Source organism: Neobacillus rhizosphaerae (assembly GCF_937468385.1).
In the GTDB taxonomy this organism is placed as follows: domain Bacteria; phylum Bacillota; class Bacilli; order Bacillales; family Cytobacillaceae; genus Neobacillus; species Neobacillus rhizosphaerae.
Window position 1 is genome coordinate 57,672 of sequence record NZ_CALBWS010000003.1, and the last position, 57,671, is coordinate 115,342.

Below are 57,671 nucleotides of genomic sequence, written 5' to 3' on the forward strand. Positions count from 1 at the left end.
CTTGATAAATCGGGATATTGAAGGGATATCCGCACTTAAGGTTGCCCAGAAACCCATATTACTAAAAATAACAACTAAGAATGCTGAAAATGCAGCCCCGCCGGTAACCGGGGACTCCACCCAGCTCCAAACGTCCCTTCCTGCAGATGCTGCCTGATCTGTTAATGAAACATACATCCATAAGGAGATGATAAGAATGATAGGTGCAGCCATATCTGCAAATCGTTCAATTGATTTAATCCCTAATGCCGTATTAATTAATTGAACAGCAGCGAAAATGAGGTAGCAGACGAACCAATTATCAAAGCCAAATAAAATATTTAAGATACCGTTCATCGCTGTTGCCCCAAAATAAGTATTAATTCCAAACCACATCGATGCCGTAATACCCCGGGTTATCGATGGGATATGGGTACCAATCGTTCCAAAGGGGGCTCTCATATAAACAGGAAAGGACAACCCATGTTCAATCCCAATATCAGCAATTAAGGAAATGAAAAAACCAATGGCGAGACTTCCAATTACAGTTGCGAGTATTACCCAAGGTAAAGAAATAGTCATGACCCCAGCACCGCCAATGGCAAATGTGGCCAGAACGACCACCATCCCTACCCACATAAAGGAGAAACCTAGTTTTGTGATTTTTCGATCCTTGTGCTTGATGGGTAATAAATCTGGTGATTTTAAGTGGCTTGTTTTCATATGAACACTCCATTTCGGTTAAATTAAATAGAATTTAACAATCCAAAATTCAAACAACCTACCTCATCATTCGTTTTAATATGGGCAATTGCTCTGGCGCAGCCGAGCAATCGCAGGAGTAGTTCAATAATGATTGTGAGCGGAGCCACAATTATTCTTTACTTGATAGATAATGTTTCACCTTGGTTTAGTGGTGTATTCATACTATATTTTGCTCTCTTCAAATATTGTCCTGAACCTGGTTTACCCACAAACTGTTTGTCGCGAACCACATATTCGCCGCGCACTAAAACTGAAACAGGCTCACCCGTAACCTTCATTCCTTCAAACGCATTATAATCAACGGCCATGTGATGGGTTTCGGCGGAAATAACCCGTTCAACATTCGGATCAAAAATAACAAGATCAGCATCCGCACCAACAGTAATTGTTCCTTTTTTCGGGAAAAGTCCAAAGAGTTTAGCAGCTCTTGTTGAGGTAAGGTCAACAAACTGGTTCAGACTTATGCGTCCCTTCTTCACGCCCTCAGAAAATAACATCGATAAGCGGTCTTCAATAATCGGGCCACCATTTGGGATTTTCGTAAAATCATCCCGACCTAAATCTTTTTGACCTTTAAAGTCAAACGAGCATTGATCGGAGCCTATTGTTTGCAGCTGACCGCTCTTTAACGCGTTCCAAAGGGCTTCTTGGTTCCACTTTTCACGGAGCGGTGGCGACCACACGTATTTAGCCCCTTCAAAATTCGGTTTCTCTAAATAGCTTTGATCAAGGACCAGATATTGCGGACATGTTTCGCCCCAGACATCAAAACCTTTGTTGCGGGCCTCAGCAATTTTTTGGACCGCATCTTCACAGGAAACATGAACAACATATAGCTGTGAATTAGCCAACCCAGCAAACCTGGCAGCACGGCCTGTTGCTTCACCCTCTAATTCTGACGGTCTAGTTAATGCATGATAAATTGGTTCTGTTTTTCCCTCTGCGAGCGCTTTTTTTGTTAGGTAATCAATGACATCGCCGTTCTCAGCATGGACCATGACCAATGCACCAAGGTCTTTCGCTGTGACCAGGGTTTGGAATAAGGTTTCATCATCTGCTTGAAAAACATTCTTATAGGCCATAAATACTTTGAACGAGGTAATTCCTTCCTCAGCAATCACCTGTGGCAGTTCATTTAGGACATCATCATTGATTTCTGAGATCATCAAGTGAAAACCATAATCAATTACAGCTTTATCCCTAGATTTATCATGCCATGTTTGAATCGCATTCTTTAGCGGTTCACCCTTATTTGTTAAGCAAAAATCAATAACCGTGGTGGTTCCGCCGAATGCAGCAGCCATCGTTCCGGTTTCAAAATCATCTTTAGTGACCGTCCCGCCAAAAGGCATATCCAAATGGGTGTGAGGGTCAATTCCTCCTGGAAATACAAGACAACCATTGGCATCAATAATTTCCGCTCCAATGGCCGAAAGGTTCGAGCCAATTTGAGTGATTTTTCCATCTTCGATTAAAAGTTCAGCTTGAAAGGTGTCAGATGCGGTGACAATTATTCCGTTTTTAATAATTTTTTTCATCCGTTAGTCCTCCTAAACTATTACTTAATAACGTCTGCTTTGCACTCTACAGCTACACTTAAGGCAGTTTGGCGTTCATTCCAGGTCATTGGCGGCATTTCTCTTGGTGCTTCGACCATATCAATGGCCCCATAGACCGGACAAACAATCGAACATAAATTACAGCCGACACAGTCTTCTTCCCTTACTTTCAGATAGCTCTTTCCATTAGGGTCTGTAAGCATATCAATACATTGATGAGAGGTATCCTCACAGGCAATATGACATTTATTGCAGTTGATACAAACTTCAGTATTGATTTTTGCTATAATATTATAATTGAGGTCGAGGTTGCCCCAATCTGAATATCTTGGAACTGATTTTCCAATGATTTCTGAAACTGAGGCAATTCCTTTACTATCTAAGTAGTTGCTGAGGCCTTCAATCATGTCCTCAACAATTCGAAATCCATGGTGCATAGCCGCTGTACATACCTGTACACCGGTTGCACCCATTAACATAAATTCAACAGCATCTTGCCAGTTGGAGATGCCGCCTATTCCTGAGATTGGTACGTTTATATGTGGATGCCGTGCACATTCTGCAACCATATTTAAGGCAATCGGCTTAACAGCAGGTCCACAATAGCCACCATGTGCCCCTTTTCCTGCCACGTGTGGAATCGTATTCCATGAATCAAGATCCACTCCCATTAGGCTATTTATTGTATTAATCATACTAATAGCATCTGCACCGCCATTACAGGCTGCTTCGGCAGTTGCGGTAATATCGGTAATATTTGGCGTTAACTTTACAATGACAGGTGTTTTCGCTACTTCTTTTACCCAAAAGGTTTGCCGTTCCACTAACCCTGGAACCTGTCCTGAAGCAGACCCCATTCCACGTTCAGCCATGCCATGTGGACAGCCGAAGTTTAACTCAAGGCCATCAACTCCGACATCCTCAACTCGTTTGACGATTTCATGCCACTTTTCCTGCTTAGGCTCGACCATCAGTGAGGCGATAATAGCATGATTCGGGAATTTCTTTTTTGTTTCATAGATTTCCCTTAAATTGACATCTAATGGACGGTCAGTAATAAGCTCAATATTATTAAAACCAGCAACCCTTTGTCCGTTAAAGCTAATGGCAGCAAACCTCGATGAAACATTTAAAATCGGATCACCTAATGTTTTCCATACTGCACCACCCCAACCAGCCTCAAAGGCCCTCTGGACCTGATAGCCTGAATTAGTAGGAGGTGCTGACGCCAGCCAGAACGGATTAGGAGATTGAATTCCTGCAAGATTAATACGTAAATCAGCCATCTCATTTCCCCCTTTGTCATTCTTAGATTAATAGAGTCAATTTGCTGCCCCAACTGCCGAATACTGCTTATGAATGGCATAAGCTACATCTTTACCTTGTTGAGCAGCAGTTACGACCATTGCGTCTCCCTTTCCTTTACCAAATACAACATCACCACAAGCAAATATTTTTGGATGGGAGGTTCGGAAAGTTTCTGGTTCAACTTTTACGACACCGCCATCATGATGAAGACCAAACGCCTCGATAAGCTCCAAGTGCCTTGTTTGTCCGATTGCTTTAACTACCGCATCCACAGGAATCACATATTCGGATCCATCGATCTCAACCGGTCTGCGGCGACCATCTTTTTCAGGCTCACCGAGCATCATTTTGATACACTCAATTCCCGTTACCTGCCCACTATTATTGCCGATAATCCTTTTCGGTGCAGTTAACCAACGGAACTCTACACCATCTTGTTTAGCAAATTCATACTCAAAGTCATAAGCGGTCATTTCTTCTTCTGTTCTTCGATATAGGATTTTTACATTTTCAGCACCTAAACGAACTGAACAAGTCGCTCCATCGATGGCCGTATTTCCAGCGCCAATCACGACCACTCGCTTACCGACAAATTCCTTGGATAACTGACCACTTTTAGTTGCTTTGACAAATTCAATTGCATCATAGACTCCCTCTAAGTTCTCACCTTCAACACCGAGGTTTGGGACATGAGCCATTCCTACCGCCAAGACAATGTTATCGAAATCTTCAGTTATTTCCCCAACTGAGATATCCTTTCCGACCACCGTGTTGGTTCTAATCTTTACATTTAATTTTTCAACTTGTTCTACTTCCCAGAAAGAAATTTTTTGCGGTAAACGGAACGAAACAATCCCAAAAGTATTTAAACCACCGGCTCTGTCAGCTGCTTCAAAAATGGTCACATCATAACCTAATCTTGCTAGTTCCCGTGCTGTCGATAATCCAGCAGGGCCACCACCAATAACTGCAACTGTTTTACCATTGGAAACACCTGGTTGAAAGAGTGTTTGTTCATTTTTGATCGCCCAATCAGTGGCGAATCTTTGTAAATTGCCAATCATGATTGGTTTCGTTGAATGGTTTAAAACACAAGCTCCTTCACAGAGTTCCTCTGTTGGACAAACCCTGGCACAGCTTGCTCCGACCGGATTGGAGGACATGATTGTTTTTGCAGATCCAAGTAAGTTTCCTGAGGCAATTTTTTTAATAAAGGTAGGTATATCAATTCCTGTAGGACAGGCCTTAATACATGGAGCATCATAGCAATAGAGGCATCGATTTGATTCTTGAACAGCTTCTAGGCTGGTCAGTCCCTGCTCCACCTCTAGAAAGTTCTTTTCAAGTTCAGATAAGGAAATACGCTGCATTTTTTCATTCGCCAAAGAGAAATCCTCCTTTAATAAATAGTATATATGCAATTTCTAGGAATCTTCTTCGTCTATAACCCGTTATTCGTTAAAACAAAAATGAAAGCGCTTTAAAAAATACCCCTAGCTTAATGGTTTCAAAAAAAATACCAACTCCCAAAAGTTTATTTTTAATATTTTACAGAAAATTCCGTATCTTTCTTTAATTTTACAGACCTTAAATAGGCATTTCACCATACAACTTGTAAAATAATGCAAGGCTTTGATTATCCATTATGTAAAATGAAAATGGGTCTTGACCAGTATCTTCATCTGAACAAAATTGGTGTTCTTTCGCATTGAAGAAAACGGGCAGGAATGAACAGAGAGTGTTAAGGAAAAGGGATTCTTGTACACTTTTCTGAATTCTTTTTCAATTTAACATAAGAATATCAAAAAAATTGTAATAATATATCGAATTGTTAATTTTTCTTACATCATTTTTTTCTAGTTCAGAATAATCTATTCCAGTTGAAAGTACTTGACATAATAGAACTTCATAATTCTGAAGAGCAACTTAATTCAAATAAAACAGTAGGAAAAACTTTCGACATTTTTTAACAAATTGAAAACCAAAGTAAGGTTATAAAATAGAAAACTCCCTAACTTCAAAGTTATCCTAAAGAATCTTTCCTTTTAGACCAAAAAAGCGTATCATCAAATGATTTACTCAGAAATGGCATTTGACTTATTTATTGAACACTTTATTTTTGGACATACTGAGAGGTGTGAAAATAATTTGTAGGAGGAACCGAAATGCCTAACGATCATCATTTCAGTGACTTTATAAATGAGGTATCCATTCAAACAAAAATGGAAAATGTATGGGGTTATAAATGTGGATCATGGCAAAATTGTAACCAAGAAACAATTCAATCTTTTCTTGCCCAATGCCTCGATTATAATATCGACCCACATTTCTGCATAAGTTGGATCGAACAGCATATGGATCAAATACCAAACTGGACAGATGTATCGAAAACAGCACTTGGTTGGCTAAACCAGCACACATCAACAAGTTCGGCGATCTCGTTTTCAGTGCAGGATTTAAGTTGATTTTTAGGGAGGAGCAAACCTCCCTATTATGAATTAAGGCTCAATTATATCTAGTAAAATGCATTCTTTTCATTATTTTTCTTTCAACTGATATTGTTCTATTTTTCGATATAAATTTCTTACACTGACACCTAAAACATTCGCTGCTTTTGTTTTATTCCATTCCACCTCGGATAAAACTTTCTCGATATGCTCCTTTTCGAGCTGTTCTAGCGTGCATAATTGGTAAGTAGTTACGTCTTTCAAGTTGACCTTTTGAACATTGGCAAGCAATAAATCGTCCGCTTCAATCGTGTCTCCTTTACTGAGTAAGACGCCTCTTTCCAATAGATGATGTAGTTCTCTGACATTTCCAGGAAAATGGTATTTTTGTAAAGTTGCCATGGCTTCAGGTGATAAGGTTTTACCATTTTTAACAAAATGGTGAATCAATAATGTCAAATCCTCCTTCCGCTCTCTTAATGGTGGAATGGTTAATCTCACTACATTTAGTCGGTAGTACAAATCCTCACGGAAATTTCCGTTCGCCACTTCTTTTTCTAAATGACGATTTGTTGCACCTACTGTTCTCACGTGTACCTTTCTTTCTCTAACATCCCCCACTCTTCGAAACTCTCCTGTTTCAAGAAACCTTAACAGTTTAACCTGAAGGACCAGTGGCATCTCACCCAGTTCATCTAAAAATAAAGTGCCGCCATTCGCAGCTTCTACCAACCCTTTTTTATCCTGATTGGCTCCTGTAAAAGCTCCTTTCACATGTCCGAAAAGTTCACTTTCAAGTAGTTGCTCAGGGAGGGCACCAGAGTTAATAGCTACAAATGGTTCTTCAGCACGATTACTCCAATAATGAAGTGCTTTGGCAAATAACTCTTTCCCAGTGCCGCTCTCCCCTTCAATCAGGACGGGAACATCACTGTTTGCGACCCGTTCAGTAAGTTCCAGTAAGGCCTTAAAATGAGGGTTCTTCCCAATAATCTGAAATGAATTGTGTTGTTTAATTATCTTCCTCATACTATCATTTTTTTCAATCAGTGTTTTATTTTCAACTGCTTTCGTAATCGCTATTTCAAGCTCTGTCAGATTGTAAGGCTTTGCTAGGTAATCAAACGCCCCAAGTTTCATTGCTTCAATGGCCGTCTCTATTGTCCCATGTCCGGTAAGCATTAAGACTTGAATCTCCGGCTGAATTTTTTTTGTTTCCTTTAATAAAGTAATGCCATCCATTTTTGGTAAGCGGATATCATAGATAGCAATATCATAAAATTGGTTTTGTAATAAAGAAATAGCATCTTCTGCGTTTTCTGCAAAATCCACATCGTAGCCTTTTCTTTTTAAACGATTAACAAGAAGCTCAAGCAAGTCCTTTTCATCGTCTACAATTATTAATCTAGCTGCTCCCATTTGGTTCCCTCCTTTACATTCGTTTGAATCGGAATGCTTATTTCGACTGTAGTCCCCTTCTGAGATTCACTTAAATAACCCAAATCCTTTAATCCTTTAATCCCTTTTTCAAACCGGCAAGCTTTTCATAACGGCTATCACCTACTGTTAACCAATAACCATTTTATTTTCATGATTGTACTCCGGTATTTTTGATGTTTACACTATAACTATATAAGATAATTTTCGTTTCCCCTCAGAAAAAATAAGATGATTCTATGAACCTTTTATGAAAGTTTTTTGAATATTGCTTGCTTTTCCTTATTTATCATTTCATGAAACTATTTAAAAAGCCCTTGAATTAATAATTCAAGAGCTCATACTTTTGTCCTAGCTTTATATATTAAAACTACTTTTTACTACTCTTCAATTCATATGGTACATCTGCAGGCGCATTTCCTAGAGGCCAGTCATTAACTTTATCAGCAAAATCAGGCCGGTCTTTTGAAAGGATAAATCCTGCAAGATCTGCAGCTTGTTGATCAGTTAAACTGCCTTGTTTAATACCACCCATTTCGCCAAGTGGCATGTTTCTTTTGATGTAACCGGCCGCTGTTGAGATTCTTCCCATTCCAGCTCCGATATTAAAGGACTTGCTTCCCCAAAGTGCCGGGCCAGAAGTTGGTCCTGTCCCAGAGCCATCTGCACCATGACAAGTGGAACAAGATTGTTGATAAAGCTTTTCTCCATTCGCTAGATTCGGAGTCGGAAGATTTTGTAGTGAATTCTTAATTACCCAAGGGCGTTCTTTAATACCAATTGGTACATCGGTAGAAATATAGGTTAAGTATGCGACCATTGCCCGCATTTCATCGCTGTTTGCCTGAAGTGGTTTGCCATTCATACTTCTTTTAAAGCAGCCATTGATTCTGTCTTCAATCGTCATAACCGTTCCAGCGCGTGGGTTGTAAGCAGGATAAACGGCTGTAACACCTGTTAAAGGGGAGGTTGAATCCGTTCCTCCTGTACCGTGACAGCTTGAACAAGCCAAATTATCTCCTACATTGTTTGGAAGTGCCGTATTGGTTTCATTCATTAATTTAAATCCTAATTTAATTGATTCCCCTAGAGGCCCTTCTGGTACTTTTTCCATACTAGGTGGTTCATACGTTTTCATTGCAGTCTGTTCACCGGACGTTGCTTGGTTTTCCTTTGGCTTATCCGTGGCAGCTGGCTTATCGGAACCACAACCACTTAGTAATAATGCAGTGGCTAAAAGTGGTAGGCCATATCCTATTTTCATTTTTTTGAGCTTAAACATTTCTTTCACTCCCAGTTAAAAATTTTTATGCCTTCAATTATTTAATATGCAATTTCCATGCCAACTTTTAAAACTAGAGTAATAAAGAGTGTTTAAAATTATTCATAAAAAACTATCATGAGCCTAAGCTCCCAACCCTACTATGGAAATAAATTTAGAGGACAAGCCGTAGTCACCTAATAAAGGCGGTGAGAGCAGAGCTAGACTTCACATCTTTCGTCTAGTGAAATGGGTATTTCACTTTAACTGGTTAAAGTGATTCATTTTTGCGGCGCTCCGCCCCTTTTCCACAGAAAAAGCATGACAAAAAGTCATAGTGTGACACTTTGTCATGCATCTATTAAATAATGTTGCTTTAATTTATGCTTCGAGAAATTCCACGGTTTCTATATTGGCTGTTCGAATCCATGCAAAATAGTACCTTCATTCGACCACTCCAAAATAAAGTAATTGTCACGTTGTACCCCGTTGCAACCAATCAAAAGCTTTCTTTTTATAAGATATCTACCCAAATTTTCACTGCTGTTGAAAAGATGATGATCCCTAATACTACTTGTAATACTTTTGTATTTAATCTTTTGCCCATTTTAGCTCCTAGAGGAGAGGCAATTAGACTAGCAGCAACCATTATTAGAGAGGGTAAAATTTCCACCTGCCCTGTTGAAATCTTACCAACAGTAGCACCGATAGAAGAAATGAACGTGATAGCTAAAGAAGAAGCGATTGTCATCCTCGTTGGTATCTTTAATACAACAAGCATGATAGGGACTAATAAAAATGCCCCCCCTGCCCCTACAATTCCTGCTCCAATTCCAACAATTAATGCAAGGGTTGCGGCAAGCCACTTATTAAATTTCACCTGCTCTAGAGGTATATCATCAATTCCTTTTTTAGGAATAAACATCATGACTACGGCAAATAACGCAAGAATTCCATAAACTAGATTAATTCCCTTTTCCGACAAATGTGTAGAACCAAATCCACCTACAAAGCTTCCGATTAAAATACTTACGCCCATATAGCCAATTAAGGTTTTATTTAAAAATCCACCTTTTCGATATGCCCAGACGCCACCAATCGTCGCAAAGAAGACTTGTATTGCAGTAATTCCCGATACTTCATGCGCTGTAAAATGAGCAACACCAAGAGCAGCTGGGATAAGCAATAGCAAAGGGAAATTAATAATGGCACCACCGATTCCTAACATTCCTGAAATAAATGAGCCTATAAAACCAATTAAGAAAATGGTAATGACTAATGCAATATCCATCTTTTCCTCCTCTTTAAAAAAAGGGAACCTGTTCCTGTTTCAACAATTCTTTATTTACGAACTGCACAACGATTTGGGCCAATTTCCATTTCACGTTGCTTTTCAACGTCAGGATTCATTTTCCCCATATTTGTTTCACGAATTTCTTGATATGCATTTGGCTGTGGAGGTAAGTTTTCAGTAACCAACTTTCTAAACTCATTTTCATCTTCAATATTCAAGCCATGATTCTTTGCGAATAATGTAGCTAATCTTTCTGACACACTTCCATCTGCGTTTAATTCTTCAATAATCATAAAGTGAGCTGGTAACACCATAAGTTCATCTGATAATTCTCTGTAACGATTATACAGACTTTCTCTTAAATCAGCTACCCAATCCTCTGCCATACCTGCAAGATCCGGTCGTCCAATCGAGTCAATGAATAAGATATCTCCAGAAAGTAAAAATTTTTCATCGACTACAAAGGAGGTTGATCCAATGGTGTGTCCAGGAGAATACAGGGCATGAATGTTAATCGAAGTATCTCCAATTATTACATTATTACCGCCTTCTAAAGGCTGGTACTCGAATGTCACTTCTGTTGCATCCTTCGGAGGAAGCCAATAGGTCGCATTCGTTTTTTCAGCGATTACACGTCCTCCAGAAATGTGATCAGCATGCAAGTGTGTGTCAAATACATGGGTTATGTTCGCACCAATACTGTCTGCAAATTCCAGGTATATATCAGTCATACGTGTAGCATCAATAATGGCAGCCTCTCCTTTTGAAACGATCATGTAGGATAGACATCCCTTACCAATACGAACAAATTGATAAACTTCACCGCCACCTTTTAAATCCCCCACCTTAACGAGCTCTAAATGTTCACTCCAAGCTTTCATACCGCCTTGAAGATAAGAAACAGTTAAACCTTCCTCTGAAAGCAATTCTGCTACCATGACAGAAGAGCCTTCTTTAGCACAAACTACTAATACATCTTTATCAGTTGGGATATTATATAAAATTTCTTTCACACCATCTAACAATTCAAAATAAGGAATATTAAGATACTCAAAATTTTCACCTTCAATTTTCCAATCTTGAAAGTCGCTTTCGTTACGTACATCTAGAATAAATAATGATTCCTTATTAAAAACTTTTTTTGTTACTTCTTTTGAAGTCATAGCATATACAGTCATTCAACATTACCCCCTATGGTATATTATGTTTCAAAAAAAATGATTGTTGAAGTGTGGAGCATTTAATTCCCCTTTGATTACTTGTTAAAACTTTTGGTTTTTCCTGTCCACTCGCTCATGCCTGGAACAACATTAATGACTTTAGTAAAGCCCTTTTCTGTTAACTTTTGTGCAGCAAAATCACTTCTATTACCTGTACGGCATACCACAAAAATCTCATCTTCTGTTTTTAATTCAATTAAACGATCTTCCAATTCCCCTAATGGAATGGAAATGGCATTGGGGATGTGATTGAAAGCATATTCTACTGTTTCTCTTACATCAAGAACGACAAGGTTATCATTTGCATCTAACTTCTTTTCAAGCTCATCATTCGTTGTAACAACTGGATGTTTTCTTTCTGCAGCTTCCTCTCTAGATGATTTTCTTAAGTAGTGTTTTAACACTTCTCCATCGTCAATTGTTCCTAAATATTGATGCCCAGAACTCTGAGCCCAAGCTTTCATATCTGCTTTTGACCCTTTATCAGTTGCTAGAACTTCTAATACTTTACCAGCTTCTAACCCATTCATGGTCTTCTTCGTTTTTACAATTGGCATTGGGCAAGCTAAGCCTTTTGCATCTAAAACTAAATCCGTTTTTAATGATGTCATAATGAGCCTCCTGTATTACCTGTTAGGGTATTGAATTACTTGAAATAATTTCCTAACTCTTAATCTATTAAATAAACAAGTTTACATTACCTTCTTCAGCATCGGCTAAATAGGCAGCAACACCTGCATATTCAATATTCTCCATTAGTTCTTCTTGTTTAAGACCTAATAGATCCATCGTCATCGTACAAGCAACCAGCTTTATTTCTTGTTCTTGAGCCATTTCAATTAATTGTGGTAAAGGCATGGCATTGTGCTTTTTCATAATATCTTTAATCATTTTTGGTCCAAATCCAGCAAAATTCATTTTGGATAGCCCCATTTTATCTGCGCCTCTTGGCATCAATTTCGCAAACATTTTTTCGATAAAGCCTTTTTTAACCATAATATTTTCATCTTTCCTTAGGGCATTTAAACCCCAAAATGTATGAAAGATTGTCACTTCATGGTCATAAGCAGCGGCTCCATTGGCAATGATGTAAGCTGCCATTGCTTTATCATAATCCCCACTAAATAATACGATCGTAGTCTTTTTCTTTTCTGCCACGATTAGTCCTCCTAAATAACATGATTTTACATACATATACCCGTACAGGTATACTTCATTTTAAAAAAATTTATCCTTTTTTAATCCAAAACTTTAACACATCATTTTCTTCATCAATTTTTATAAGCTCATGTCCACCTGATTTAGCCCAAGCAGAAAGATCGTTTTTTGCACCTTTATCAGTTGTATGAATTTCTAATACTTGGCCAGAGTTAAGCTCATTCATTGCTTTTCTCGTTTTTACAATTGGCATTGGACATGCTAAGCCTTTTGCATCTAAAATCTTATCTATAGTCAATTTCATAGACTCCTTTATTAATTATTTTCGTTTATCAAAATTACCCCTATGGGTATATTACTAAATAAACAACAATGTGTCAACACTATGAACATTTTCTATCTACTCTTGACAAGTAAATGAACTGCTTCTTTTATTAATTCATCTGTTTTTTCACCGTTTTTTTCAGCATCAATCACACATTCAACTAAGTTAGAGCTAACAATTACACCTATTGATCTATCCACGGCGGATCGTACAGCCGATAATTGTGTAATAACATCTCTACAATCTTTGTTTTCTTCCATCATCTTTAAAATCCCTCTAAGCTGCCCTTCCATCCGTTTCATTCTATTTTTAATTTGATCATTGTATTCCATTAATCATCCTCCATTCTGGTAAACAGTTATATTTCTTTACGTATTGTAAAAAGTAAAAGTAATAAAGTAATAGGACCTTAGACTGATTAATTTCCAATGGAACTCGATTGAATTGGCATATATCGCATCATTCATTAAAGTAAAGATAATCCCGTAAATACAAAAAGCAGTGAAAATTCACTGCTTTTTGTATGTTTATTTTACTAAATTCATGATTGTTTCTGGATCAAAACCTAGAACCCATTGCCCATTAATTTCAGTTTGTGGAACTCCAAGCTGCCCTGTTGTTTCAACAAGTTTATTTGCTGCTGTTTGATCCAATTGTACATTAACTTCTTTGTACGCTAGGTTTTGAGTATTTAAGAAATTTTTCAACATGGTGCAATAGGGGCAAGTATTGGTCGTATAAACCGTGATTTGATTCATTAAAAACCTCTCCTTTAATTATAATATTTTACTGCATGCTTTAACTATAAGGTAAATGCCTCCTACCAGGAGCCATACAAACGTCCCAGGTCATATAGGAATGGGTGCCTTTCCCTTATCCCTATGGGTCCCAGACGTTTTCGAGCTGCTTAAACCTCAGGTTCCAGTAATAGTGCAATCTTGTTGTTTTTTAGTATCGTTCAGCATTATGCTTTCCACCTTTCGTAAATGCTCATTGGTTTTTACTTTTCTTAAAGTAGACCCCTTTTATTCAACTCCGCCTTCCCAAGCTATCATGCCGCCATCCATATTGGTTACATCAAAACCATAGCTTTCTAAGAATAATGTTGCTTGTGCGCTTCTACCACCTGAACGGCATACGATAATATATTTTTGTTTTTTATCGAGATCCGGCATCTTAGATTCAACTAATCCTAATGGGATGTTAACTGCTGTAGGTATTTTTCCTGTTGCAATTTCTGCCACCTCACGAACATCAATAATGTTTAATTGTTCACCATTTTTAAGTTTTTGTTCAACTTCATTGGCTGTCATTCGTTTCATGTGTAAATTCCTCCTAATTTTCGTACCATGCGCTCATTCCACCCTTAATATTTGTTATTTGTTTAAAACCAAATTTTTTTAGGATTTTTGCTGCTCGTGTACTTCTCATCCCGCTTTGACAAATGACAACAACTTCTTTGTCCTTCGAAAGAGTAACTGCTTTATTCGATAATTGGTCAAGTGGAATATTTTTAAATCCTTTTATGAATCGTCCTTTAAACTCCATTGGCGTCCGAACATCAATATATTGTTTATTCTTATCTCCCAATTCATTTTTTAGTTGAACAGTTGTAATGTTTCGTACTCCTTTTACAGGAACAAGCCTCCATGCGAAAAATCCAATGAATACAACGATCATAATAATTGTGCTTGTACTCAAGTAAACTCATCTCCTTTATTATTCAATTTCTGTATACTCTATAGGGTATATCCGGATTTAAAAAAATTATTCTACCTCCTAAGTTTTAAACTACAAGAAATATTTTATACCCCTATAGGTATTTTGTAAAGGAGTTTTTTGATTAGTAAAAACTTCATTTTGGAAAATTGTATGCTTTTACTTTTTTCTAAAGTGACTTAATAAAGATTGTTCATAAATAAAAACCTTTGCTTATGCAAAGGCTGTTTATTTATGTAACAACGTAAACAACTTCTCTAATCCTTCAAGTAGTCTTGGTGATGGTCGACAATAAAGTTCTTCCTCAAGAATAAGAATTTGATCATCATTTGAGAATTGTAGTTTTTCGAAACCAGGTCTTTTTTTTATCATACTTTTTTGAACCTTTTCCTTTCTCACTCCTACCCAGGCAAGACAAATAAAATCGGGATTCCGACTTAGAACATCCTCCCAATCCGTCTGAACACTTGCTAATTCAACCTCATGAAAGATGTTTACTGCTCCGGCAGCCTCAGAAATCTCTGTAAGCCAGTTTATTTTTCCTGGTGTAAAAATCGGCTTTGGCCACCATTCCCAATACAAAGTAGGCCGCTTTTTAATATTTGCACTTTGTTGTTTAACCTTTTCAATCCTCGTACGAAAATACCGGGCCGCCTCCACCCCACGTTCTTCTTTCCCAAGCGCTTTCGCAATTATGATGAGGTCCTGCTCAATATCCCTTAGTGTTTGCGGATTTAAAATTAGATAAGGAATCCCTCGTTCCTTTAAAGCCTCAATGTTTTTTTCCATACCTGGCACACTTAATGAGGCAAGTACTATGTCCGGTTGTAATTGCTCAACAAGATCCATGTTTATCGATAAATCGGGACCCAGCTTTGGCAGACTGGCAATGGTAGCAGGCCAATTTGAAAAATCATCCACACCTACCAATAAATGTGTTAGTCCTAGGTATTCCATGATTTCTGTATTGCTGGGACACAAGGATATAACTCTCATCTTACAAACTCTCCCTTTGCTAAAATCCATTCTTTTTTATGTACTCCATTGGAATATCTGAATAATTGACTTTAAAGATTTCTATTACATTTTTTCTAAGTATAGGTCTTGGTATGATAAATTTGAACTTTTTACCATCCTTCATGTAGAAAAACAACATCCCATTATCATTATTACTTGTATGAAAGGACGAAGCCTCCTTTATCACTGTTTTATCAATATCCTTTGCCGCTAAAAAAAAATTTCCCTTCTTGAAAACAGCCTTTTCAATCAACCCATTCTCAACAATCTCTTCAATTTTTTTAGTAGCTTTAGTTTGTCTTTTTTGGGAAAGAATGTATACCGGATACATTATAATAGAAGCAATTAAATTGCCTCCCATCTGTGAATCAAAAGAGGAATCACTATAAAACTGTCCGCCGATTTTATAAAAGAAAAATCCGTTTTCTGTATAATAAACTCTAAAATACTTATCAAAACTCAATGCTTTTGGTTGCAGCAAATCGAAGAAATAATATTCCACAATTATTTTTATCCTCCTAAACCCATCCTAACCAGCTTAATTAGCTGGTTAGGTATTTTTTATTATCTTTAAAACGCCTATTTCATTATTTCATATTTTCTTCCACTGCTTCAACTAGCTTAAATAAAAAATGGTAAATTGATTGGTAGGCTTCCCCAATTGTAATATCCTCCTGAAATCCCTCCACATAATTCAAGGCAAAATTTAAATTCCATAATCCGTCATCAAGACTAAACATTAAATCAAATTTCGCTTCATCTCCATGTAAATGGGTATTCAAATTATCCTTTAACGATATATCAAATTTTTTCTGCAGCTTTAAACCTAGCATAACGTCATAAGTCCCGAATACGTCATCAAACTCCAAAGAGACTGCCTCAACATCAATCAAATCAAACCATTGTGACTCCAAATAAATAAATTCATTTTTATGCTTTTTCAGGTAATCGAGTGGTTGGGTTAGAAACACTGAAGACTCATTCCTAATAATATTTTCTGATAATTTATCACAACGCTCAATATAAGCATCGATGAATCGAACGTTAGGTTCCTTAACATCAAATTGGATGGCTTCAGCAAGCTTGTTTTTTTCTATATACTCTTTTTCTTCCTTAAAAATGGATATCCCATCTCCGTTTTGCTCTGATATGTATTGTTTCATATGATTCTTTAACATCAAAAAAATCCTCCTTCGAAATTTATCTTCTATTAATAATAGTTTTTTTCTGTAAAAAAGCAAATTAGTTAACCTTAACTCCCTCAACAAACAAAAAAAAAGAGGTAACCAAATATCGTCACCCCTTTACTGCTATTAATTTCCTGCTAATTTTGCTATCTTTTTAGCAGTCGTTTTTACTTCATTTGTTTCATCGATTTGTTTCGCCCGTTTAATAAAGAATGAAAGGATAAGCGCAACAGCAGCGATACCGACTGTCACCAAGAAAGCATCATTAATTCCTTCTAACATTGCTTTCATCATAACTTGCTGTTTCATTTCTGCCAATACTGCAGGTGTTGGTTGTTTTGTTAAGTGGTGCATCGCAGCTTTTCCTAACTCAGTTGCATGTGTTGTCGTACGGTTTGACATAATTGTTACCAATAACGCAGTACCAATCGCTCCAGATACCTGTTGCAAAGTACTGTTCATCGCTGTTCCATGTGGATAGACACGAGCTGGCAACTGGTTTAAGCCATTTGTCGTTACTGGCATATTCACCATTGACATCCCAAACATCCGCACAGAGTATAAAATAATTAGGTGTGTATAGGTTGAATGAAGCGTTAATTTGCTAAAATAATAACTTGTTACCATGGTAATTGTTAAACCAATAATGGCTAATACTCTGCCGCCAAACTTATCAAATAATTTCCCAGTAATCGGCATCATTATGGCCATTAAAACCGCCCCAGGCAACATCATTAAGCCCGCATCAAGCGGCGAAATACCGCGAATCGTTTGCACATAGATAGGCGTTAGCAGCATTCCAGAAAACATAGCCATTGTAACAACCATTGAAATTACCGATGATAGGGCAAACATTGGATACTTATATATCCTGAAATTAAGCATAGGTCTTTCTTGTTTTAATTGCCGTATAATAAACACCGCTAAAGCAATAACCCCGATGATAAGCGTCCCATATACTTCTGGACTTTCCCAGCCTTTTTTACCAGCAGAACTAAATCCATACAGGATACCACCAAAACCAATGCTTGAAAGTAAAAGTGAGAATATATCAAGTCGGATATCAATTTTTTCTTTTTTATCTTTAAGTAAGAAGAAGCCAATTAATAGTACTACAATGGCAATCGGTGTAACAAAATGGAAAAGCATTCTCCAATCATAATTTTCAATTAACCATCCGGATAATGTCGGTCCAACAGCAGGAGCAAACATAAGAACTAAACCAAATACCCCCATTGCTGCTCCTCGCTTTTCTACTGGGAAGCTAACTAACATAACATTCATTAATAGCGGCATCAAAATGGCAGAACCTGCGGCTTGGATCATCCTCCCCACTAATAAAACGGGAAACACATGGGCAAAGCCTGCAAGTATTGTCCCGATAGTGAATAACATCATCGCTGCTAAGAAAAGTCGTCGAACAGAATATTTTTGAATTAAAAATGCAGTAGCTGGAATCAGTATTCCGTTTACTAACATAAAACCTGTTGCAAGCCATTGAACGGTTGATGCTTCAACCTTTAAGTCTTTCATTATCGATGGCAGTGCAATATTTAATAAAGTGTTGTTAAGCATCGCAATAAAAGCACCGATCATTAGCACTGCAATAATCCCGTACGGTGGCTGAGTAATTTTTTTTATTGGCTGTTCCATTGTATTACCCCCTGTAAACTCATTGTCCAATTTTTTATCCCTCTATTCCATAATTACATATCATATACTCCTGGTACAGTTTTTGCTATAAAAAAATCCCGTAATTTATGGATTTGTAATGATACAAAATATAAGGTAATATATATTTATACATGTAGTACAATATGAAATCAAGGTGATTGTATGAATGACCGTAAACAGCACGTTGTCAAAATGGCCCATCAATTATTTATTGATAAAGGTTTTCAGGCTACTTCCATTCAGGATATATTAGACTATAGCGGCATTTCAAAAGGTACATTTTATAATTATTTTTCTTCAAAAAGCGAATTAATGATCGCCATTTTCAAAATGACCTATGCTGATTTAGAAAAACAACGAAATGAATTACTTATCGGACAAGATCGAACTGATATTGAGATTTTTATTAAGCAAATTGAATTGCAATTAAAGACAAATCGTAAAAATAAATTAATTACCCTTTTCGAAGAAGTTTTGGTTTCTAATGATATTGACCTTAAACAATTCATCGATCAAGGCCGGATAAATAATATCCGTTGGATTTACGAGCGTCTCCTCGACATCTTCGGAGAAACTAAAAAACCTTATTTGTTAGATAGTGCCATTATGTTTATGGGACTTCTACGTGACAACATCAAGTTTTTCCATATCGCACATGATACAAATGCGAATATCGGACATGTCGTCCGTTATAGTGTGAGGCGCTTGGTGAATTTGGTAGATGAATTGGCGGAAACAGATGAACAATTAATTCAGCCTGAGCAGTTAGAAAGCTGGATTCCTGATTGTAGGAAGCCAGATCAACTATTCCAGAAAAAACTCCACCATTCCATCTATATTATGAAAAATTTACTACGTCATATCGAGGAACAGTCAAAATACATGGAATTGTTAGACTTTATCGAAGAAGAACTATTAGACTCGAAGAGCCCACGGAAATTTCTGATTGAAAGTGCTCTTCTTTCGCTGAAGGCTGTTGATGGATCGGTCTGGGAAAAAGAATGGGAACCCTTAGAGAAATTAGTCGTGGATTTTTTCAAGACAGAAGATGAAAAATAAGAAAGATGACCCCTAATGCCAGTGGATTAGGGGTTTTTTAGTTCTGATAATGTATGTATTAGTTGAAAAATGCCTTCTGAATCTCCCAAATAAAATAATGACTTGAGAATTGTCTGACCTCTACAACTGCATCTTCACCATTTTTAGAAAAGATTAAACCGGAGCCCATTTGTTCTTGATACTTCCATCCTTTAGAGTTCATAAATTCTTTTACTACTTCATATTGATTATTCTCTGAATTCATTGAAAGGTACCTATTTCGTTTTTCTGTTTTGGCAAACTGCACATATTCAGAATCAGAAATTTTCAGTTTCATGGCAGATACAATCAAGGGTATTGGATTGCCCTCCTGAAAAAGTGCCGAACCAAAATTACTTACAATCAAACATGCCCCTAATACAAATACGATAATCAGTGTAATCGTTATTTTCTTTATATGATCCATCCGTTCGCTCTCCTTAAATAACAGTACCTATTAATAAGACGGAACAGAGATGATTTTTGTTTCAAAATGGAAATTTTTTCTCAAAACTCTCTTCAAATCTGAAGCAAATAGGATCTCCAGGTTATTCGTTTTTCAAAAAGGTACTTGGCATAACAACAGCGACGACTTCTCCACGGGCACAAAGAGTGTCGTTCGCAAATACTTCTGTCTCAACCTTAAATTTTTTCGGATGAATTTCCTGTACGGTTCCAATTGCTTTTAGAGCTACACCATGCGGAGTTGGCTTAAGGAAATTCACATTTAAAGAAGCTGTGACAAATCGAGGTGGTTCTGCTCCCTCTCCTGGTTCATGTCCATTTTTCCGATGGAGTGCAAGAGCTGCCGACCCGGTTCCGTGGCAATCGATTAATGATGCCAATAGCCCGCCATAAACAAAGCCTGGCAGTGCAAGATGCTCTGGTTTAGGGGAATAAATAGTTATGGTCTGCTCTTCTTTCCAGCCTGTCCGAAAATGGTGCCCCGCATTATTTAAGTGGCCACATCCATAGCACCAGGCAAAATCATCAGGATACTCATCTTGAATTGCTTTCATTACCGTTTCCTCCAATTACATTACCCCCTTTTTCTGAAAAGTATATCACACTTCTGAGAGGAGCGAGGCATTTGTTGACTTAATTTTCAAATAATATAAAATAATATTTAGTAAGACGAAAGATTGGATGGAGGAGATTGAGAATGAAAAAAACAGTTGAAAAACGGCTTACTCGCTCTGAAATACCAGAGCACTTGACATGGAACCTATTTGATTTATTTCCATCTGAACAGGCTTGGGAAGCTGAATTAGAGGTAATTGAACAAGAAATAGTTCTGGTTGATAGATTTAAAGGAACATTACATACTAGTTCGAGGGTTCTGTTAGATTGCTTATTGGCCCAAGAACAACTATCGATGAGAATTATTAAAGCCTGGACATATGCGAGATTGAAACAATCCGCCGATGGTTCTGACCCAGTTAACCAAGCAAATTCAGCAAAATTATCAGCATTGCGCACAAAAAGTATCGCTGCTTTATCATTTATCAACTCTGAGATTCTTGCTTTTGAGGATGGAGTGGTTGAAAAGTCCCTTCAGGAAGAACCTGAACTTGAGGCTTTCCGGAAAAACTTGATCGAACTTCTTGAATCCAAAAAACATAAGCTTACAGCGCAAACGGAAGAAGCACTAGCTGCTTTGGGTGAACTTCAAGGAGCGCCCTATCAAATCTATCAAATGACTAAGTTAGCTGATATGGAATTTGCACCAATCCTGGATGCAGAAGGAAATGAGCTTCCTGTTTCATTTGCCTTATTTGAGAATCGTTACGAATTTTCACCTGATACAGTTGTCCGCAGGAAGGCTTACAACTCCTTCGTTTCAACTTTAAAGCAATACAGAAACACAATCGCTGCATCATATGCAACAGAAGTCAATAAACAAATAACCCTCGCCCGCTTACGCAACTATGAGTCGGTAACACATATGCTTCTTGAACCGCAGCAGGTAACGGTAGAAATGTATAACAATCAGATTGACATTATCTATAAAGAATTGGCACCCTATATGCGCAGCTACGCCCAATTAAAACAAAAGGTTTTAGGGTTGGATCAAATGCTTTTTTGCGATCTAAAAGCACCATTGGATCCGGATTTCAATCCGAAAACAACATATGAAGAAGCGAGTCAGGTAATCTTGGAATCTCTAAAAGTAATGGGACCTGAATACTGCGATATTATCGAAAGAGGTTTTAAGGAAAGATGGGTTGATCTAGCCGATAATATTGGAAAATCAACCGGCGCCTTCTGCTCCAGCCCTTACGGTGCCCATCCATACATTCTGATTACATGGCAGAACAATATGCGCGGCTGCTTCACCTTGGCACATGAATTTGGCCATGCGGGACATTTCTACTTAGCTAATAAAAATCAAAGAATCATGAATGTTCGTCCGTCGATGTATTTCGTCGAAGCCCCTTCCACGATGAATGAAATGTTATTGGGTCAGCATTTGCTTGCCGGAACGGAAGATAAACAGATGCGTCGCTGGGTAATCCTGCAGCTCCTAGGAACCTATTATCATAACTTTGTTACCCATTTGCTTGAAGCCGAATATCAACGCAGAGTTTACGCTCTCGCCGAAGCTGGCAAAGCCCTTACAGCCAAAACATTAACCGAACTTACTGGAGAAGTTCTTGCTGAATTCTGGGGAGACACGGTTGAAATTGATGAAGGTGCCAGCCTGACTTGGATGCGCCAGCCGCACTATTATATGGGCTTATACCCGTACACCTACTCTGCCGGTTTAACGGCATCGACAGCTGTTGCGCAAATGATTCAGGAAGAAGGCCAGCCAGCCGTAGATAGATGGCTTGATGTGCTTCGTGCTGGTGGAACGATGAAGCCGCTTGAACTATTAAAGCACGCAGGCGTGGATATGTCGACATCAGACCCAATCCGTAAGGCAGTTGCCTATGTTGGCTCACTGATTGATGAATTGGAACAATCATATCAATAAATAATTTTTTTAAGGTGTCAGGCACCAATGGTGCCTGATACCTTTTTGTATGGAAAAGGGGCGGAGCGCCGCAAAAGCGAATTAGTTTATCCAATTCGAGTGAAATAAATACATTTTTCACTTCGAATTAGGTGAAGTTCTGCTCTGCTCACACCGCCTTTATTAAGTTAGCTTGGTTTTTAGAACGAATTGTATTTCCATGCTAGATGGTGGCGTGTAACGCCATTTACGTTTTCTGTGGAAAAGGGGCGGAGCGCCGCAAAAACGAATCACTTTAACCAGTTAAAGTGAAATACCCATTTCACTAGACGAAAGTTGTGAAGTCTAGCTCTGCTCTCACCGCCTTTATTAGGTGACTACGGCTTGTTCTCTAAATTTATATCCATGGGAGGGTTGGGAGTTGAGGCTCATGATAGTTTTTTATGAAACTTTTCCATTTCCTTATCCGTATTATTACAGACCAAAACGAAAACATGATTGAGAGGGGCACATTATGGGGAACATTTTTATATTCTCGTTAATTATTGGAATCGCTTCAGCACTTGTTCTAATACCGATATATTGGAATGATCATTCAAGTAATAAAAAGGGCAAACAGCTAAAAATAGAAGCATTCATAACTGTGATTGTCATAGTAATGCTACTAGTATCTGCCTTCTATTATTTTACTAATTTTGACAGAAATCTATCTTCTTTATGGCCGTTTGCAATTATCCTTACAGCCGGGGGAGCAGTATTTGCTAGAGGGAAGGAAAGAAGATTCAAAGTACTTCTCTTCATTGGAAGTCTTATTTTAGGGGTTTACTTCCTAACCGCATTTATTTTTAATGCTAATGAAAAATATGAACAGGCAAAAATGACGGATAAGGTAGAAATTAAGATTTTTGATGAAAAAGAAACACCTGCCAGTGTTCCACCACAATTTGCCCGCAACAAAATGAAAAAGGCATTTGGCCAAGTTCCTCATACCAGCTTCTATGAACTTGGGAATCTCCAAATTCAAAAGGTAAATGGAGAATATGTTTATGTTGCTCCTGTAGAGTTCTCGGGATTTTTCAAATGGTGGAATGGAAATGAGACTCCAGGCTATTTTTCTTTGAGCGCAACCGACTCTTCTGCTAATCCAAAATTTATTAAGTCAACAATGGTTTACACACCTTCTGCATATTTTAATAAAAATATTGAGCGCCATATTCGTATGAAATTTCCGAAGAAGATTTTTTATGGGGATGTACAGTTAGAAATAGATGAGAATGGAAAACCATATTATATCCGTTCCTATGGTGATTTTATTTCTGCACGGAATGGATTTTCGGCTAAAGGTATCGTTCTCGTTGATGCTAAGACAGGTGTGACAAAGGAATATTCTTTATCTGCTATTCCTGATTTTATTGATGGTGCCGTCTCACCTGAAGCGATTAGCTTGAAAAACAGCTATTTCGGAAACTACATCCATGGTTTTTGGAATAGCAAATTTGGTAAATCCGACGTGAAGCTCCCTTCAGATGAAGGAACAGAGGCAAATGTAAGTCCGATTTTTGATGAAAACGGAATCATGTACTATTTTACCGACTTCACTAGTCCTAAAAAAAATGTGGACTCGATGCTCGGTTATTCCCTGACAAATGCAAGAACCGGAAAAGCGACTTACTATACCGGAAATCCAAGCGAATCCTACATGGATTCACAAGGTACCTTGCAGATCATCGAAAAGAAATTTATTGAAAAGAAATGGCATGGAAAGATGCCGATTCTCTATAACTTTTACGGGGAGGCAAGCTGGCTGACACCAGTTCTTGATTCCAATGGCTTCTTACAAAATTACTTTATCGTCTCTGCGGCGAATCCAGAAATATCAGTGTATGGAATCACCCCAAATGAAGCGTTAAGACAATACAAAACGGCCCTGCAGCGTGGCCGCGGGACTGTCGACGGCAGCTCAAAAGCTGAGGAAAAGGAAATTTCAGGTACGGTATTGCGCGTCTATAAAGAAAAATCTGGTGATTTTACTGTTGTCTCCTTTTTCCTTGACAACCACAAGAACTATATTATCTCTTCTGAAAAAGAACCAATGGTTATCTATTTAAAAGAAGGAGATAAAGTAACCCTAAGCTATTTGGAAACAGGCGAAGACTTTCAGCCAGCGAAAAAGGTAAAAATCGAAAATTTCGAATAAAACAGATAGGGTGTCAGGCACCATGTGAATTTTTCACATGGTGCCTGACACCTTAAATTATTCATTGAACTCTTTGAATTCTATTCTGAAGGCTATAGGTAAATGTTTTTTGTTTTGATGAGAGAAAATCGAGGAATGCTTCTAGGTCAGATTGCCCTATTTCTTTGTTTTTCGCTTGGGTAAATACGGTAAATCCATCTCCTCCTCCAGAAAGGAAGATATTCACTGTTACCGAATAGGCTTTATTCGGGTCAATCTCTGAGCCATCAGGCAATTTGATGTTCACGACCTTATCTCCCGGAGCTTTATTCGGATCCCACGTATAGCTGAAACCGGAAATTTGCAGCATTTGCGTCTTTGTTCCCCATTGCTGGTTCAGTACATCTCGAATTTGTTTACCTGTCATTGTCATTTTGACTAATTCATTATTAAATGGTTGAACGGTATAGGCTTCACCCCATGTTATATCACCAGCATCAATATCTGCTCTTATTCCGCCAGGGTTTGTCAACGCAAAATCTGTATTCATTTGATTTCTTTGAGCATCCGCAATGAGGTCGCCCATTACAGATTCTCCACTATCATTTTGATTCGCAGTTAACTCCACAGATGTCGATCCAATCACCCTGTTTATTATGGGGTCAACCTTCGCTTCGTAACCTTCAATCATCCGTTTTATTTCCTTGTCCGGTTCTATACCTTCCTGAATGGTTGTCACGATTTCAGCCTTTTTCGAGACAATATCCTTTGTTTTTGGATCAATTTCAACATTTACATCAGCAAAGGCCGTTCCATAGGAATAGGCTTGGACAACTAATTTATTGTTAATCATGGCATTCATATAGGTATGATTATGGCTGCCAAAAATAATATCCACTTCATCGTCCACCCGGTTCGCGATATTAACCAGCTGTCCTCTCCGATTTTCTCCATTTGGACTTGAAGTCCCGGGATTATGGGCTAAAACAACAATCGATTTAACATCTTGTTTTTTCAATTCGGCCACGTTCCGATTAATGGCCTCCACTTCATTATGGAACTCTATTCCAACCACACCTCTTTGTACCACTATTATAGGTGTTTTTGTAGTCACCACTCCGATAAAACCAATCGGCATTCCATTTACTTTGATTACTTTATAGGGAGGTAAAATGGTTTTTCCCGTTTTTCCATTAATCACATTCGCGACGATCCAAGGGAATTTCGATCCTTTCCAGTTTCCTGTATTTGGATGTGTTCCTCCATGTATGAGTCGAAGAAGTTCACTGACACCTTCGTCAAACTCATGATTACCAACTGTCCCAATAGCGAAACCCATCTTGTTCATAAATTCGATTGTTGGCTCATCCTGTAAAAGTGCTGAAACTGGCGGACTTGCACCTACCATATCTCCGACTTGGACAAGAAGTGTATTCTTATTCTCTGCTTCCCTTTTTTTTAAATATGCAGCTAAATAGTCTACCCGGCCAACCGGTTTTCCATTTACTTTTCGAGTTACATTCAATTGGCCATGGAGGTCATTTATCCCTAAAAACTTTACCTGTTTATACCGCTGATTCTGGGCAGGCAGTTTTACCATTTTCTGCTTTACTTCCGGGCGGTCGGGTACAAAGTCGTGGTATTCTTTTGATAAACCATAATCAACCTTTGGCGGCTTCTGCCTGCTTACTTGTACACTCTCCTTTTGAGATGTCAGGCTAATATTCAAGACTTGACTTTGATTCGAATCGTTAAGAAAACGAGCTGAAACACATCCATTTTCCACCCCTTCCATTAAGGAGAGGAAGGTGAAAGAAATTATTATCCTATATACCCACTTCATGCAATTCCTCCTCCAATTTTGTAACCAAGCCATGGCTATTTTTTGCTATGAGAAAGAGGAATATTCATCTTCAAAGAACTGAAAATTTTTTCACTACACGCTTTGCAAAGAATTAACAAAAGGCTAAATCCGAACAGTTACCTGCCTTGGATTCAGCCTCTAAAATCAATTCCCTTTTTTAAATATTTTTTGATAAACTAAGGATGTCCTTACCTCAATTTTTAACGTCCCATTTCCATATATAGTTTTTATTAAAAATGGGACTCCTGTCGTGTTTTTAAACTGAAAGTCCGGTCCTCCATAGGAGACTGTTGCATCCCTTCCTGGAGACACATAGCCAACAGACAAGGAATGATGATGCTTTTCAACATAACTAACGCCGAGCTGATCAACGGCATTAAACAATGTCGAAGAAGTCTGGCAAATTCCTCCGCCAACTCCATCGACTAATTTCTTATTAACAATTTCTTTCGCAATTTGATATCCATGAGCGGAATTACTAGGTCCCACAGTTAAATTAAATGAAAAAACATCCCCGGTTCCGACAATGATATTATTTATTGCCTCTGCTGACAGTTCGATATTTTTCGACCTGCCCACAACCGAGCTATTAAATCTGGTGGTAAAGGATGCGATGGCCACCTCTCCTAATTGAGCCATATCCTCCTGATTATAACCACTTTCTGTCATATACAAAGGCAGTTCAATATCTCCACCCACTGCCGACGCCTCCATCACCTTTTCAACCAACTCAGATTCCTCTAAAATAATTTTGGGCTTTCCTTTAATGATCTGGCCATTTGCATCTATTTTATCTAGAATCATCCGTTGGTCAAATCCAGGACTTTGATCAGTCCCCCGCGCAAGCCCCTTTGCCCACTTCTCAATTTCCTTTTTATAGGTTTCATTATCAGTTCCAAACCCCATATCCACCGGAAGAAAAGATTTTATAATATCCTTTGTATTTGGGTCTAACACATGAATCACTATTGGCTTTGGTTCCTCTTCCTTCTTGGGCTCTTCTAGTGGCTGTTTATCGGGCTTCTTCTGAGGTTTAGTTACATTTCCTTCTATTGTCTTATCCTTTGCGGTCTTTTCCGTACACCCTGCCCCACCTATTAAACTACAAATGAATAAAATAGAAAAAAACCATGTCCGCTTCACCATTTTCCCAACTTCTCCTCTTATTCAATATTCAATGATGCAATAATAAAGAATACTCATGAGAAAATACTCCCACTCACCTATCCTATTCAAACCGGCATGTCAACATTACTAATGTTTCTTATTGAAAAAAAAAGAACTTATTACTGTTGTGGTGACAATTTATTGTAAATACTATGTATTACTGGAAAATTAGTTCTCAACCTATCCCTTTTTCCAATAATATTTAATGAACCATGGACAGCGGGAAAAAGGTTTTTTCACGCCTAGCAGTTTCGAGTAAGGTTGTTAAGTAAACACAGAGACCTAACTCAATCAGCCTGTTGCGTAATTCTTTATTTTCGACATACATCTACATAAACTGAATTGAGCCAAGCAACGAGGACATTAATATGTTATAATAAAACTATCATTTTAATTTTTATATGAATGTTGTAATCCACATGTTCAACTTGGATACTGAAATAAAATGTATAAAGGAGTTTATTCATGACAAATTCAATCGAAACAGTTTATTTCTTAGAAAATCCTGAGAAGAATATTGTTAAATTTGCAACGGGTACCCAGCTGCGCTATGAGGATATTATTAAAGAGGTTTTTGGTGTAGCTAGTATCAATGATTTACAAATGATGATTCAATATAACAAGGGTTTTCAGAATAGCATTTGTAAAAGCCACGGGATTAGCGAAAAGAAGATTACTCTTGATAAAATAATTCGGGTCGCATCTAAAATGGACATGCTCCGATTAAAGAAAGAATTAATTGACAACAAAAGTAATAATATAGATGATTTGCCTATCGAAGCAAACATCCCTATTACCTGTCCTTTTGATTCCATCATTAAGCTACAAGAAGGTATATTCCAATGGGATGACAATAATTTTTCCTACAACTCAGTAAATTCAGGTGCCTAACACCTTTGTGGTTATAACAATCAACCTACAAAGGCAAGGTGCCTTTTTTTATATTAGAAAGAAGATACTAAAAAACCGCTAGAGGATTTTCTAGCGGTTTTTTTAGTGTCAGCGTTTTCCGTAACCAGTTGCTGATTCGTAATCTTATTTACGTCTATTATTCTTCTTTGTCATTCTTCCTAATAAGAATGCTCCTGCTGCAACTCCAATGACGGTGTTCGTTTTTTTATTAAATACTTGCTTAGCTACTAAATTTAAGTTTTGCGGTCTTTCTGCTAGACGTCTCATGAAATAACCATACCAATCATTTCCAAAAGGAACATAGGTACAGAAATTGTAACCTTCGCTAGCTAGTTTTAATTGAAGCTCTTTTCTAAAACCATAAAGCATTTGAAATTCGAATTTTTCATTCGGAATGTTGTTCTTTTTAACAAATTCTTTCAAATGACTGATAATTCTATGATCATGTGTGGCAATTGATGTGAATTTCCCGTTTAACAGATGCCATTCAGTAATCTTAATAAAGTTAGCATCAATATCCTTTTTGTCTGGGTAGGCAATTTCTTCAGACTCTTTATAGGCACCTTTTACAATACGGATGCGGAAATTTTTATATTTTTCGAGATATTCTTGTGCTTCACGGAAATAGGACTGAATTACGGTTCCGACATTATCATATTCCAATGAAAGATCGTCTAATAGATCAAAAGTTGGCTCCAGGTGACTGAAGTCCTCCATATCGATATTAACAAAAATACCATAACTGTCAGCTCTATCAACAATTTCTTTTACGTTGTTCAAACAAAAAGTATAATCAATATCCAGCCCTACTTGTGTTGGTTTTAAGGAAATATGTGCATCCACTTGACTCGCATGAATCGCTTCAATCACCTTAAGAATTTGTTCTTTAGCTGCTACTGCTTCTTCTTCTTTGAAAACAAATTCTCCTAAATTATCGATGGTACAAGAGATTCCCTTGGAATTTAGCTCTTTAATACTTTTGATGGCTTCTTCTATATTGGTTCCGGCTACGACAGATTGCGCCCCCAATTTTAAACCATACTTTTTAGCTGTACTATTAAGTAATTGATTTTGGGATAAGCCCATGAAAAAATCTTTCAACATAGCGATTTCTCCTTGCGATTAAATTTACAATATTATTATAGCATACGCTTTCAATAAAAATTATTTTGCGAATATTCCCAATATAAAATATCAAAAAAAGTGGAGTTAGGCACTATTTTGTTAATTATATGGATAATATATAGTTAATTAGATATTTAGGGAGCCTCTGCCTTTTATGGAAAACTACACGAATAATAATACTGCAAGACGATATAAAGCTCAGGTGAGCATTCTCGGCACCACTCAATTACATCTTAGAAATCCTTATATTATTGGTTGGTGGTCTGCTGCATTTCCAGGATTTGGCCATCTTCTTTTATCAAAATATCTCCGTGGATTTGTCCTTTTTATTTGGGAGGTCGTTATTAACCTCCAGGCACATGTGAACCAAGCAATGATTTACTCATTTCAGGGGAAAATCGGAATGGCTAAAGAAGTTCTGGATACAAGGTGGTTATTAATTTATATCCCTGTATATCTTTTTGGCATATGGGATAGTTACCGTACTACTGTTGATATGAATCAGGTGTATCTTTTAGCAAAACGAGAGAACCATCGATATAATACCTTCAGTCTAGGTGCGATGGAAATTAACTACTTAGATAAGCGAAAACCGAGTACTTCGGTTATTTGGACTATATTTATGCCGGGTTTGGGTCAACTCTATAACCATAGAATTATCACCGCACTATTTATCATCGTATGGTCTGTTATCTTTTTCTACAAATCCTGTGTACTTGAAGCAGTTTCTATGCTTTTTTTAGGGCAGGTTCACCAAGCCACTAATGTTTTAAATGCTGAGTGGCTGCTTTTTTTACCCTCTATTCATATCTTTTCCATTTATGACTCGTTGGTTTCTACAGTCGAAAATAATAAACTCTTTGAAGATGAACTGCGAAATTTTTTGAAAATGAATTATCAACATGCTAGTTTCGTCATTCAAAAAGGGAAAAAAGTGAAGTGATCAGATGCAGATATTCTCAACCTTTGAGGACACTGGATATTTAGAATTAGCCATTTCTTTATTGGAAGAAAAAGGGATAAATAAAGAAAATATTTTTGCCGTCCCACTTGATAATCGCCAAGCAGACAGAAAAATCTTTGATACACTCCATCGTTCGGATGGAATTTCTCTCGTGGATCTTGCGATGGCATTAGCCACCGCATTTTCCGTCATTTGTGCCAGCATCGGCTTTATTTTGTCTTGGGGTCCTATATATTGGGGGTTAATTGGTGCTTCAATCGGATTTGTTTTAGGATTAGCTATCAAACTTTTTATCATAAAAGTAGTTAAAAAGCAACCTAACCAATTACATGGTCAAAAGAGTGAAGTCATCTTAATTATTGACTGCGATGCAACAAAAGCAGAACTCATCGAGGAAATCCTTTGGGATCACCTGGCAATAGGGGTAGCAAAGATTGTCAACAAATAATAGGAATAACAAGGTGTCAGGCACCAATAGAGCCTGACACCTTGTTGTTCATTTACTTTTCCTTTTTCCGCAAAATCCTCCTTTGTCCCAAAAACCCTTTTCAGAGCAGCCGATACAAGAGAATCCAGCTGCAATACAACGGTCATAACCAATCGATTCACATGCATTAAAGGCTGTGGGACCTTTACATCCTAATTTAAACAAGCAATAACCTTTCCGGGCTCCTTCATCGTCGTATGACTCAGCAAATAATTTTTGATCAAAAAAGGCTTTACGGTGACAGGTCATATGGACGGTTTTCTGATAAAATGCTTTTGGTCTTAACTTTTTATCAAGCTCAGGCAGTTCTCCATGAAAATGGACATGTAAAAGTGTCCCAATAATGACCTCTGGAATGGGCGGACATCCTGGGACTAACGCTACAGGTACATCTTCTGGAAGAACAGCCCTAATATCTACTGCATTTGTTGGATTAACACCTGCGGCAGGAATTCCACCCCAAGCAGAACAGCTTCCAAAAGCAATTACAGCCTTTGCATTTTTGGCAGCCTCGCTGATTTCATCACGGACGGATTTACCTGCAATCATGAGGAATTCATCACTTCCGGGTATACCTCCCTCAACAGCAAGCACATATTCCCCCTGATACTTTGCAAAAATCGACTCCTTATGTTCTTCAGCTTGGTACCCACTTGCCACTGAGAGAAGTTCACTATACTCTAAGGAGATAAAATTTAGAATCGTATCCAATGTTGTTGGTTCAAAGGAACGGGTAAAAGCTTCTTTACAGCCTGTACAATCGAGAGCGCTTATCCAAATAACAGGAAGACGTTTGTCCGTTTTATCGAGCATATCTTCTGTAACGTTGATTGCTTCTAACCAATTGTATGTAGACATAGTATTATTCTCCTTCATTGGGAATGTCTTTTGCGGATTCATTGTTCAATTTCTCACAAATAGGCATTTATGCCAATCTCTTTTCCATGTATCCAGCACCTATATCTGAAGTGTATTACTTAAATTAATCTTTTGTCCATGTGTTTTAAAAACGTTTAAAAAATGTTCTTTAAACTGTATTTAGCGTGTAAATGTAGAAATTAAGATTGTGTAAAAGGAAAAGAAAAGTATTTAGTCATTAATTAATGTTTACAACCAGGTGGTTAAGGAGTTTATTCAATCCTCCTTTCACAGTTTCCTCAATCCACTGCTTCCATCCCCCCTACTCATTGCTTCAATTTTTATTTATTCTTCTATTAAGCTATCCATTTCGTGGGCTTAAACATAACATTTGGTATGAGGACAGACTCTCATTGAATATTTTTAACTATGGCTAAATTCACTTAAAAAAAATATAAAAAAATCTTCAAAAGCAAAGGGGGGACAATTACAATTATGTGGATAGCCCACTATCTTGATCCCATTGAGATAGCGTTAGAAAAAGGAATGGCAGCCAAAGAAGTCGTTTGCTCTATTACAACAGGATTTCGATCGATTCCATCCTTACGAAATGCACCAGGTCTTAATCCCTACCATGCTACTGTTGCGGATATAGGCTACGGATTTGATGCAGTACGCGGAACGATTCAACGGCTCCGTAATGGCGAATCTATTTCTCTTGTAAAAGAAATGCTTGTATTTGACCTTGATACACTGCGAATTAGTGAACAACAACTAAAACCAAATTTTCACCTAGTTGCAAAAGAGGCTGATGCAAAAACCCTCTATTTGATTAACACAAGTCAGAACCTCCACCAGGAAATGGCTGATAGGATCAACGAAGCCATCAAATATGGTCAGGTCTTCCTTGGATCTGAATGGGTAACGATACTTAAACGGGTCCAAACCGTTCAAGCAATCCCTCGTCTATAATAAATTTTGGGAAAGGGAGTGAATCACTATGCCGCAAATGAGTGAAGCTGAACAACAGCATTTGTTAGATTGGTGGACAGCCACGAATTCAGGTACATTAGTGGTTCAACGGTTAGTTTCATTAATAACAGAACTGAGGTTACACCCTGAATCAAGCCGTGCTGATGGGATGATCCTATTTTATCGGGCTGCGTCAGAGATATCATACGGTTATGCAGGGATGCGGGGGTGTATCCGTCGAGCCTTTACAAATGAATACTCTGACTTTCTCCGGAACAATATTGTGAGGTGCCACGGCTTTGCCCAGAAATTTTCTGTTGATACGAAGGTACTCCTTGAACGTGTCGCCAAACAAATAACTGGACAAAACGCGTTACAATTGGTAGACCGTATTCGCAAGACATTAATCGAAAATGACGTACAGTTAAAGGAAATCGAGGAAAAAGCTAATTCATTTTTTGGGAAAGATACCTTCCTTTCCATGCAAAAGAAGGTAATGCAATCTATCACACTTCCTAATAAATAGTAGTGAAAAAAGGCTACCAAGTATTCCTTAGCAGCCTAGAGCTTGAAATAAAAGAAATTATTTTGATCTTCTATTACGATTTCGCAAGAAGGTAGGGATTTCCAGAGAATTATCTGGCTGTTCCGAATCGCGGGCAGTCAAACCCATCAACCCTTTTGACTTGTTCCATTGCAGACTATTATCAGACACCTGTTCCTCCAACGCTTGCCGCTGCCGGCCATAATGAACACTCGGTTCCCCAGTAATAATCTTTTCACGACTTGATTTAGCTTGTGAGTTTGGACTTGACTTTCCTTCCCTTGAAGAAGGAGAAGATGAACTTTCCTTGTCTGTGAAGCCAGTGGCAATGACTGTAATCATAATTTCATCCTTTAAGCTTTCGTTAATAATGGAACCGAAAATCATGTTTAAATCCTTGTCTGCAGCAGATGCCACAATATCTGCTGCCTCTTGTACTTCAAACAGACTTAAATTGCTACCGCCTGTAATATTCATTAACACCCCTTGAGCTCCGTCAATGGAGGTTTCAAGTAATGGGCTGGATATAGCTCTTTTAGCTGCCTCAACTGCACGTCTTTCACCCTTTGCGACCCCAATTCCCATTAAGGCAGTCCCTTGATTAGACATGATTGTTTTCACATCGGCAAAATCAAGGTTGATTAATCCTGGGATAGCAATTAGATCAGAGATGCCCTGTACCCCCTGACGAAGAACATTATCCGCTTCGCGAAATGCCTCTATCATAGGTGTTTTTTTATCAACAATCTGTAATAAACGATCATTAGGAACAATAATTAAGGTGTCGACCGCTTCCCTCATACACTCAATTCCGCTCGCTGCATTAACCCTGCGCTTATGCCCTTCAAATCCGAACGGGCGAGTAACAACACCAATCGTGAGTGCTCCCAACTTACGAGAAATTTCTGCAATCGCTGGTGCTGCCCCTGTACCCGTACCGCCACCCATTCCAGCTGTAACAAAGACCATGTCTGCTCCTTTTATTACATCTTCAATCTGCCTTTTGCTCTCTTCCACTGCCTTCCTGCCTATTTCTGGATCGGCACCTGCTCCTAAACCTCTTGTTAATGTTGCCCCAATTTGCATCTTAATCGCGGCTTTTGATAGATTAAGTGCTTGGGCATCGGTATTCACCGCAATAAATTCCACACCTTGAACTCCGCCTTCAATCATTCGGTTTACCGCATTATTCCCACCACCGCCAACACCGATTACCTTAATTTTAGCTACTTGATCTATGTCCATGTCAAATTCCCACATTTAATATCCCTCCTAAAGTCCGCTCACTATATTAAAACCCAGTGACTTTTTCTAAATTAATAGTTTTACATAAAACACCTTTATCTAAATATTTTACCAATATAATGGAGTTTTTTATATAGTACTCTTAACATTCCTTTAAAAAAAATGCCAAGGAAGCTCCATCTAGCTAGTTGGATTTTTCCTGGCATTTCATTTCACACACTATTAATCCTCAGACTTCTTAATTTCCATATAAATGGAGCGGTCGCTGGTTATTCCGAAGCTAATGGTTTTCTCTTCGCCCGCTGATACATCAGCCCAAAATTCGATATGGTTTGTGTCAACTTCTTTAAATTCATCTGTTGACTCCTCAATCTTCCAAAACCTCTCACTGATATAATGGTTAATCTTAATCAGTGCGTTTTCACTTTTTCTGTTTTTCAAAATGTACTCATGCTTCTCATATTCATAGTTTTTCATTTTATAGCGTTTAAGGATTTTGCTTTCACAAACAATATCGAAGGCATTTCCAATATATAATGAGACTTTTTCATCCTTCGCTGTGTGGGAAATGCGATCTTCGCCGATAAATTCGGTGGTGTTCTCTTCTGTATCCTCTTGGTAGACTTTAATTTTCCCTTTAGGTAAGGGAATTCCCATATGATTAGCCACTGAATTCTTGATTTCGAGCATTACTTTTGGATGATCACTGTAAGAATCAAACTCATAATAACGTTTGAACACCCCATTTTCAACTTCGATAAACTTAATTTGCTTTTCCTGATTATCTTTTAAAGTAGTAGTTCCTCTTAACGTATAAATATGGTAGTCTGCAAAGGACTTTTCCTCAAAGTTTTCTTCCATCCTAGTTCGGCTATAAAGAACTGGTTCAATATCGTAATCTGCAACCTCTTCAACTCGGTTCACATCCCCTGCCAATACTTTCAACTTGGCATCATGAAAAGCAGTCCCAGAATTATTTTCAATCTCAATCCAGCCAGCTAGGTCAAAGGTGTCATTTTTGAGGTTAAGCACATAATTCGATTCCCAGCGAATTCCTTTTGTTATATATGAAACATTGATTGTTTTCGTATTTGAAGGAGCTACTTTCCAAACTAGTGCAGGCTTAACAATTAATTCATCTGGGAGCTTTGGTAAAATAATCTCACCTGGTGCGTCTAAAACAATCTCCTTTGTCGCTGCATTTTCTAAAACGATACCGCCACTTACACTTAGCAAGCGGTACTCTGTTTTCTCATTGGTCTTCAAATCCTGTAAAAAGACAGTCCGGTCAATATACTTTTCCAACAACTTGTACTTATCGACTAAATCAAATTCATAATTCAACTCTTTCACTTCCACACCAGATACAATAATGGAATCGGTTTCAATTTTTTTCGCAACATCTAAATAATGAACAATGGTCTCATTCTCCTGTGGTATGAATTCTCTCGTTTCTTTCACAACAGCAAAGTTGTCATAATAAATCGTTATTGATAGGTTTTGAGTATTGGATAATGAAGATTTGTAAACCATTTTTTGTACCTCCATTTAATTGGATTAAGAATAAACAATTAACAATTAAAAGCCCGTCCCTCGGAAATCTACCATTACAAATAATTTACTATTTTGATAAAAATTTTACCATATTTTCCATAGACATGAGGTGGTATTTTTGTACGGACATAAAAAAAGCCCTCAGCAATTCGAGGACTTCTTTCGAAAACAATATCGTCACAAAATAGAAAATAGTGTCAGGAACCATACATTAATTCTCTGCCAATTTCGATCCTATATTTTTCACAGAAGGTTTGGAAGGTGTACCTCCAATTGGATCTTCTGCTTGTTTTGCCCGTTTGATAAAGAAGGCAAGAACTAGCGCAACACCTGCAATAAAGGTAGCAATGAGGAAGGAATAGTTGATTCCATTTAACATTGCCTGAGCCATAATCTGCTGCTTCATTTCAGCAGGTGAAACAGAAGTAGTTGGATGCAGTGCCATTTGTTTCAACGCTGCCGCTCCAAGTTCTTTTGCCTGCGATGCTGTACGATTGGTCATAATTGTAACCAATAACGCTGTTCCAATTGCACCCGAAACCTGGTTCATGGTATTGTTCATCGCTGTACCATGTGGATAAAAACGTCTTGGAAGCTGGTTTAGCCCATTTGTCGATACAGGCATCATAACCATCGACATTCCAAAACTTCTCACCGAGTATAAAATAATCAGGTGTTGATACGTTGTATGCAGCGTTAATTTGCTAAAGAAATAGGTTGTTACGACCATTATAGCTAAGCCAGTAACGGCTAAAATACGTCCGCCGACCTTGTCAAATAGTTTTCCTGTAACAGGTGACATGAAGGCCATCAAAATGGCTCCAGGTAGCAGCAATAGTCCGGCATCCATCGGTGAAATCCCGCGAAGGGTTTGTACATAAATTGGAAGTAGCAACATACCGGAAAACATCGCCATATTCACAATCATCGAAATGACAGATGATAAAGTAAACATTGGGTATTTATAGATTTTGAAATTAAGCATCGGCTGTTCTTGCTTTATCTGACGCAGGATAAACACGGTCAACGAAATGATCCCAACAATGATTGTCCCATAAACCTCAGGGCTGTCCCAGCCTTTTTTACCTGCAGAACTAAAGCCATAAAGAATACCGCCAAAACCGATGCTTGATAAGATTAATGAAAGTAAATCTAAGCGAATATCCACTTTATCCTTTTTATCTTTCAAGGTGAAGAATCCAATCAATACAACTAAAATGGCAATTGGTGTGACAAAGTGGAAAAGCATTCTCCAGTCGTAGTGTTCAATAATCCAGCCCGATAGCGTTGGACCAATTGCCGGTGCGAACATTAATATTAATCCGAAAACCCCCATGGCTGTTCCCCTTTTTTCGATCGGGAAGCTTACCAACATGACATTCATTAAGACTGGCATCAAGATCGCTGAACCGGAAGCCTGCAACATCCTTCCTGCTAATAAAATAGGAAAAATGTGAGCAAACCCCGCAATAATCGTTCCAATTGTAAATAAACCCATCGCCAATAAAAATAGGTGGCGGACAGAAAACTTTTGAATTAAGAATGCGGTTGTTGGAATTAAAATCCCGTTCACCAACATGAAACCTGTGGTCAACCACTGCACGGTTGATGCTTCAATGTTTAAATCCTTCATTATTGAAGGAAGGGCAATATTTAATAATGTATTATTTAAAAATGCAATAAATGCTCCAATCATTAACACCGCAATAACTCCATACGGTGGACGATCAGTCTTTTTAACGGAATGATCCATTTTTGTTCCCCCTTAGACATGTTGTTCATTATCTTTTTCCGTAATCTCGATAGACAATAAAACATATCATATACCTTCAGTTCAAATTTTGCAATCAAAAAATATCGAGTAATTAAAGGTTTTTTGATATTTTTATGATAAATCCTTTGATATTTATACTTGAAGTCTAATGAAAAATCATAGATAAAAATGGGCCTACAAGGCTGCTGCTATCAGCAAAAATTTGATATTTGTGGAATTCTCTAAAGGGGCAAATAATCATTATTCTTTATCTATAAACTATTTTTTAATCGCTTAATTTACAAAAAGTAACACGACCCGATATAAATTACTAATTATGGGAACAGAAAAAATCCCACATGTGAACTGGCTATCTCCAAAGTCTGGAACTAATTTGTCTATTTCATTGCTGACTACGGCAAAGGACATTTCAGTTTGACAAATAAAAACGGCAATAGTCTTATTAGTTTAATTGCTTTTTTCAAATAAATATTCAATTGATATAATTTCACTGAAAATATAAAATAGGGGAAAAAGAATAGGAGTAATGAAAGTGAATTCACCGAAAAGTATTATCGAAAAACTAAATTTAAATAAATATCCTCGGAAGTTAATTCTTCAAAAGCCTGAAGAAATGGATGATTTCAATGGAATGGAATATGACTCAACGATCAAAAATGGAAAATATGATCTTATCTTTATTTTTATTTTTAGCCTAGAGGAATTTTCAAACCATTTGCTGTCAGTAATTGAAAAACAATTATTAACGGAAAATGGATACATATTCTTTGCCTATCCGAAAAAGAATAATCCGATCTATAAAGAATACATAGATCGTGACAGCTTCTTTCAAGCAGTACCTGTCAATGAGGAAGGTTATATGCTTGAAAGTAACATAAAATTTTCTCGAATGGTAAGTCTAAATGATGTTTTTACTGTGATCGGTTTGAAGTCCGCACCAAAGAAGACAAAAAAAGCGGCCAGCGCCAAAAATAGCCAATGTGTGGATGACTACATTGTCCATGTAGATGAAATTAAGAACTATTTGAACAAAAACGAGGATTTACTAAGAATCTACACCGAATTAACCTTCGGGTATCAAAAGGATTGGGCACGCTATGTTTACAGTGCCAAAAAGGTAGAAACTCAGGAAAAACGATTACTTGAAATGGAGACCATTTTAGGAGAAGGTTATAAATCCATGGAGTTGTTTAGGCGGCAAAGGAAATAGAATATAACATAGTTATAGTGCCAACAATTATTTAACAAATGAAAAACACATGGGTTTTTTAAAATCCCATGTGTTTTCATATTTTTATCATGTTAGAAAAGCAAAAAATGCTGTCAAAAAATTAGTAGCATCCTCTATTTGTGAATTTTTGTTCATTTTTTAAAATACGGCATATATTCTCTGATGCAAAGGCTAAATTGGTTGCGCCAGCTTTAAGCGCTTCTTCTAAAGTAGAAACTCCATGTAAGATTCCAACAATGGCAGTAAATCCGTGATCATATAATGGATCGACATCTTTTCCAATTCTTCCAGCAAGCGCAATTACAGGTACTGAATGCTTCTTAGCAATCGTTGCTACTCCAAAAGGTGTCTTTCCAAATAATGTTTGTCCATCAATACTGCCCTCTCCAGTAAAAACATAATCTGCACCCTTTATCTGTTCCTCAAGTCCGGTGTATTCGATGACCAGATCGATACCTTTTTTTAGATGTGCATTTAAAAAGGCCATTAAGCCTGCACCCATTCCGCCTGCAGCTCCTCCACCATCCAAATGGGTAATATCTTTGTTCAGGAATTGGTGGATTACGTCAGCGAAATGAGCTAAATTTTGATCTAGTAGTTTCACTACCTCTGGAGTTGCACCTTTTTGCGGTCCAAATACCGCTGATGCACCGTTTTCACCAATTAATGGATTTGTTACATCACAGGCTACATCCATTTTGACCTTTTTAATTCTTTCATCTAATCCACTCAAATCAATCGTGTGTAATTGATGTAAAGCACCACCGCCGAATGGTAGTTCTTCACCGTTCTTATTTTTAAAGGAGACCCCAAGGGCTTGAAGCATTCCTGTCCCTCCATCATTGGTTGCACTTCCGCCAATTCCAATTAATATTCGGCTCACACCCTTTTCAAGGGCATGTTTGATTAATTCTCCCGTGCCATAAGTTGTTGTCAGTAATGGATTTCGATCCTCTGGTTTGATTAATTCTAGTCCACTTGCACTTGCCATTTCAATAACAGCTGTATGCCCTTCATCCAATAGACCATAGTCTGCAACCACCTTCTCACCTAATGGTCCAAGCACTTCGGTGTTAATAATTTCCCCATTCGTCATACTGACTAATGATTCAACCGTTCCTTCCCCACCATCTGCCATAGGAACCATTACACAATCCGCATCAGGAAAAACTTTCAGTATTCCTTTTTGCATGGCCAGGGCAGCATTTTTCGCCGTCATACTCTCTTTAAATGAATCTGGTGCTAAAACAAACTTCATAGCATTCTGTCCTTTACAAATGGATTAGAAGTTAAAAAAACCTTGAAAAGAATAGAGTGACAATCCAGCCACCCTATTGATTACAGATAACACCATTAATTATAATTATTTTTCCACCAATGGTAAATCACGCCTGAATCAGTTTTTTCTATACAAGTTCCACCATAATAAGGTTTAATAAAAGAGATAAACTATTCACAAAACACATTCATACGAAATGGAGCCAGTGTAAAACCGTGATATTAGTAATTGATAACTATGACTCATTCACGTTCAATTTAGTCCAATACATCCGAAAAATTGGCGAAAAGGTCATTGTAATTCGTAATGATCAATTCTCGCTAGACGATATAGAGAAGATGCAGCCAGATCATATTCTTATTTCTCCAGGACCTGGTAATCCTGATTCTGCTGGTCTATGCTTAGATGTGGTTAAAACGTATTATCAGAAAATCCCTATTTTAGGTGTTTGCCTCGGACAACAAATTATTGCGCAAGCCTTTGGTGGGATGATAAGAAAAGCATTAAAACCGATGCATGGAAAAGTCTCACTTATTAGACATGATCAAAATTATATTTTTAATGATATACCTACACCCATTCAGGTGACCAGATATCATTCATTAATCGTGGATGAAGCTTCCCTTCCTCCCTGTTTTGAAATTAGTGCAAGAAGTGGGGATGGAGAAATAATGGCAATCCGACATAAGCATTTTAGAGTGGAAGGAGTTCAATTCCACCCCGAATCCATCTTGACGGAAAAAGGATTACAAATGTTAGAGAATTTTTTTATCAAATCAAAGGTAGATCAGGAGGGATACAAAAAAAATGAAGCAGCAACAGCCTCACCTATCTTTTGAATTTGCAGATTCCAACGGTGAAATAAAGCCGCATACATTTCAAAATCCAATCAAAGTGATCATTGCGCATACAATCGACGAGGTGATACCGAGCTTTCAACTTGTTCAGGATGCGGTTGATAACGGTTATTATGCTGCAGGATTTATTACATACGAAAGTGCGGCTGCATTCGATTCTGCCTATAGAGTTAAGGAGGGAACTAGCTTACCGCTGTTATGGTTTGGGATATTTCCAGAGCCATTGCTTCGACCGCTTAGCCATACTGGTACGTATTCACTCACAGAATGGAAATCCTCCGTAAGTACAGATGAGTACAATCAATCGATTTTATCGATTAAACAATCGATTGAAAATGGCGATACATACCAGACAAATTATACGATTCGACTTAACTCCCATTTCCAAGGTAACGATATCGCTTTTTTTGAGAAATTGAAAAGAGCACAAGCATCCAATTATTGTGCTTACATCAACACTGGCAATCATAGTATTTTGTCTGCGTCTCCTGAATTGTTTTTTCACTTGGATGGTGACGAAATTACCACTCGGCCGATGAAAGGAACAATTAAAAGAGGAAAATCGGTTGCAGATGATGAAGCAAACGCTAAATGGCTTTATCATTCTGAAAAAAACCGCGCTGAAAATCTCATGATCGTGGATCTGCTGCGAAATGACTTAGGCATCATCGCTGAACCTGGTACAGTTAACGTTCCACAGCTTTTTGAAATTGAACATTATCCTACTGTACATCAAATGACTTCAACGATTACAGCAAAGGTTTCTGCCAATACGAAACTTGTTGATATTTTTAAAGCACTTTTTCCTTGTGGATCCATTACAGGTGCTCCCAAAATTAGCACAATGAACATCATTTCAAACTTAGAAACTTCACCGCGTGAAGTTTATTGTGGGGCGATTGGTTTTATTTCACCAAATAAAGAAGCCATTTTTAATGTACCAATTAGAACCGTATTGATTGAACATCAATCTGGGATAGCCACCTATGGTGTTGGCGGAGGAATTACTTGGGATTCAACTACCGAAGATGAATATCAAGAAATCATGACGAAGGCAAGCTTACTTGAAGAAAACAGACCGGAGTTTCAATTACTGGAAAGTTTATTAGTAGTCAGGGGGGAGTTTTTTTTATTACAAGAACATCTTAATCGCCTGAAAAAGTCAGCCCAATTTTTTGGTTTTTTATATAATTCAGAGGGAGTTAAAAAGGCCTTACTCGAGTTTTCAAGTCAAAATAATATTGGGGAGTTAAAAGTTCGACTCCTTTTGGAAAACGATGGGAACATCACCATAGAAGGAACTCCTATCAACAAACCGCAGGCACCTCTGAAGGTAATGCTAGCCGACAACCCAATAGAAAAAAATAATCCCTTCTTATACCATAAAACCACGAACCGGGAAGTATACGCTCAATTTCAAATGTGGAAGCCTTCAGCTGTTTTCGACGTGCTCCTTTGGAATGAAGACGGTGAGTTGACTGAATTTACGAATGGAAACGTGGTCTTGGAAATAGATGGAGCATTATGGACACCACCTTTAAATAGAGGCTTATTAGCTGGCACCTTTCGAGAAATGTTACTTAAAAATGGAAAAATTCACGAAAAAACACTAACAGTTGCAGACTTACAAAAAACCACGAAAATCTGGTTTATTAATAGTGTTCGGAAATGGCTGCACGTTCAATTAATATAGATGGAATATCAGAAAACGCGAATTTGCTTTTTACCCATGTGATAGACCCACCGAAAGACTATTTTAAGCTTAAGATGGTGCCTGACACCCTTCAATAAAATAAGGCACCATCCAGTTTTGAATACGACATTTAATAGCTGACGTAAACATGCAATTGAACAAAAAAATGTGATTGAAAAACGAAATGAATTCTATCTTACTCGACTTTTTACCATTGGCTGAATAACCTTTGGTTTTGTGTAGTTGGAATCATTTTTCTTAAAAGCGTGCCAATAAGCCATAGCTATAAATGCTGTACCTCCTACTGCATTTCCTAAAAAGACTGGGATAAAATTCTGAAAATATTCAAACCAAGAAAAATGGCCGGCAAATATGGCAGCAGGAATGACAAACATATTTGCTACTACGTGCTGAAATCCAATCGCAACAAATGCCATCGTTGGAAACCAGATTCCGGTTATTTTCCCTACGATATCGTTTGCACCATAACAAAGCCATACGGCAGCAGCAACCAGCCAATTACAGCCAATACCAGAAATAAAGGCTTGGAGAAAAGACACTTCAAGTTTATGCTCTGCAATACTAATTGTCTTTTCTAAGTAAGGTCCCGTTTCAGTTAATCCAACAAGATGTCCAAAAAAATAGGCAACAAAAATAGCGCCGACGAAGTTACTAACCGTCACCAGAAACCAATTATAGAATACCTGCCCTGTGCTAATCTTATTCGCCATTCTTGCAAGTGGCACTGCCATCATATTCCCAGTCAATAACTCTCCACCTGCTAGTAAGGTAAGAATTAGCCCTACAGGAAAAACTGATGCTCCAATCAAATTGCTTAATCCTTCTAAATTTATTGATAGAGTTGCCGTAACCCGGATGGAAAGTAAGTATCCAAGTGCAATGAATGCACCTGCTTCAAAACCTAATATCAGTATCTGTAATGGAGAGTACTTTGTTTTTTTCATGCCATTTTCCACGGTGATTTCCATAATTTTTTCTGGTTTACTGTATCCCATTAGATAGACTCCTTTTAAAATATCATCTGTTTATAGTTTGTGAAAGATTTAACATACTCTATTGTACCGTAATTTCTCCCAAAATCCTGTGAATATTTCATTACTATTTTACTTACAACCAGTATTTACATGTTTTATATGAAAAACTTTTCTTCCCCTTCTTTACTAATATTCTTAATACTACCGTTTCTTCAATAGCTCGTTTCAAAAAATAAATCATTAATTTTTCGCGTTTCGTTGGGCTATTTTCCAAACATACTCAGCAGCAATTTTCTTTGTTTCTGCCATACAATTGCTTTCATTAAGGATGGTTGCTCTTCTTTATCTATAGGAAATATTATAACTAAACCAATTTTATTGGATATATGGTTTAATGATAGTTAAGGAATGATGAAGGAGAAAATTATGAACAAAAAAACGGCAATAGTTACAGGTTCTTCAAGCGGCTTTGGCATGTTGTGCGCCATCGAACTGGCAGTGAATGGCTTTACTGTCATTGCGACAATGAGAGATGTGAAAAAAGCAAAGCGATTACTCGAAATTGCAAAAGAAAAGGAATTAGAAAAATTCATTCATATCCATTCACTTGATGTAACGTCTAGCAAATCTATAAATGAATTGAAATATTTACTTACAAACTATGTATCTGTAGATGTGTTAGTTAATAATGCCGGATTTGCACTTGGTGGGTTCAGCGAAGATCTTTCAATCGAGGAATATCGGCAGCAATTTGAAACCAACTTTTTCGGAGTAATTGCAGTAACCCATGCAGTCCTTCCCTTTATGAGGGCTAGAAAGCAAGGCAGGATTATTAATATGAGTAGCATTAGTGGCAGAATGGGATTCCCGGGATTATCTGCTTATGTTTCATCCAAGCATGCGCTTGAGGGATATAGTGAAAGCTTAAGGCTGGAGCTTAAACCATTTGGAATTGATGTTTCATTAATCGAACCTGGATCGTATCAAACCAATATTTGGTCAAGCGTGGATTATATGGAAATCAGTACTGAATCACCCTACTCATCCTATATGAAAAGCATCCTTAAAGAGATTGAAAGTGGAAAAGCAGAACATGGCAATCCCACCGAAGTAGCTAAACTAGTAGCTCAAATTGCCTCTCAACGGAAATCTCCAAACTTCAGATATCCGATCGGTAAAAGTGTGAAGAAAAATCTGTTTCTAAAAACGATTCTTCCCTGGGAATTCATTGAAGCCGTTATTATTAAAAAACTACGGCATTAATCCATTTTCCAAAAGAAGATTTCGTTAAAGGGCAGAATATGTAAAAAGGAGATTTCCCTGTTAATAAGGAGGAGGCGGTATTCTATTTCTACCGCTTCTTCCAATTGAACGATAGAAACGTCTTCTTTCTTACAAACTAAAAACCCTACTTCTTCAATGTATGCACAAATTTGAATCCACATTTCCCTCCCTTTAAAAATCCTTATTTTAAGTTAAGATACAGAGAAAGGTTTTACATTTTTTGTTAATTAGATTAGTAATATTGAGAATTATAACAAAAAGGTAAAATTAACCACACAAAAGAAAAATGTTGTATGATATTAACGTAGGATCTAATAAGGAAAATTCTAATTTAAAAATACAGAATTTTTCCATTATTAATAATATTAAGGAGGAACATATGCTAAATCAATCTTTAATTGAAGACGTACTAACAGCGGCTTTATCAACTGGCGGAGATTTTTCTGAGATTTTCGTAGAGGACCGTTTTACCAATAATTTTACCTTGCAAAGTGGAAAAATCGAATCATGTCTTTCCGGCCGTGATTTTGGCATTGGCATCCGTGTATTTAAAGGATTGCAAAGTGTTTATGCTTATTCAACCGACTTTACCAAAGAAGGCATTATAAAAGCAGCTAAAAATGCCGCACATGCCATAAATGGAAAAACGATTATTCAACTGGCACCTCTTGTGAAAGAATCATTCGAAACGATTAATCCCGTTCAATTCTTACCGAAAGAGGTGGATAAAACCCGCAAAGCAGCCATCATGAAAAATGCGTATGATACGGCAAAAAACTATCATTCTAGTATTTCACAGGTAACTGTTCGCTACATGGATGAAGAACAAAATGTCCTGATTGCCAATTCTGAAGGAAAATTGATCGAAGACAAACGAGTTCGCTCAAGGATGGCGATTCAGGCTGTGGCAGTGCGAGATAACCAAATGGAAACAGGCTTCTATGGACCAGGCGCCCATCAAGGCTTTGAGTTTTTCGAAAATTCAAATATGGATTATTTTGCAACTGAAGCAGCTCGCATTGCCGTGACCATGCTGGATGCTAGTCCATGTCCAAGTGGGAAATTCCCTGTCATTATTGATAATGAATTCGGCGGGGTTATTTTTCATGAAGCCTGTGGACATGGATTAGAAGCTACAGCTGTCGCGAAAAACCACTCTGTGTTTGCGAATCGCCTTGGTGAAATGGTCGCTCCGGAAATTGTTACCTATATCGATGACGGCACTCTGAAAAACGAATGGGGATCTATCAATATAGACGATGAAGGCGAAAAGGCACGGAAAAATGTTCTCATCGAAAATGGTATTCTAAAAGGCTATTTAATTGATAAATTTAATTCACGAAGAATGGGCATGGAATCAACCGGTTCTGGAAGAAGACAATCCTTCCGCTTTGCTCCAACCTCCAGGATGACCAATACATATATTGCACCTGGAAAATCAACACCAGAAGAAATTATCACCAATACCGAATATGGGATTTACACAAAATATATGGGCGGCGGCCAAGTGAACCCAGCTACAGGTGATTATAACTTTGCTGTCATGGAAGCGTATGAAGTGAAAAATGGAAAGCTCGGAAAACCATTGAAAGGTGCTACTTTAATCGGTAATGGTCCAAAAACCTTACAGCTTGTCGACATGGTCGGAAATAATTTGGGACATGGCGCAGGAATGTGCGGTTCACAAAGTGGAAGTATTCCAGTAAACGTAGGGCAACCGATGATCCGTGTCAGCGAAATCACCGTCGGTGGGACAAAGGGGGAATAAGCGTTGATGATACAAGAATTTCAAGCGAAACTATTTAACGAGGCACAAAGCAGCGGATTTACAGATGTAGAAATGTATTATGAAAAGAAGGAAGTTTTTGGTTGCCAAGTGTACAAAGGGGAAATTGATCAATATGAAATTGCAGAAGATGGTGGCGTATCCTTCCGTGGGATCATTAATGGAAAAATGGGCTATGCCTATTCTGAAAAAATCGATGATGCCTCTATTCCCTTTTTGTTAGATAACGCTAAAGAAAATACCCAAATAATGCATGATGAAGATATTGAAGAAATCTTTGCTGGAAGCAATCATTATAAACAAGGAAATTTTTTCTCTCCATCCATAAATGAAATACCCATTCCTGAAAAAATTCAATTTATTAAAGATGTTGAACGTGAATTACTTGCACTAGATCCTAGAATTGTTGGGACAGAATATTGCGGCATTCGGACAGAATCGGTCTCTAGAAATCTTTCAAATAATAAAGGTTTGTCATTAACTGATCAAATGAATTATTTGTATGTTATCGTGGAAACGATCGTAAGAGAAGGAGCCGAAACGAAAACATCCTTTGAATTTCAAGTGACAAAAGATTTCCACCGCTTAAATGCCATGGAAATTGCCAAAAAAGCCGCTGATGAAGCACTCTCACAATTAAGATCGAGAAATATACCGAGCAAGGAATATCCGATTCTTTTAAGAAATGATGCAGCAGCTAGTCTATTAGCAACATTCTCGTCTAATTTTTCTGCAGAAAACACTCAAGCAGGTATTTCATCCTTGAAGGATAAGCTCGGAATGCAAATTGCTAGCCAAAAGATTACGATTGTTGATGATCCATTCCTTGAGGAAGGCCTTGCCAGCAGAACTTTTGATAGTGAAGGAGTTGCGACTAAAAACCTAACATTAGTAGAATCAGGTGTCTTACAATCTTTGCTACACAATCAAAAAACTGCGAAAAAAGAGCAAACGGAAACCACAGGACACGCTCATAAAGATTCTTATAAAAATGCTGTCAAGGTTGGTCCATCCAATTTTTATATCGAGCCTTCCACTACCCCATTTGAAGCATTGCTTGCTTCCGTAGACGAAGGCGTTTTAATTACGAATCTATCTGGCTTGCATTCAGGGGCTAACACGGTTTCGGGTGACTTTTCACTTGCGGCTAATGGATTTTATCTGAAGGACGGTAAGGTTCAATATCCTGTTAACTTAATGACCATCGCGGGTAATTTTTATCAATTATTATTGAATGTCGAAGAAATTAGCTCGGATTTAACTTTCCCACTATCACCAATTGGTTCTCCATCAATTTTAGTTAAATCATTATCGGTTACGGTTGAGTAAGAGGAGCTTTTTCGGGTGGGTGTCCTAAAAGTAGAGCTTTGGGACACCCTTTTTTGCGTCCATATTGCTATTTTGTCATTTCAAATTAATCGAAATGAAGTCTTATTACTTTGTTATTTGCGAATAAGTGCCTTTTATTTGTAAATAGACCATAAATTTATTTAATCACAAAATGAAAAATACCCTCATTGGAAATATAAATTATCTTCCAAATGGGGGTATTTTTATGGAAATTCAGTCATTTAAACTCTATCTCTTCTGAACGAATAACCTCAATCTTTCGTACTCATCAAGCCTGTTTTCCCAATATGGACATAAACTCCTCCCCGGAGATTGTCTCTTTCTCTAAAAGATACTTTGTTAATTCGTGCAATTTATCTTTATTATCCTCCAAAATTTGAATGGCTTTTTGATGGCAGGATTTGATAATTTTTAGGATCTCCGAATCTACTTTTGATGCGGTTTCTGCCGACACAATTAGGGAAGAGTCTCCTCCTAAATACGGGTTATTGACGGTTTCTAATGCCATCATATCGAATTCGTCACTCATTCCAAACCTTGTTACCATTGCTCTGGCAATCTTTGTTGCTTGTTCAATATCATTGGAAGCGCCTGAGGTGACCGTTTTAAAAATAATCTCCTCTGCAGCGCGTCCTCCCATATAGGTGGTTATTTTATCCAATGCCTGTTCTTTTGTCATTAGGACAGTTTCATGCTCATCCACTTGCATCGTATAGCCTAATGCTCCTGAAGTCCTAGGAATGATGGTGATTTTATGAACAGGGGCTGAATGACTTTGTTTTGCCGCAACTAAAGCATGGCCAATCTCATGATAGGAAATCGTTAATTTATCCTTCATCGAAATCACAGCATTTTTACGTTGATATCCTGCAATTACCACTTCAACAGATTCTTCCAAATCATTTTGGACCACCTTACTGCGGCCAAGTCTCACGGCCCTAAGTGCCGCTTCATTGATAATATTGGCTAAGTCAGCTCCAGAAGCTCCAGATGTAGCTCTGGCAATCACATTAAAATTAACATCATCAGCTAATTTTACTTTTGTAGCATGTACTATTAAAATCGACTCACGACCAGTCAAGTCAGGTAATTCAACCGGAACTCTTCGATCGAATCGACCTGGTCTTAAAAGTGCTTTATCAAGTGTTTCAGGTCGATTGGTTGCGGCTAGGATGACGATGCCCTTATCCGCATCAAATCCATCCATTTCTGTTAAAAGCTGATTTAATGTTTGTTCCCTTTCATCATTACCGCCGGCTATGCCTGAATTTCGGCTTTTACCGATTGCATCAATTTCATCAATAAACACAATACACGGTGCTTTTTCTTGAGCTTGTTTAAATAAATCTCGAACTCTGGCAGCACCCATACCAACAAACATCTCAACAAATTCAGAACCGGACATTGAAAAGAATGGAACCTTGGATTCCCCTGCCACAGCTTTTGCCAAAAGGGTTTTTCCTGTTCCTGGAGGTCCTACTAACAAAGCTCCCTTAGGAATATTTGCTCCGATTTCTTTGTATTTTTTCGGATTATGAAGGAAATCGACAATTTCCTGCAAAGCCTCCTTAGCTTCATCCTGACCTGCTACATCTTTAAAGGTAATACCTGTTTCGGTTTCCACATATACTTTTGCCTTACTTTTGCCAAAGGACATCGGTCCTCCTCCGCCCATCATCTTGTTTTGCATCTTTTTCATAAGCCATTGACCGATAGCAATAAAGATTAGAAACGGTAGGATCCAAGTCAAAATGAAATTTATTAGTGGCGAGGTTTCTTTTGGTATCACCTTGGTAAATTTAACATTTGCCTTATGCAACCGATCAACTAATTTAGGATCGTCTATTTTTCCCGTCTTGAATTCCTTAGCCTCTTTTGTATCAACTGGCTTAAACATAATTGTGTTATCTTCAATTTCAACCTGTTTTACTTTACCTTTTTCAACCATTGTTAAAAATGTACCATAATCAACTTCTTTTACAGAGTGATTAAAAATGGCTGGAAAAATAAAAGAATTTAGCAGCAAAATAATTACTAATGTAACTCCATAGTAATATACGAGTGGTTTCTTTGGTGGCTTTATTTGTTTCATCTAAGTTCCTCCACGTTGACTAGTCTTAAATTAGTATGCTCTTTCTTAACCAATTTTACATGATGACCAAAGCATCGATTTTATTTACGAGCTAGTCCATTTTTTAACAGATTTATTTCTATTATATAATTACTCAAAGCTTCTTGCTGAGATAACTCTTTGCCAAATTTCTCCACAACATTACGAAAAGTGATGGTTGATATTATTTGCATGATATGGCGCAAATCCCTGTCATTTGAAATATTCAAACCGCTTGTATTGATTAAATCTGTAATTTCTTTAATATTTTCGTTACTTTCACAATCCCTAAAAATCTTTGAAAAGGTATATTCTATTTTATATGTCATGTTTAAGAAAGCATTTTCCAGAAAGGTAACATTTTCTTCTTCCTCGATAATCAATTGAAAAAAATCAATCATCGTTTCAAATAAATCCCCATCATATTTTTTTAGGAGCAAAACAAAGTTGTCATTAATATTAATAACAAATTCATTTAATAAGAAAAAATAGGCATCCTCTTTGTCTTCAAAGTACTGATAAAAACTGCCACGTGGTATTCGTGCAGTTTTAATAATATTCGAAATGGAAGCATCGTTTAATGGCACCCTAGAAAATTCCTTTTTGGCTGCATGAATTAACATTTTCTTTTTATTATCTGGTAAATTATAAAAAGTTATCTTTGGCATTGGCTCCTAACCCCTATCATTCAAACAGCTAATGTGACATTGCAGCATTATCTATTTATAATAAATGACAATCTGTCACTTGTCAAAAAACAGAAAATGGTTCCAGTCCCCAAGCGCTTAAAACCCTTAAATCGCTGAGGAACTGTAACCATCTATGAGGTTGCATATTGATAAATAATAGCTTTTTTATATCTTTCGTAACCACTCAAATTTCTAATAATTTGTCCTTTGGATTTTTACACATTAATTTTGGTCAGAGCTTCTCCGATCGATTCTTGAATAACATATGTATTTGGTTCTAGGTCATAAGGTGTATCTCCTTTATTAATAATTATCAAAGGTATACCTGTCTTTCTGTATTGTGGAAAAGTGGAGAATGGCGTTACTTTTAAACTCGTACCTAAAACCAATACACAATCTGCTTGCGAAATGGTGTTTATGATCGCGTTAAACCCTTCGATTGTAAACCATTCTCCAGAATCACCAAACAAGACCACATCCGGTTTTATGTAGCTGCTTTTTTTATCTTTATTGACACAATGGTCACAGAGATAAAATTCCTCCATCGTCTTCATCCTCTTGACCATTTCATCAGTCGAATAGATTTTTCCACAATTTTGGCAAGTTGCTGTTTTCATTGTTCCATGGAACTCAATGACATTGTTACTTCCCGCTCTTTGATGTAATCCATCTATATTTTGGGTAATGATTTGGGTAACCTTGCCTTCTTTTTCCCATGTTGCAAGAATTTCATGGCCAATATTCGGAACCGCCGCTGGGTGATAAAGATGTTCGATTGCAAATTGGTAAAACTCTTTTGGATGTTTATAAAAATAATCAAGCGAGAGGATATACTCAGGTGCCAACTGATAAATCCCAGTTCTTGAACGGAAATCCTTTATCCCCGATTCCGTACTAATTCCTGCACCTGTAAGAACGACGATGTTCTTTACCTCTTTAATGAGGTTTTTACATGTATATATCAAGTTGTTTTCCATTTGAATATGTCTCCTTCTGTTCTACTTGTCAGAATCCACAAGGACCAAATTGCAATCCTGTAAGTTATCCTCCAATAGCACCTGACACGTTATAGAGGCTAAGATCAATCTCTGTCTGTATCCCTACCACATGCTTTGCTAGTTCTGCACCTAGAAAGGGTCCGCTAGTTAGGCCAGATGCGCCAAGTCCATTTGCTATATAAATTCCTTCGTAATCAGGTAAGGCCCCTACCACTGGTAAAAAACCAGGGGTGAAGGGTCGAAATCCTACCCGTGTTTCTACGAAACTGCTATTTGATAGGCCTGGTGCTACCTCTAAAGCTCTGCCTAAAATTTCATTTATTCCCCCGGCAGTTACCCGATTATCGAATCCTGCCTCATCTTCATGTGTGGATCCAACGACAACCCGACCATTTTCAAAGGTAAGGATGTACTGGTTATGGAGCGGCATGACAACCGGCCATGAATTCGTATCGATATCAGGCAATTCAAGATGAACAATTTGCGCTTTTTGGTGTTTGACTAAGAATTCAACACCTAATGGTTGCAATAGCTCTTTTGACCATGCCCCTGCAGTTACAATTACCTGATCGGCAAACAATATGGATTCCTTAAACTTAATCCCAATAACACGGTTATTTTTATAAACAATGGAGGCATTTCCACTTAGAAAAGTAGTCCCATTCTTTATTGCAGAGCTAATCAAAGCCTCTCGTAAAGCTCTTCCATTCACTCGCGCTCCGCCACTAATATGAACAGAACCAAATTGTTCTGATAAGGGTGGAAATAGGGTCTTCGTTTCTGAAGGCAACAAAATCGTAATTTCACCAATTTCAGGGGCATCCTCTCTCCGTTTGCGGACTCGATCTGCCATCTGTTCCAGCTTATTCCTGTCTGCATGAAGACTAATGGCTCCAACACGTTTATAGCCTGTTTCTTTTTCTCCATCAGCTTCCAATTGAGCAATTAAATCAGGATAATATCGAGCGCCACCCTTTGCTAACTGATACCAGGATTGGTTCCGTCGTTGCGAAAGCCAGGGACAAACAATTCCTGCTGCAGCATCTGTAGCCTGACCTGGGTCGTGACGATCAATTAAAATAACCTCTGCACCTAATTTGGAAAGGTGATAAGCGGTTGAGGCACCGAGAACCCCTGCTCCAATCACAATAACTTTCTGCATATAACACCTTTTCATTATAGTTTTATCGTACTCAAATAAGATTTTTGATATGTTCGTAAATATTCAATATCGCTTATTTTGAAGACAAATCACACATGTAATGATATCAAAAATGAGTGATGATGGAAAAATGATTGAGATTCCATGAAATCTTTATGGTGACTTTTGAAAAAAACTGACTACATAGGAAAAGGAGATACAATGGAAATCGTTGAAAAAAATCTCATTGCTTTAGTTTACTAGTATAACCATTCTTGATGATTCCTGAATACTGCCAAAACAAAAAGTCGTTTTCCATCGAAAACGACCTCCATTATGACTGATGCCAAGCACCATTTATTAAACTTAGATTATTTCTTAAAAATAGTGTCGATAACTTGATCGGAAGTCATTTCACTATCTACCACATATACACCAGGACGCAAATTACGGTCTAGTCCTTTTTTCTCTATATCTTGAGAAAAGTGAAGAGCATTCGGAATCAAATTTGCTTTTACCAGCATGTTTGCGACATCGATACTGGTCATTCCCTCTGACACATTAACGACTACCTTAGTTACATTTTTATTAGACTTGCTGTTTTCAGCTGGTGCTTGTTTTTGTTCAGCAGCCTTGGCAGCTTTCATATTCTTGTCATATTCATCTTTCGTTTGGACAACATACCCTTTAGTTACAAGCTTTTTTTTCATATCCTTTTCAGATGGTTGAACCTTCACTATCTGGTTTTCCGATGTTTTGGCAGATGCGTTTGGGACATCTTTTTTATCAGAGAAGTATACAATGCTACAAATTGTTGTCGATATTAGAATTCCTGCTGCAAAGCTGCTTAATAAGTTAATTCTCATTGGCAACTTTTCTCCCTTCATCCTTTAATTTTTGATAAGGAGCAAGCAGCAGTTCGATTTCACTTTCTGATACCTGTTTTTTCTCAGCAATACTCACAATAGAGTAATTGCGTTTATATAGGTCTAGTACTTCACGCAAGAAAAGTTTTTTCTCAGAAGATAGCTGAATTTCCGCTTCTTCCATAACCACTTCAATATCAAGCTCTAGATTTCGAATTGACTCTTGCATGCTATGGATCTCTTTCATATTAGCTACATGAACCATATCAATTTCATTACGAGTAACTTTAGAGGCTTGAATAGTTTTTAATATAGAGATGATTAGTAATATAGCTGAGATCCCAAACAATCCTGCTAACGTCCATTCCATCATAATCATTCCCTCCTTCGATTGAATACCAAGGTCTTATTATACATCCAAAAACTAATTTTTTCGATTTGAATCTCAAAAATACTCAAATAGTCGGAGGGAATTGACAAATTGCGGTGAAATAGGAATACATTCTCTCCCTTATCATTCATACATGAAAACAGGAGAATATCATATGAAAAAGCACTCTATAGAGTGCTTTCAAGGGTTTTCTGATCATTTGTTTGTTCACTTATAGTCAGAATAAAAATCTGATCTATTTTTTGAAGCACTTGCTTTGCTCTTGGAATATTCACACCATGGCATCAAGTGTTAGTTTTAGTTCACTTGGAAAATGGCCTCGCCTTCGCAATTTCTATAACTGTTAACCCAAATTGTTAAGCTTTAGCAGATACTAGGATGGCCATTACATTTTGGACGGATTGAACAGATTGATCGAGTGCAGTCTTTTCTTCATCCTCCAAGGGAATTTCTATTATACTTTCGATACCGTTACCGCCTAAGATCGTTGGTACACCTAAGTAAATATCGCTATAACCGTATTCACCCTCAAGATAGGCAATGGCAGGTAATATCCGCTTTTTATCCTTTAAGATCGCTTCTGCCATTTGCACCATTGAAGCCGCTGGTGCGTAATAGGCGCTTCCTTGACCAAGTAATTCGACGATTTCTCCGCCTCCCTTGCGCGTTCTTTCCACAATGGCTTTAATTTTTTCAGGTGAAAGAATTTTTTCAAGCGGGATTCCGCCTGCATAGGAGTAGCGGACTAATGGGACCATATCATCTCCATGGCCACCTAATACAAATCCAGAAATGTCTTCAATCGAAACATTCAACTCCTGTGCAACAAATGTATTGAATCGTGCTGTATCCAACACACCTGATTGGCCGATAACGCGATTTTTCGGAAAACCAGTCGTTTTATAACATACGTATGTCATGGCATCAACAGGGTTACTTAGTACGATGATGTAACAATTGGGAGCGTATTTTTTTACATTCTCTGAAACTTCTTTGATAATCTTTTCATTTGTCGCCACTAAATCATCACGACTCATTCCGGGCTTTCTTGGAAGACCAGCGGTGATTAATACTAAGTCAGCATCTTGGATGTCTTCATAGTTAGAAGTTCCCGTAATTTTCGCATTAAAGCCTTGAACTGGACTTGCCTCCAGCATATCAAGTGCCTTCCCTTTCGTTGGATTGCCTTGTGAAGGAATGTCAACTAATACAACATCTCCCAGTTCCTTTTGAGCAAGCATAAGAGCAGCCGTTGCACCTGTAAATCCTGCCCCGATAACAGCTATTTTTCTACGTGTAAAAGCCATTATTTTCCTCCGTTCCGATAGCACCATCTAAATACTCAATAGATAAAATGTATGATTATTTTTCATCCTCAGGTTTGTTTCCTGCTTTTCCAGTTTCTTTCCCAGCTTTCGGTGACTCCGCTTTCTTTTTAATAGAGCTTTTGTCATCGGAGGGGATTTCCTTTTTACTACTAGGACCTTTTATTTGATTTTCCTTCTTTAATAAAACTTCATTAATGGATTCATCGGGATGTGGAATGACATGGGCGGAAACCAGCTCACCAACTCTTGCTGCCGCTATTTTTCCAACTTCAATAGCAGCTTGGACAGCACTGACATCACCTTGCACCAAAACAGTAACAAGACCAGCATCTACCTTTTCTTGCTTCACTAATGTTACATCAGCTGCTTTCAACATCGCATCAGCTGCTTCGATGGAACCGATTAATCCTCTTGTTTCAATCATTCCTAATGCTCTACTCACGTTCGTTCACCTCTTTCCTTTCAACATCGATGGAATCAACTATTCCAATAATGAGAGCATCTATGGGCAAGTTTTGTTCAATGGACATATTAGCAGCTGCGCTCCCACGGGTAACGAGGACTCGATCGCCAAAGCCTGCTCCAATTCGATCCACGGCAATAAACGGATCTCCAACAGAAGTTCGATCAGGTAATTCAGGTTGAACAAATAAAAATTTCAACCCCGTTAAATCATCCTCTTTCCTAGTAGCCCAAACATTACCAATTACTGTCCCCAATTGCATTTAACTTTTCGCCCCTTTTATTTAATAACTTTGATGGTTTTCCCCAATTCCCGTGCCGTATCCCGTGCTAAAGGGGTAATAATGGTAGATGGATCGACCATCAATTCAACTTCTTTACAATCTCTTACATCCCTTTGAGTTAACAACTTTTTCTTTTTAAAAATGGGATCTTTTGCAACATCTGATGAAACTGTTACCGCCGAATTGCCAACAAAACCTTCGAAAGATTCGACTTCCACACCATATTTCATTAATGTTTCCTTATATCCGATCAATTGGGAAACATAGTCTCTGTTCTTAGGATTCACGTTAAATAGGTGTTCCTGCAAATAAACTGTCGGAATGATAGAGACTGGGACGGATTCTAATATGCACCGTGAAAGCAATTTACTTTCAGGTGTATCGAATATACCGAGTACACCCTTCACAAGTAAATCCTGAGTGGCATGTAAGAAAACCACTTTGTCCACCATATCTAATTTTACGGTTTCATCTGCATTGCAACTTACAGCGTTCCATTTTGTCTTCATCAATTGCAATGGCTTTGGATCAATAAACGATGTGTCCCCAACAACGAGAAGAGTGGGTTTGGATGATTCTAGCGGTTTCTCTGCTGTTGAACTTAGTTGTTTGACTACCTCCAAAACAATTTGCTCGATCCAATTACGATCTATCATACTGTTTCCTCGTATTTAATAAGTTTTCCTTTTGATTTTCCGGTAATAAAGCCGGCATTGGCTTCATCTGTATCGACATGCATTTCAAGCTTATACCTAGGGGAAACACGAATCAAAACCTTCCCAAGGGTAACAGGCCGCTCACCTTCAACCACTACTTTGACAAACTCCCCATTCTTAACTGCAAAATTGAGGGCATCCCATGCTGTCATATGAATATGGGCCTGTGCAATAATGAGTCCTTCA

At 37.8% G+C, this 57,671-nt stretch carries 57 protein-coding genes (2 of these 57 cut by a window edge); 15 read left to right on the forward strand and 42 right to left on the reverse strand.

Features of this window, described 5'->3' with window-relative positions:
- The 4 genes from M5A78_RS04455 to M5A78_RS04470 all read right to left on the reverse strand — a co-directional run.
- On the reverse strand, positions 1 to 702 hold the 5' end (the start) of the coding sequence (locus tag M5A78_RS04455; RefSeq protein ID WP_248734075.1) for an NCS1 family transporter. Its footprint begins 771 nt before the window's first position; only the first 702 of its 1,473 coding nucleotides appear in the window; it begins with the start codon at positions 700 to 702; its stop codon lies off the left edge, out of view.
- A gap of 158 nt (positions 703 to 860) precedes the next feature.
- On the reverse strand, positions 861 to 2,282 hold the full coding sequence (gene hydA, locus M5A78_RS04460; protein ID WP_248734076.1) for a dihydropyrimidinase: 1,422 nt from the start codon (positions 2,280 to 2,282) through the stop codon (positions 861 to 863).
- 20 nt (positions 2,283 to 2,302) lie between these two features.
- Positions 2,303 to 3,589 carry an NAD-dependent dihydropyrimidine dehydrogenase subunit PreA gene (preA, locus tag M5A78_RS04465; protein ID WP_248734077.1) on the reverse strand — a complete coding sequence of 429 codons (1,287 nt, stop codon included), beginning with the start codon at positions 3,587 to 3,589 and terminating at the stop codon, positions 2,303 to 2,305.
- 36 nt (positions 3,590 to 3,625) lie between these two features.
- The gene (locus M5A78_RS04470) at positions 3,626 to 4,981 is read right to left on the reverse strand and encodes an NAD(P)-dependent oxidoreductase (protein WP_248734213.1); all 1,356 of its coding nucleotides are present in this window, start codon (positions 4,979 to 4,981) and stop codon (positions 3,626 to 3,628) included.
- Positions 4,982 to 5,776: 795 nt separating this feature from the next.
- Between M5A78_RS04470 and M5A78_RS04475 the strand changes: the two genes are divergently transcribed.
- A complete protein-coding gene (locus M5A78_RS04475) occupies positions 5,777 to 6,076 on the forward strand; it encodes a hypothetical protein (RefSeq protein ID WP_248734078.1) in 300 nt (99 codons plus the stop codon).
- Between the two features lie 72 nt (positions 6,077 to 6,148).
- On the opposite strand, the gene M5A78_RS04480 is transcribed toward M5A78_RS04475, so the two are convergent.
- The 15 genes from M5A78_RS04480 to M5A78_RS04550 form a co-directional block, all read right to left on the reverse strand.
- Positions 6,149 to 7,477, reverse strand: coding sequence for a sigma-54-dependent transcriptional regulator (locus M5A78_RS04480; protein WP_248734079.1), 1,329 nt, complete (start codon positions 7,475 to 7,477; stop codon positions 6,149 to 6,151).
- 388 nt (positions 7,478 to 7,865) lie between these two features.
- On the reverse strand, positions 7,866 to 8,777 hold the full coding sequence (locus M5A78_RS04485; protein WP_248734080.1) for a c-type cytochrome: 912 nt from the start codon (positions 8,775 to 8,777) through the stop codon (positions 7,866 to 7,868).
- Between the two features lie 493 nt (positions 8,778 to 9,270).
- Complete coding sequence (locus M5A78_RS04490) at positions 9,271 to 10,047, reverse strand: sulfite exporter TauE/SafE family protein (protein ID WP_248734081.1); 777 nt, start codon at positions 10,045 to 10,047, stop codon at positions 9,271 to 9,273.
- Positions 10,048 to 10,097: 50 nt separating this feature from the next.
- Entirely contained in the window at positions 10,098 to 11,228 is a 1,131-nt protein-coding gene (locus tag M5A78_RS04495; RefSeq protein ID WP_248734082.1) for an MBL fold metallo-hydrolase, read from the reverse strand.
- Positions 11,229 to 11,305: 77 nt separating this feature from the next.
- Positions 11,306 to 11,881: a sulfurtransferase TusA family protein gene (locus M5A78_RS04500; RefSeq protein ID WP_248734083.1), complete on the reverse strand. Its 576-nt coding sequence runs from the start codon at positions 11,879 to 11,881 to the stop codon at positions 11,306 to 11,308.
- 67 nt (positions 11,882 to 11,948) lie between these two features.
- Complete coding sequence (locus M5A78_RS04505; RefSeq protein WP_248734084.1) at positions 11,949 to 12,428, reverse strand: DsrE/DsrF/DrsH-like family protein; 480 nt, start codon at positions 12,426 to 12,428, stop codon at positions 11,949 to 11,951.
- Between the two features lie 70 nt (positions 12,429 to 12,498).
- The gene (locus M5A78_RS04510; protein ID WP_248734085.1) at positions 12,499 to 12,726 is read right to left on the reverse strand and encodes a sulfurtransferase TusA family protein; all 228 of its coding nucleotides are present in this window, start codon (positions 12,724 to 12,726) and stop codon (positions 12,499 to 12,501) included.
- A 98-nt stretch (positions 12,727 to 12,824) separates the two neighbouring features.
- Positions 12,825 to 13,085: a metal-sensitive transcriptional regulator gene (locus M5A78_RS04515; RefSeq protein ID WP_248734086.1), complete on the reverse strand. Its 261-nt coding sequence runs from the start codon at positions 13,083 to 13,085 to the stop codon at positions 12,825 to 12,827.
- 195 nt (positions 13,086 to 13,280) lie between these two features.
- Positions 13,281 to 13,511 (reverse strand): glutaredoxin family protein, encoded by a 231-nt coding sequence (locus tag M5A78_RS04520; protein ID WP_248734087.1) that lies wholly within the window; start codon positions 13,509 to 13,511, stop codon positions 13,281 to 13,283.
- Positions 13,512 to 13,778: 267 nt separating this feature from the next.
- Positions 13,779 to 14,075 (reverse strand): rhodanese-like domain-containing protein, encoded by a 297-nt coding sequence (locus M5A78_RS04525; RefSeq protein WP_248734088.1) that lies wholly within the window; start codon positions 14,073 to 14,075, stop codon positions 13,779 to 13,781.
- A 13-nt stretch (positions 14,076 to 14,088) separates the two neighbouring features.
- Positions 14,089 to 14,433, reverse strand: a complete 345-nt coding sequence (locus M5A78_RS04530; RefSeq protein WP_248734214.1) for a rhodanese-like domain-containing protein — start codon at positions 14,431 to 14,433, stop codon at positions 14,089 to 14,091.
- A gap of 267 nt (positions 14,434 to 14,700) precedes the next feature.
- Positions 14,701 to 15,468: a cobalamin-binding protein gene (locus tag M5A78_RS04535; RefSeq protein ID WP_248734089.1), complete on the reverse strand. Its 768-nt coding sequence runs from the start codon at positions 15,466 to 15,468 to the stop codon at positions 14,701 to 14,703.
- Positions 15,469 to 15,487: 19 nt separating this feature from the next.
- Positions 15,488 to 15,991 (reverse strand): hypothetical protein, encoded by a 504-nt coding sequence (locus M5A78_RS04540; RefSeq protein ID WP_248734090.1) that lies wholly within the window; start codon positions 15,989 to 15,991, stop codon positions 15,488 to 15,490.
- 85 nt (positions 15,992 to 16,076) lie between these two features.
- Positions 16,077 to 16,667 carry a branched-chain amino acid aminotransferase gene (locus tag M5A78_RS04545; RefSeq protein ID WP_248734091.1) on the reverse strand — a complete coding sequence of 197 codons (591 nt, stop codon included), beginning with the start codon at positions 16,665 to 16,667 and terminating at the stop codon, positions 16,077 to 16,079.
- A 135-nt stretch (positions 16,668 to 16,802) separates the two neighbouring features.
- Entirely contained in the window at positions 16,803 to 18,329 is a 1,527-nt protein-coding gene (locus M5A78_RS04550; protein WP_248734092.1) for a DHA2 family efflux MFS transporter permease subunit, read from the reverse strand.
- Between the two features lie 183 nt (positions 18,330 to 18,512).
- Here M5A78_RS04550 and M5A78_RS04555 point away from each other — a divergent pair, with 183 nt between their 5' ends.
- Positions 18,513 to 19,409: a TetR/AcrR family transcriptional regulator gene (locus M5A78_RS04555; RefSeq protein WP_248734093.1), complete on the forward strand. Its 897-nt coding sequence runs from the start codon at positions 18,513 to 18,515 to the stop codon at positions 19,407 to 19,409.
- Between the two features lie 58 nt (positions 19,410 to 19,467).
- Here the strand turns inward: M5A78_RS04555 and M5A78_RS04560 are convergent, their stop codons facing one another.
- The gene (locus M5A78_RS04560; RefSeq protein WP_248734094.1) at positions 19,468 to 19,854 is read right to left on the reverse strand and encodes a hypothetical protein; all 387 of its coding nucleotides are present in this window, start codon (positions 19,852 to 19,854) and stop codon (positions 19,468 to 19,470) included.
- A gap of 121 nt (positions 19,855 to 19,975) precedes the next feature.
- Positions 19,976 to 20,446 carry a PaaI family thioesterase gene (locus tag M5A78_RS04565; protein WP_406603664.1) on the reverse strand — a complete coding sequence of 157 codons (471 nt, stop codon included), beginning with the start codon at positions 20,444 to 20,446 and terminating at the stop codon, positions 19,976 to 19,978.
- 143 nt (positions 20,447 to 20,589) lie between these two features.
- On the opposite strand from M5A78_RS04565, the gene pepF reads away from it, so the two are divergent.
- Together pepF and M5A78_RS04575 are read left to right on the forward strand one after the other, a co-directional pair.
- Positions 20,590 to 22,404 carry an oligoendopeptidase F gene (gene pepF / locus M5A78_RS04570; RefSeq protein WP_248734096.1) on the forward strand — a complete coding sequence of 605 codons (1,815 nt, stop codon included), beginning with the start codon at positions 20,590 to 20,592 and terminating at the stop codon, positions 22,402 to 22,404.
- 493 nt (positions 22,405 to 22,897) lie between these two features.
- On the forward strand, positions 22,898 to 24,580 hold the full coding sequence (locus M5A78_RS04575) for a hypothetical protein (protein WP_248734097.1): 1,683 nt from the start codon (positions 22,898 to 22,900) through the stop codon (positions 24,578 to 24,580).
- A 61-nt stretch (positions 24,581 to 24,641) separates the two neighbouring features.
- Here the strand turns inward: M5A78_RS04575 and M5A78_RS04580 are convergent, their stop codons facing one another.
- Positions 24,642 to 26,402, reverse strand: coding sequence for a bifunctional metallophosphatase/5'-nucleotidase (locus tag M5A78_RS04580; protein ID WP_248734098.1), 1,761 nt, complete (start codon positions 26,400 to 26,402; stop codon positions 24,642 to 24,644).
- 165 nt (positions 26,403 to 26,567) lie between these two features.
- Positions 26,568 to 27,569: a VanW family protein gene (locus M5A78_RS04585; RefSeq protein ID WP_248734099.1), complete on the reverse strand. Its 1,002-nt coding sequence runs from the start codon at positions 27,567 to 27,569 to the stop codon at positions 26,568 to 26,570.
- Positions 27,570 to 28,055: 486 nt separating this feature from the next.
- On the opposite strand from M5A78_RS04585, the gene M5A78_RS04590 reads away from it, so the two are divergent.
- Complete coding sequence (locus M5A78_RS04590) at positions 28,056 to 28,481, forward strand: hypothetical protein (protein ID WP_248734100.1); 426 nt, start codon at positions 28,056 to 28,058, stop codon at positions 28,479 to 28,481.
- A gap of 144 nt (positions 28,482 to 28,625) precedes the next feature.
- On the opposite strand, the gene M5A78_RS04595 is transcribed toward M5A78_RS04590, so the two are convergent.
- Positions 28,626 to 29,606 (reverse strand): proline dehydrogenase family protein, encoded by a 981-nt coding sequence (locus tag M5A78_RS04595; protein ID WP_248734101.1) that lies wholly within the window; start codon positions 29,604 to 29,606, stop codon positions 28,626 to 28,628.
- A 175-nt stretch (positions 29,607 to 29,781) separates the two neighbouring features.
- Here M5A78_RS04595 and M5A78_RS04600 point away from each other — a divergent pair, with 175 nt between their 5' ends.
- Positions 29,782 to 30,570: a hypothetical protein gene (locus M5A78_RS04600; protein WP_248734102.1), complete on the forward strand. Its 789-nt coding sequence runs from the start codon at positions 29,782 to 29,784 to the stop codon at positions 30,568 to 30,570.
- Between the two features lie 4 nt (positions 30,571 to 30,574).
- Positions 30,575 to 31,039 carry a hypothetical protein gene (locus M5A78_RS04605; protein ID WP_248734103.1) on the forward strand — a complete coding sequence of 155 codons (465 nt, stop codon included), beginning with the start codon at positions 30,575 to 30,577 and terminating at the stop codon, positions 31,037 to 31,039.
- Between the two features lie 48 nt (positions 31,040 to 31,087).
- Here the strand turns inward: M5A78_RS04605 and M5A78_RS04610 are convergent, their stop codons facing one another.
- Positions 31,088 to 31,936, reverse strand: coding sequence for a hydrogenase small subunit (locus tag M5A78_RS04610; RefSeq protein ID WP_248734104.1), 849 nt, complete (start codon positions 31,934 to 31,936; stop codon positions 31,088 to 31,090).
- Positions 31,937 to 32,431: 495 nt separating this feature from the next.
- On the opposite strand from M5A78_RS04610, the gene M5A78_RS04615 reads away from it, so the two are divergent.
- Together M5A78_RS04615 and M5A78_RS04620 are read left to right on the forward strand one after the other, a co-directional pair.
- Positions 32,432 to 32,908 carry a hypothetical protein gene (locus M5A78_RS04615; RefSeq protein ID WP_248734105.1) on the forward strand — a complete coding sequence of 159 codons (477 nt, stop codon included), beginning with the start codon at positions 32,432 to 32,434 and terminating at the stop codon, positions 32,906 to 32,908.
- A gap of 28 nt (positions 32,909 to 32,936) precedes the next feature.
- Entirely contained in the window at positions 32,937 to 33,434 is a 498-nt protein-coding gene (locus tag M5A78_RS04620; RefSeq protein WP_248734106.1) for a hypothetical protein, read from the forward strand.
- A 57-nt stretch (positions 33,435 to 33,491) separates the two neighbouring features.
- On the opposite strand, the gene ftsZ is transcribed toward M5A78_RS04620, so the two are convergent.
- The 3 genes from ftsZ to M5A78_RS04635 all read right to left on the reverse strand — a co-directional run bounded on the left by ftsZ (position 33,492) and on the right by M5A78_RS04635 (position 38,004).
- Entirely contained in the window at positions 33,492 to 34,712 is a 1,221-nt protein-coding gene (gene ftsZ, locus M5A78_RS04625; protein WP_248734107.1) for a cell division protein FtsZ, read from the reverse strand.
- A gap of 207 nt (positions 34,713 to 34,919) precedes the next feature.
- Positions 34,920 to 36,230 (reverse strand): DUF4139 domain-containing protein, encoded by a 1,311-nt coding sequence (locus M5A78_RS04630; protein WP_248734108.1) that lies wholly within the window; start codon positions 36,228 to 36,230, stop codon positions 34,920 to 34,922.
- Positions 36,231 to 36,462: 232 nt separating this feature from the next.
- Positions 36,463 to 38,004, reverse strand: a complete 1,542-nt coding sequence (locus M5A78_RS04635; protein WP_248734109.1) for an MDR family MFS transporter — start codon at positions 38,002 to 38,004, stop codon at positions 36,463 to 36,465.
- A gap of 547 nt (positions 38,005 to 38,551) precedes the next feature.
- Here M5A78_RS04635 and M5A78_RS04640 point away from each other — a divergent pair.
- Positions 38,552 to 39,235, forward strand: a complete 684-nt coding sequence (locus M5A78_RS04640) for a YdeI/OmpD-associated family protein (RefSeq protein WP_319942254.1) — start codon at positions 38,552 to 38,554, stop codon at positions 39,233 to 39,235.
- A 121-nt stretch (positions 39,236 to 39,356) separates the two neighbouring features.
- Here M5A78_RS04640 and M5A78_RS04645 read toward each other — a convergent pair whose 3' ends face one another.
- Positions 39,357 to 40,514 (reverse strand): glycerate kinase, encoded by a 1,158-nt coding sequence (locus M5A78_RS04645; protein WP_248734111.1) that lies wholly within the window; start codon positions 40,512 to 40,514, stop codon positions 39,357 to 39,359.
- Positions 40,515 to 40,750: 236 nt separating this feature from the next.
- Here M5A78_RS04645 and M5A78_RS04650 point away from each other — a divergent pair, with 236 nt between their 5' ends.
- Positions 40,751 to 41,374, forward strand: a complete 624-nt coding sequence (locus M5A78_RS04650; RefSeq protein WP_248734112.1) for an anthranilate synthase component II — start codon at positions 40,751 to 40,753, stop codon at positions 41,372 to 41,374.
- On the forward strand, positions 41,343 to 43,085 hold the full coding sequence (gene pabB, locus M5A78_RS04655) for an aminodeoxychorismate synthase component I (protein WP_248734113.1): 1,743 nt from the start codon (positions 41,343 to 41,345) through the stop codon (positions 43,083 to 43,085). The genes M5A78_RS04650 and pabB overlap by 32 nt, the downstream gene beginning before the upstream one ends.
- A gap of 191 nt (positions 43,086 to 43,276) precedes the next feature.
- On the opposite strand, the gene M5A78_RS04660 is transcribed toward pabB, so the two are convergent.
- Complete coding sequence (locus tag M5A78_RS04660; RefSeq protein ID WP_248734114.1) at positions 43,277 to 44,101, reverse strand: formate/nitrite transporter family protein; 825 nt, start codon at positions 44,099 to 44,101, stop codon at positions 43,277 to 43,279.
- A 405-nt stretch (positions 44,102 to 44,506) separates the two neighbouring features.
- On the opposite strand from M5A78_RS04660, the gene M5A78_RS04665 reads away from it, so the two are divergent.
- Positions 44,507 to 45,343 carry an SDR family oxidoreductase gene (locus M5A78_RS04665; protein ID WP_248734115.1) on the forward strand — a complete coding sequence of 279 codons (837 nt, stop codon included), beginning with the start codon at positions 44,507 to 44,509 and terminating at the stop codon, positions 45,341 to 45,343.
- Here M5A78_RS04665 and M5A78_RS04670 read toward each other — a convergent pair.
- A complete protein-coding gene (locus tag M5A78_RS04670) occupies positions 45,340 to 45,525 on the reverse strand; it encodes a hypothetical protein (RefSeq protein WP_248734116.1) in 186 nt (61 codons plus the stop codon). The genes M5A78_RS04665 and M5A78_RS04670 overlap by 4 nt on opposite strands.
- Before the next feature lie 218 nt (positions 45,526 to 45,743).
- Between M5A78_RS04670 and M5A78_RS04675 the strand changes: the two genes are divergently transcribed.
- Both M5A78_RS04675 and M5A78_RS04680 read left to right on the forward strand, forming a co-directional pair.
- Positions 45,744 to 47,132, forward strand: coding sequence for a TldD/PmbA family protein (locus tag M5A78_RS04675; RefSeq protein ID WP_248734117.1), 1,389 nt, complete (start codon positions 45,744 to 45,746; stop codon positions 47,130 to 47,132).
- A gap of 6 nt (positions 47,133 to 47,138) precedes the next feature.
- Positions 47,139 to 48,479: a TldD/PmbA family protein gene (locus M5A78_RS04680; protein ID WP_248734215.1), complete on the forward strand. Its 1,341-nt coding sequence runs from the start codon at positions 47,139 to 47,141 to the stop codon at positions 48,477 to 48,479.
- Between the two features lie 289 nt (positions 48,480 to 48,768).
- Here the strand turns inward: M5A78_RS04680 and ftsH are convergent, their stop codons facing one another.
- The 11 genes from ftsH to M5A78_RS04735 form a co-directional block, all read right to left on the reverse strand.
- The gene (gene ftsH, locus M5A78_RS04685; protein WP_248734118.1) at positions 48,769 to 50,592 is read right to left on the reverse strand and encodes an ATP-dependent zinc metalloprotease FtsH; all 1,824 of its coding nucleotides are present in this window, start codon (positions 50,590 to 50,592) and stop codon (positions 48,769 to 48,771) included.
- Between the two features lie 80 nt (positions 50,593 to 50,672).
- The gene (locus M5A78_RS04690) at positions 50,673 to 51,278 is read right to left on the reverse strand and encodes a TetR/AcrR family transcriptional regulator (protein ID WP_248734119.1); all 606 of its coding nucleotides are present in this window, start codon (positions 51,276 to 51,278) and stop codon (positions 50,673 to 50,675) included.
- 236 nt (positions 51,279 to 51,514) lie between these two features.
- Positions 51,515 to 52,276 (reverse strand): NAD-dependent protein deacylase, encoded by a 762-nt coding sequence (locus M5A78_RS04695; protein WP_248734120.1) that lies wholly within the window; start codon positions 52,274 to 52,276, stop codon positions 51,515 to 51,517.
- 64 nt (positions 52,277 to 52,340) lie between these two features.
- Positions 52,341 to 53,459 (reverse strand): NAD(P)/FAD-dependent oxidoreductase, encoded by a 1,119-nt coding sequence (locus M5A78_RS04700; protein WP_248734121.1) that lies wholly within the window; start codon positions 53,457 to 53,459, stop codon positions 52,341 to 52,343.
- Between the two features lie 350 nt (positions 53,460 to 53,809).
- Entirely contained in the window at positions 53,810 to 54,304 is a 495-nt protein-coding gene (locus M5A78_RS04705) for an aminodeoxychorismate lyase (protein WP_248734122.1), read from the reverse strand.
- Positions 54,294 to 54,677, reverse strand: a complete 384-nt coding sequence (locus M5A78_RS04710) for a hypothetical protein (protein WP_319942255.1) — start codon at positions 54,675 to 54,677, stop codon at positions 54,294 to 54,296. The genes M5A78_RS04705 and M5A78_RS04710 overlap by 11 nt, the downstream gene beginning before the upstream one ends.
- A gap of 374 nt (positions 54,678 to 55,051) precedes the next feature.
- Positions 55,052 to 56,002, reverse strand: a complete 951-nt coding sequence (gene mdh / locus M5A78_RS04715) for a malate dehydrogenase (protein WP_248734123.1) — start codon at positions 56,000 to 56,002, stop codon at positions 55,052 to 55,054.
- Between the two features lie 55 nt (positions 56,003 to 56,057).
- Entirely contained in the window at positions 56,058 to 56,465 is a 408-nt protein-coding gene (locus M5A78_RS04720) for a BMC domain-containing protein (protein WP_248734124.1), read from the reverse strand.
- Positions 56,458 to 56,748 carry a EutN/CcmL family microcompartment protein gene (locus tag M5A78_RS04725; protein ID WP_248734125.1) on the reverse strand — a complete coding sequence of 97 codons (291 nt, stop codon included), beginning with the start codon at positions 56,746 to 56,748 and terminating at the stop codon, positions 56,458 to 56,460. The genes M5A78_RS04720 and M5A78_RS04725 overlap by 8 nt, the downstream gene beginning before the upstream one ends.
- A 17-nt stretch (positions 56,749 to 56,765) precedes the next feature.
- The gene (locus M5A78_RS04730; RefSeq protein WP_248734126.1) at positions 56,766 to 57,425 is read right to left on the reverse strand and encodes a hypothetical protein; all 660 of its coding nucleotides are present in this window, start codon (positions 57,423 to 57,425) and stop codon (positions 56,766 to 56,768) included.
- On the reverse strand, positions 57,422 to 57,671 hold the end of the coding sequence (locus M5A78_RS04735; RefSeq protein WP_248734127.1) for a phosphate propanoyltransferase. It continues 404 nt past the right edge of the window; only the last 250 of its 654 coding nucleotides appear in the window; the start codon falls outside the window, past its right edge; the stop codon is at positions 57,422 to 57,424. The genes M5A78_RS04730 and M5A78_RS04735 overlap by 4 nt, the downstream gene beginning before the upstream one ends.

Excerpts from the sequence above, each read along its gene's own strand:
- hydA (WP_248734076.1), bottom strand. The coding sequence starts at position 2,282 with ATGAAAAAAATTATTAAAAACGGAATAATTGTCACCGCATCTGACACC.
- preA (WP_248734077.1), bottom strand. The coding sequence starts at position 3,589 with ATGGCTGATTTACGTATTAATCTTGCAGGAATTCAATCTCCTAATCCG.
- M5A78_RS04470 (WP_248734213.1), bottom strand. The coding sequence starts at position 4,981 with ATGCAGCGTATTTCCTTATCTGAACTTGAAAAGAACTTTCTAGAGGTG.
- M5A78_RS04475 (WP_248734078.1), top strand. The coding sequence starts at position 5,777 with ATGCCTAACGATCATCATTTCAGTGACTTTATAAATGAGGTATCCATT.
- M5A78_RS04480 (WP_248734079.1), bottom strand. The coding sequence starts at position 7,477 with ATGGGAGCAGCTAGATTAATAATTGTAGACGATGAAAAGGACTTGCTT.
- M5A78_RS04485 (WP_248734080.1), bottom strand. The coding sequence starts at position 8,777 with ATGTTTAAGCTCAAAAAAATGAAAATAGGATATGGCCTACCACTTTTA.
- M5A78_RS04490 (WP_248734081.1), bottom strand. The coding sequence starts at position 10,047 with ATGGATATTGCATTAGTCATTACCATTTTCTTAATTGGTTTTATAGGC.
- M5A78_RS04495 (WP_248734082.1), bottom strand. The coding sequence starts at position 11,228 with ATGACTGTATATGCTATGACTTCAAAAGAAGTAACAAAAAAAGTTTTT.
- M5A78_RS04500 (WP_248734083.1), bottom strand. The coding sequence starts at position 11,881 with ATGACATCATTAAAAACGGATTTAGTTTTAGATGCAAAAGGCTTAGCT.
- M5A78_RS04515 (WP_248734086.1), bottom strand. The coding sequence starts at position 13,085 with ATGGAATACAATGATCAAATTAAAAATAGAATGAAACGGATGGAAGGG.
- M5A78_RS04520 (WP_248734087.1), bottom strand. The coding sequence starts at position 13,511 with ATGAATCAAATCACGGTTTATACGACCAATACTTGCCCCTATTGCACC.
- M5A78_RS04525 (WP_248734088.1), bottom strand. The coding sequence starts at position 14,075 with ATGAAACGAATGACAGCCAATGAAGTTGAACAAAAACTTAAAAATGGT.
- M5A78_RS04530 (WP_248734214.1), bottom strand. The coding sequence starts at position 14,433 with ATGATCGTTGTATTCATTGGATTTTTCGCATGGAGGCTTGTTCCTGTA.
- M5A78_RS04535 (WP_248734089.1), bottom strand. The coding sequence starts at position 15,468 with ATGAGAGTTATATCCTTGTGTCCCAGCAATACAGAAATCATGGAATAC.
- M5A78_RS04545 (WP_248734091.1), bottom strand. The coding sequence starts at position 16,667 with ATGTTAAAGAATCATATGAAACAATACATATCAGAGCAAAACGGAGAT.
- M5A78_RS04550 (WP_248734092.1), bottom strand. The coding sequence starts at position 18,329 with ATGGAACAGCCAATAAAAAAAATTACTCAGCCACCGTACGGGATTATT.
- M5A78_RS04555 (WP_248734093.1), top strand. The coding sequence starts at position 18,513 with ATGAATGACCGTAAACAGCACGTTGTCAAAATGGCCCATCAATTATTT.
- M5A78_RS04560 (WP_248734094.1), bottom strand. The coding sequence starts at position 19,854 with ATGGATCATATAAAGAAAATAACGATTACACTGATTATCGTATTTGTA.
- M5A78_RS04565 (WP_406603664.1), bottom strand. The coding sequence starts at position 20,446 with ATGAAAGCAATTCAAGATGAGTATCCTGATGATTTTGCCTGGTGCTAT.
- pepF (WP_248734096.1), top strand. The coding sequence starts at position 20,590 with ATGAAAAAAACAGTTGAAAAACGGCTTACTCGCTCTGAAATACCAGAG.
- M5A78_RS04575 (WP_248734097.1), top strand. The coding sequence starts at position 22,898 with ATGGGGAACATTTTTATATTCTCGTTAATTATTGGAATCGCTTCAGCA.
- M5A78_RS04580 (WP_248734098.1), bottom strand. The coding sequence starts at position 26,402 with ATGAAGTGGGTATATAGGATAATAATTTCTTTCACCTTCCTCTCCTTA.
- M5A78_RS04585 (WP_248734099.1), bottom strand. The coding sequence starts at position 27,569 with ATGGTGAAGCGGACATGGTTTTTTTCTATTTTATTCATTTGTAGTTTA.
- M5A78_RS04590 (WP_248734100.1), top strand. The coding sequence starts at position 28,056 with ATGACAAATTCAATCGAAACAGTTTATTTCTTAGAAAATCCTGAGAAG.
- M5A78_RS04595 (WP_248734101.1), bottom strand. The coding sequence starts at position 29,606 with ATGTTGAAAGATTTTTTCATGGGCTTATCCCAAAATCAATTACTTAAT.
- M5A78_RS04600 (WP_248734102.1), top strand. The coding sequence starts at position 29,782 with ATGGAAAACTACACGAATAATAATACTGCAAGACGATATAAAGCTCAG.
- M5A78_RS04605 (WP_248734103.1), top strand. The coding sequence starts at position 30,575 with ATGCAGATATTCTCAACCTTTGAGGACACTGGATATTTAGAATTAGCC.
- M5A78_RS04610 (WP_248734104.1), bottom strand. The coding sequence starts at position 31,936 with ATGTCTACATACAATTGGTTAGAAGCAATCAACGTTACAGAAGATATG.
- M5A78_RS04615 (WP_248734105.1), top strand. The coding sequence starts at position 32,432 with ATGTGGATAGCCCACTATCTTGATCCCATTGAGATAGCGTTAGAAAAA.
- M5A78_RS04620 (WP_248734106.1), top strand. The coding sequence starts at position 32,937 with ATGCCGCAAATGAGTGAAGCTGAACAACAGCATTTGTTAGATTGGTGG.
- ftsZ (WP_248734107.1), bottom strand. The coding sequence starts at position 34,712 with ATGTGGGAATTTGACATGGACATAGATCAAGTAGCTAAAATTAAGGTA.
- M5A78_RS04630 (WP_248734108.1), bottom strand. The coding sequence starts at position 36,230 with ATGGTTTACAAATCTTCATTATCCAATACTCAAAACCTATCAATAACG.
- M5A78_RS04635 (WP_248734109.1), bottom strand. The coding sequence starts at position 38,004 with ATGGATCATTCCGTTAAAAAGACTGATCGTCCACCGTATGGAGTTATT.
- M5A78_RS04640 (WP_319942254.1), top strand. The coding sequence starts at position 38,552 with ATGAAAGTGAATTCACCGAAAAGTATTATCGAAAAACTAAATTTAAAT.
- M5A78_RS04645 (WP_248734111.1), bottom strand. The coding sequence starts at position 40,514 with ATGAAGTTTGTTTTAGCACCAGATTCATTTAAAGAGAGTATGACGGCG.
- pabB (WP_248734113.1), top strand. The coding sequence starts at position 41,343 with ATGAAGCAGCAACAGCCTCACCTATCTTTTGAATTTGCAGATTCCAAC.
- M5A78_RS04660 (WP_248734114.1), bottom strand. The coding sequence starts at position 44,101 with ATGGGATACAGTAAACCAGAAAAAATTATGGAAATCACCGTGGAAAAT.
- M5A78_RS04665 (WP_248734115.1), top strand. The coding sequence starts at position 44,507 with ATGAACAAAAAAACGGCAATAGTTACAGGTTCTTCAAGCGGCTTTGGC.
- M5A78_RS04670 (WP_248734116.1), bottom strand. The coding sequence starts at position 45,525 with ATGTGGATTCAAATTTGTGCATACATTGAAGAAGTAGGGTTTTTAGTT.
- M5A78_RS04675 (WP_248734117.1), top strand. The coding sequence starts at position 45,744 with ATGCTAAATCAATCTTTAATTGAAGACGTACTAACAGCGGCTTTATCA.
- M5A78_RS04680 (WP_248734215.1), top strand. The coding sequence starts at position 47,139 with ATGATACAAGAATTTCAAGCGAAACTATTTAACGAGGCACAAAGCAGC.
- ftsH (WP_248734118.1), bottom strand. The coding sequence starts at position 50,592 with ATGAAACAAATAAAGCCACCAAAGAAACCACTCGTATATTACTATGGA.
- M5A78_RS04690 (WP_248734119.1), bottom strand. The coding sequence starts at position 51,278 with ATGCCAAAGATAACTTTTTATAATTTACCAGATAATAAAAAGAAAATG.
- M5A78_RS04695 (WP_248734120.1), bottom strand. The coding sequence starts at position 52,276 with ATGGAAAACAACTTGATATATACATGTAAAAACCTCATTAAAGAGGTA.
- M5A78_RS04700 (WP_248734121.1), bottom strand. The coding sequence starts at position 53,459 with ATGCAGAAAGTTATTGTGATTGGAGCAGGGGTTCTCGGTGCCTCAACC.
- M5A78_RS04705 (WP_248734122.1), bottom strand. The coding sequence starts at position 54,304 with ATGAGAATTAACTTATTAAGCAGCTTTGCAGCAGGAATTCTAATATCG.
- M5A78_RS04710 (WP_319942255.1), bottom strand. The coding sequence starts at position 54,677 with ATGATGGAATGGACGTTAGCAGGATTGTTTGGGATCTCAGCTATATTA.
- mdh (WP_248734123.1), bottom strand. The coding sequence starts at position 56,002 with ATGGCTTTTACACGTAGAAAAATAGCTGTTATCGGGGCAGGATTTACA.
- M5A78_RS04725 (WP_248734125.1), bottom strand. The coding sequence starts at position 56,748 with ATGCAATTGGGGACAGTAATTGGTAATGTTTGGGCTACTAGGAAAGAG.
- M5A78_RS04730 (WP_248734126.1), bottom strand. The coding sequence starts at position 57,425 with ATGATAGATCGTAATTGGATCGAGCAAATTGTTTTGGAGGTAGTCAAA.